Here is a 57,671-nt window from a genome sequence, read left to right as displayed (position 1 = left end):
AGCCTTTAGCACCATACCCAATGAATCTTTTTTAGCATGAAAATACTTACTGTTAATTTTGTTCATCATCTTGAACATATCGCGTGCCATATTTTTTTCGGGCTTAGCATCGCTTACCCAATCCATCTTTTTAGCTGCTTCATCACGCACATGGCAAAAGTTACAATGTACGCCTAATGAATGTTCCCATTCATCCATTACTGCATGAAGCTGATCTTTTGTAATATTTTTCGGCAACACTTTCAGGTTTTTAAAACCTTCGTCTTCTGCCGCTTTTGGTGTCATAGATGTCATAGCACCTAATATCACAACTGAGATTAACCCCAGCATGACCAATATTTTTTTGTTTACCAGCATAATTGTCATATTTAAGTCATCCAATGTAGATATTAACTTTGAATGTTGCAACCCTTATATCAAAGAATTACCGGTAATTTTTTTGATACATGTTTAAATTCACAAATAGCTTATCATTTAACATGCCATCATATCGATTCTATTTTGAAATGAGTTTTTCGCTTATGGCCCAAAGCTTATCACGGGCTGCAGTATCAGTTGCTATAGCAGATGTTTTAGCGATCTTTTTCTTTTTAAAATAACCTCCGTTGTATTTATCAAGGCGTGGAGCGGTGGCTAAAAATATAGAAGTTTCGGCGCCTTGTTCTGCAGTTATCATGAACGGACGAAGCAACATCGTTGTGAGTTTGCCAAATCCTTTAAACCCAATCCAAAAATCGGTACTTACCACACCCGGATGCAGCGAAAAGGCAAGAATACCCGTGTTGGCAAATTTTGAAGCCAATGACTGTGTAAAATAAATATTAAATAACTTATTCATGCCATATGCTTTCCAGGCATTATAGGATTGCTCCCATTGCAGGTCATCAAATTGCGGATTGCCCCTTTTATGCGCCTCAGAGCTTACGTTGATTATCCGTGCCTGGCCCTTCTGCAGTAAGGGCATCAAACTGGTGGTGAGCAAAAAATGGCCTAAATGATTGGAGGTAAAAGTCATTTCAAATCTATCTTTACTCAACTCCCGCTCAGCAAAAATTCCACCGGCATTATTGATGAGTATGTTAATAGCAAACAGCTTTCCTGATAATTCAGCTACAGCATCGTGAACGCTTTGCAAATCGGCCAAATCGCATTTTACAACATTGATCTCTTTATTGCCGGTCTGCTCTATTAATTCCTGTTTAACCCGATCTCCTTTTTGGATATTACGCACTAACAGGTAAAGTGCATGTCCCTGTCTTGCTAATGAAAGTGCTGTCTCTTTTCCGATGCCTGATGTGGCTCCGGTTATTACCGTTGTTTTTAATGCCATTCCACTCAGCTCCCTAAAGGGGGAACTTTGATTGGCAAGATAGAGGTTTTTCTCTATAACCTGATTTTAAAAAGCCCCTCTCCTTCGGGGAGTGGGGCTTGGGGTGAGGCTTTACTTTTGCATCACCATAACACCGTTCATCAACAGGGTGCTGCCACCATCAGCTACAATATTGTATACTTTTTGAATACCACCTCCTTGCTCTGTTTTTTGAAGCACCGTAAAGGCTTCATATTTTCCGGTTTGCTCATTAAGGCAAAGTACCTCCTGCCCTTCTGTAATCTCGCCCATTTTATGGTTGCCCTGCCTGGTGAGCATCGGGTGATTCGGCGTAGCCTGCAATACTTTTGAATTAAGGCTTATTAGTTGCCCTGCATTTGTATTTTTCACATCTGCCGATACCAACACCAAACGGGTTAAAGCATAGTTTTTAGCATCATGAACGGTTAATTCCTTTACCTTAACTGCCGAACTTTTATTAGTTACGGGATCAACGGAGATAACCTCATCGCCACTTTTGATGGCTTTCAACATCTTTTTACCACCATTAGCCATTGTTACCATTTCATCCCCGGGGAAACAAATATCATTACCATAAGTAGCCGCTTCTTCTTTCATATCCTTACCGCCATTGAGTAATTTATATTGCTGAAAGCTCATTTCTTTTGATAATATGTAAGACAGCTTCAGGATGAAATTGGTTTCAACCTTGTTGATGTTATCAATATCTAAAAAATACTTTTCCCAAACTTTACCATCGGCTGTAAAATCAGGAACCAGGGCTCTGTATAGTTTACCTTTTTCGTTGGTATAAAACACCATTAAACCTATTTCCTGCATACCCTCTTTGGCTACAAGTTTGTATAAGTCAACGCGTTTTTTTAATCCGTCAGATCCGGTAATGAAATACGGCTTACGGTTCTCATACCTGTCAAGCACGTAAGTATTCTCAAATTTAACGTACGTATCCTTATCCAGATCCCCAATGGTAAATGATTGTGCCTTGTTGTACTCATCCATAGTAAGCGGACGAGGATTGACTGCAGTTTGCGCATTACCTAAGTAAATAGAACCTGCCAAAAAAAGTGTTAGTGTTAGTTTACGCATATATTTTAAAAAAGAGGCAAGAATCAAGAGTCAAGAATCAAGAGTATTTTCCTTGTTGGTCTCTTTTGGGCCGATTCTGCTGTTGATACTTGCTATATTATAATTTATACTTATCAAGATTCCCCCGAACATGAAATGAGGCGCGGGAACGGCAAATAATTAAAGATGAAGAAATTAGAGTCAACATTTTTTCTGTCTTGATTCTTGACTCTAATCTCTTGATTCTATTTTACGATAGTTGTTTAAACGCGTCGGCAAATGCTTCCATTTCGTCCATACGCCCGATGCTTACGCGGCACCATTCCTTATTGTTAAATTGCCAGCTTCGTACACCTACGCCACGTTTCATCATTTCGCTTACAAACTTTTTGCTATCCATTTTAAGCGGGAACATCACAAAATTGGCAGATGACGGAATATATTCATACCCTTCCTTTTTAAGTACCGAATATAAATACTCTTTTGAAGCCAACGTTTTTTGTAATGCCTCTTTTAAAAAGGCTTCTTCACGATAAGCCACTATGGCCCCGGCAATTGTTGTAGCCGACAGCGAGAACCCTGTACTGTAAATAGACAATGCTTTGATGGTTTCTGGTTGTGCTATTACATAGCCGCAACGCAAACCGGCAAAACCGTATAATTTAGAGAACGTACGGGCTACAATAACGTTATGCCCTGCTTTTACAGCGTTTATCATGGTGCTGGCCTGAGGATCGGGCAGGTAATCTATATAAGCTTCATCAACAAATACGGTCACCTTTTTAGATACGCGTTCGCAAAATGCTTTCAGTTTGGCGGTATCTAATATTGTTGCTGTAGGGTTATTAGGATTACATATATAAATAAGGCCGGTGTTAGCGTCAATTTTTGCTTCCATAGCATCCAGGTCCAGCTTATAATCAGCGGTTAAGGGAACTTTTACCCACTTACCATCAAATTGCTGCGCATGCGATGGCAGATCTTCATACGAAGGATCGCCGGTAATAATGCTTTTTCCGCCTTTGCTATATAAAAGGGCGGCCGCAAGTAATAAAGGCGACGAACCCGATTCCATTAAAATATTACCCTCTGAAATACCTTCATAGGTGGCTATTTTATTGTAAAGGGTACCCATAGAAAACATGGGGTACTGATAACTAAGGTCAAGGGCCTCCTGGATAGCCTTTTTCGCAGCCGGTGATGGACCAAAGGGATTTTCATTAGCCAATAAACGTGCTTTTAACACCGGCCCCCCATTAAGGATAGCAGCCTGATCGGTAACGCGGTTAGCTAAAGGAGCAATTTTTTTAAGTACCGGCATAGCAGCCAGCTTACTGATGGTACCCGAAAAGAAGGCCAGTCCCCCGGCCATAAGTGCACTGGATTTTATCCAGGTTCTGCGGTTAAGTGAGTTTGCCATGGTGGTTTTTTTTTAAAATTTAGAATCAAGAAATTAGTGTCAGCAGCCAAGACAAATAAAAAGCTAATCTTGCCTCACGTGCAACTGTCTCTTGTTTCCTATATTTTGTATATGAGTTCTTTATTTTACAATATCGTTTGTCAAAAATCCCTCACCCCCTCCTGATTCTTAACTCTTGATTCTTGACTCTCCCAACCTATTTCTGTACAGGATATTTTGCACTGCCTTCGGTAACCCTTGCATGTAAAGCGGCTACCGTGCTCCTGGCCGATTCAAATGCACCGGCCATCCAGGCATTTAAATAGGTTAAATGTTCACCGGCAAAATAAACTTGCTTATCGGGCTTTAGCAACGCCGGGTATTGCGTTTTGCGGGTATCGGTATTATACACAGCCCATCCGCCTAAGTTATACTTGGTTTTGTGCCAGCTTACCGAAAACGCGCCCTCAAATTCCTTATCATACTGAGGATGGATAAGCCTGCCTTTTTCCAATGCAAAACGTTGGCGATTTGCATAATCTAAGTTACCTATCTTTTGGGCTTTTTCATTAAAATTATAATAACCTATCAAGATACCCTTTTTTCCTAAATAATCATATGATGGATAAAAAATCTGGGTTAAATCGTTGTTTGTGTGGGTAATACCTCCATAAATATGCTCATCCTCTTCCCAAAATCTCCGTTTAAACTGCAACCCTATTTTCCCGGTTTGGATGTACCCAATATAATCAATGGCACGGCTCACATCACTTGAAAAATTATTGCTGACATTGCTCAATACCGGGAGTGGCAAAGTACAAATACACATATCGCCGGTAAGCTGGTGCTCGCCAAGTGCATCCTTATAAGTTATCTTAACGCCTTCGGCAAGATTATTTATTGCCGTAACCTCGGCGCCCATTTTAACAAAAGGCGTTACTTTTTTCTCCAATGCCTTTGCTATCTGATCCATGCCGCCAACGGCCTGGAACATGGTCATCTGCAGTTCATAGGTATACTCGGCAACATTATAAAAATCAGGATCCATCAGGCCCGAGTGTATTATATCTGCCAGTTTATGCGGATCGGCAATTTTACCTGGCCTGCCTCCGGCACCCGGCGATTCGGTATAACCCCGCCTTGCAGATGCTTTGTACAACTTATCCACATCAAGGCCGCCTTCTGCCTGCAGGTATTCGATGACCTTTTCGCCATCCTCTTTGGTCAGGTTACTATCAAGGCTGCCATGGTCTATACTTTTGGCAAGCATTTCGGTCATATACCCCCTGATGTCGTTATGAACTTCCCTTACCCTTACTTTTTTGTTTGATAGCGCCCCTTTACCTTCGGCATAGTAATAAGCGCCCTCGTTTACGTTGTTGTAAACCTGGATTGGTACGCCCAACTCCTTACAGTAATGCAGCGTAAGCTCATGGTGATGAGGTATACGTGACGGACCAGCATTAAAATACAAGCCATCATCAAACTTAGCGGTAGCAGCAGGCTTATCAATCTCCTGGTTAGTGCTGCCGTTACGAATACTCCAGCAACGGCCGCCTGTGCGTTGGCGTGCCTCCAGTATGGTACATTGATAGCCTAATTTATTTAACTCGTAAGCGCAGGTCATCCCGGCCAAACCTGCTCCTAATATGATAATATGTTTTCCTTTACCATCGCCCTCCAAATTAAAGGCATGTGCGGGCGCCGGCCGTAATAAACCTAAAGCCATCATTGCGGGGTAAGCACCACCAGCCAGCATAGCTCCTTTACCAAGAAAATCTCTGCGTGTAATAGTTTTCAATAAGCGCTATTTTATGTTTTACAATAATGTAATCCTTAAAGATAGTTTATTAAATGATTTTATAAAAGATAAGCCATATTTTTTTAAATATGACAATATCTACAGGATTTGTATGGATTTACCAATAACCATTTTTAATTTCTAAAGAGCCCGTTTGCCAAAACAGCCCGGTTATCCTGTGCGGTAACCGGGCTGTTTATATACTAAAATATACAAAGTTCAATCTGTGTCTTCAACTGGGTATAAACTTCATCATTGTTTTGAGTTTTCGTCTCCGTTGATTTAGGCTTATCTGCTTTACTGAGCCGGCTGCTTTTGATGCGATGCCGATACCTTATTAAAGTAATCAAGCAGCTTATCCATATTTTTAAGGTTGAATTTGTGCTCTTTGATGCTATCAACCACCTGCTCTTCATCGCCCATAACCTCAACCATAATATCCTCAAAATTTGCATCGGTAATGCGTTGCATACCAGCGGTGCTTTCGCCAAAATAGTAAACAGCTTTGGAGTTTTTTCCGCGACCGCCGCCGCCACCACCGCCAAGAGATACACCCAGGCCACCGCCAAAGCCACCACCGTAGCCGCCACTGCCATAACCAGCTGATATTCCCGGCGAAAAGTGCACGCCACCACCGCCGCCCGAACCGGCTTTTGCCATATACAATTTCATTGGCTCATCCAACACCACCTGCACAAAGTCGGTTTCCTCCAAATTCCAGGCTTCATTGTGCGGCGCATGCGCCACCACAAAGCTATCTTTCCCGGCTACAAACGACCGCACATCACTTGCACTAAGTTTATATGGGTTTGTTTTTTCGTCGTCCTTAAACTCAATAAAACCCTCGTCTTTTATCGGGCTCTTCCCTCCGGGATATAACCTTATAAAGCCGGTTGTACGATTGCCTTTAACATCGGTAAAATTACCGGGCTGCCATTTTTGCGATTTTGCTGATACAAAGCACAGCATAAAAAATAAAATGATTAAAATTGAGCGCATAACAAGTATAAAATACAAAGAACGCATTTTTTAGATATTTAATATGATGACTGTTGATTTACGCAGCGATACCGTAACAAAACCTACGCCCGGCATGCTGGAAGCCATGTGGAGCGCTAAAGTTGGCGATGATGTTTTTGGCGAGGATGAAACTATAAATGAACTGGAACAAAAGGCGGCAGCCATGTTTGGTATGGAAGCGGGCCTATTTTGCCCATCGGGAACCATGACCAACCAAATTGCCATTAAATGCTTTACCCACCCTTTGGACGAGCTGATTGCCGACCAAACCGCGCACGTTTACCGTTATGAGGGTGGTGGTATTGCCTTTAACTCCGGGGTATCAACCCGCCTGTTAAATGGTTACCGGGGTATCATCACCCCCGAAATGATAGAGCCGGAGATAAATGCCGAAAACATACATTACCCGCATACCAGCCTGGTAGTGCTTGAAAACACCGTTAACAAAGGTGGTGGCAGCTGCTACACGCTAAATGATATTGAACCCATTGCCGAATTATGCCAGGCCAAAGGCTTAAAGCTGCATCTGGATGGCGCACGTATATTTAATGCGCTTACCCATACCGGCGACAAGCCCGTTGACTATGGCAAATATTTTAATGGTATCTCGGTTTGTTTATCAAAAGGCCTTGGCGCGCCCGTTGGCTCTGTTTTACTGGCCGATGCGGCTACCATAAAATATGCCCGACGCATACGTAAGGTGTTGGGCGGTGGTATGAGGCAGGCAGGTTTCCTGGCCGCTGCGGGCATTTATGCTTTAAACCATCATGTAGAGCGCCTGAAGATAGATCATGCCCATGCGCGCATCCTGGGTGATGAACTGAGCAACCTATCATGGGTAAGCAATGTGATCCCTGTAGAAACTAATATTGTATTATTTGATACTATTGAACCGGCAAGCGCCGTATTGGCTAAACTTGCAGCCCAGGGCATTAAAGCCAGCGATACCGACAAACATCGCATCCGCTTTGTTACACACCTGGATGTACATGCCGAGCAGGTAGAATACCTTGTGGGGGTGTTGAAGGGGATGTAATTGTGAATAGTGAGTGGTAAGTAGTGAATGGAAGTTTAATTTAAATTGACCACTCACTACTCACCAACTACCGCTCACTACTTTTTAGCTGGCACCCTATCGGCTGATTGCCTTTCAACCATCCAGCCGGGGTATTCCTTTGGCAGGGCACTTACCTCGTCGATGCGTTTGAGTTCATCGGCAGAAAGTTCAACTTCTATTGATTTTAAATTATCATTGAGCTGATCGATATTTTTTGCCCCTATAATAGTGCTGGTGATCCCTTTTTGCAGGCGAACCCATGCCAGCGCGATCTGCGCGGCAGACACATTTTTCTGTTTACCAATTTCGCTGATCACATCCACAATATCATAAGCCTTATCCTTATTTATCGGCGGAAAATCAAAGGTATCTCTTCTCGATCCTTCTGATTTTTTGTTATCGCGGGTGTATTTACCCGAAATAAAACCACCGGCCAGCGGGCTCCAGGGCATTACAGCCAGGTCCTGATCTTCGGCAACGGGCAATAACTCCCTTTCAATATCGCGACCAGCCAACGAGTAAAAATATTGCAGCCCAACAAATTTATTCCAGCCATTCTTTTCGGCTATACCGGCGGCTTTCATTACCATCCAGGCAGGCCAGTTACAGCAGGCTATATAACGCACCTTGCCACTTAGCACAATATCGTTTAACGACCGCATGATCTCTTCCACAGGAGTTTTAAGGTCGACACCGTGAACGTACAGCACATCTATATGATTTAACTGCAACCGTTTTAAGCTGTCGTCAACAGAATTAAAAATATGGTACCGCGAAAGGCCTGTATTGTTTGGTCCCTCGCCCATCCGGCCGCGCACCTTGGTAGCAATGATCAGTTCCTCGCGGTTAAGGCCCAGATCAATAATGGATTGGCCCAATAATGTTTCAGATTCGCCAAAGGAATACACGTTGGCTGTATCAATAAAGTTAATGCCCGAGTCGACAACCGTTTTCATCAGCTCGTTAACACCTTCCTGCTTTATTTGCCCAATGGCCTCCCAGTACCCTTTGCCACCAAAAGTCATGGTGCCAAAGCAAATTTCAGAAACCAGCAAGCCGGTATTTCCTAAAAAATTGTATTTCATAAGTTTGATGTTTGTTTAATGTGAAATTAGGGAATAGTCTAAGAATTTGCCCTGTATTTTAAACTCATTAATTGATTAGCCTTTAGGTATAGGCAATCATTTTTAAAATCAAGAATGATATTAAATCGCTTTAAAAGATCATTGCCCAAATAATTAATCTCTAAACCTGTTGGGTTTAAACTACCTACCATGAGCGTGGGGATATTGGTAAGCTCAAAATTATCGATCTTCAGCAGCGGCGAAAGCACTATTTTAGTTTCATATTTTACACCTCTTGGATCGCTCAATACCGATAACTTTATCAATCTTAAATCTTTTGGAAAATTTTGTTTAGCTGCCCAGGTATTATCTAAAATAATTGCCTGATCTGACCCTGTATCCATTGAAAAATTGCCGGTGTATTTCTTATCTCCTATTTCAAAGGTTCCCTTAATACAGGCGAAAGAGTGAATAAATTCCATTTTCGACCTGGTATACCCTTTCAAAGCCTTTGGCAATTCGGAATGGATTATCAAAAGGTTATGATCATAATCTATCTCCACTATTTTACCTTCAAACAAATCCCAGCCAAATCGGCCGTCCATTTCATGAGCCGTTGTTGTAGTTGGCAGGATTTCCGGGGCATTCCAAACAGTATTCCCCATTTGCAATTTAACTACCTTGTTTAAGTTATTATAATCCGGCTTGGTTTTACCGGCTAAGGCATCGGGCTGGTTTGATAACAACTTTGTTTTTTTAAGTATAGCATCCCGGGTAAAATGAAACCCGAAAGAACTAACATCAAAGTGCAGGTTCAGAGTATCTATATTGTTTATAACGGCTTTTACTGCAATGGCATTAAATGAAGTAAGTGTAAATGGGATGGTATCATCTTTAGCAACAATTTTTCGCAGTCTATCCTCCGGAGATATCGCGCTTACAATTTGCGTATAGCAGGAGTCTTTGCCATTTAGCAATACAATAAAGCTAAATTTTGTACCTGGTTTTACTTTTACCCTTATAGAATCTATATCTGTGTAAAAAGTAACCCACTTTGTTTTCCGGGTTCTATCGGCAGTGAAAATATCTGGTTTAGTTTTTGGCGAGAGAGTCCAGGCATTTTTATCTAAATAGCCCCCATCGTTGATAGTTACATTTTTAGATGTTGCTTTAATAACAGGCAGTTTTGATTGTGCAAAAACTGATTGAACCAGCAAAAATGGTATTAAAAGGTTAAGGTATTTCATTTGTTTAGTTGTTAAATCAATCGCCAATCCCGCTCTTACGTTCGATTCCCGATTTTAAACCAATATCCTGTTAAAAGTTTAATAAGCAAATAACACCAACAGTCAATAATAATCTATTTATGTTCTCTGCTTCCTTTTATCGCTCAAATATTTCCGGATAGGCATATCATAAATTACCATTGCCAAATACGCCATGCCAACCAAAATAAATACTCCTGCTATAACCATAAAAACAAGCTTAGCTGTACCGACCTTATGGCTGGTGTAATAATTTCCGAAAATCCATATACCTACATAATGCGTCATGTATAGCGGGTACGATATTTTACCGGAGAATACACACAACTTTTTTACGCCTTCTGTTAACGTAGCCCCGGCCCCCAGGGCGATAAGCAATGGAAAATAGATCAGTACAACTATCAATTCTTCCAGCCAGTTCCACTTAAAATGCGGCATTACAAAGGCAAACACCAATAATATAGACAGGCCTACAAAACCCAGCTTTGATTTAATGATCCAGTTAGACCGGTAAACAAGCAACCCCGCCATAAATGAAAAAGCGATACGGGCACCACCATCCCAAAAACTACTGCCGTCCCAACCACCCAATAATGCACCTGCTCTATAGCCAACAAAGCAAAGCGCTGCCGCGGATAATATCGTTAACAAAAGCAGGTATCGACGGCTGATTTTGTAAAGGACAAAAGCATAAAAGATATTGGCTACATACTCCCAGAATAATGACCAAGAAGGCGCATTAAAACTGAATAAATTAAAATAACGCTCAGGCATCACCGGGAAGGGAATAAGCAACACGGAGCTCAAAAATATGAGCACCAGTCTGCCAGTAGTATATAATAATGCAGGATGACCACCAAATGGATCAAACAGAAAACCCAATAAGCCCAATACCGAGCCCAAAATAACCAGGGAATGCAGCCTGATTACCCTTGATTTAAAAAATTCCAGTACACCCATTTTACCAATACGATCGTCATAAGCGTACCCAATAACAAAGCCGGATAAACAGAAAAAAAAGTCGACAGCTAAAAAACCATGCCCTATAAAGTTTTCACTACTACTTGGATAAATAAACTCTGTAAAATGAAAAACTACAACGGCCAAAGCTGCTATGCCTCTTAATCCGTCAAGAATATCAAAATGTTGTTTAGTTTTTAAAATGTTAGGGTTTAGTGCTGTCATGTTCGTTGATTCTGTTTTATCAGGTTAAAAACTGATAAAACAATTATTGTAGGGCTATTTATGCGCAGCGCGCAAGATGTAGAATAATAACAATTCTGCCAAATTTTTTAAACAGTTATGAATTCTCTAATGCCAGTTTAAGCTGGTAATACATACAACTCATGTTCTCCATTTCGGATATCAAAACATCTGTTCAAACACCAATACAATACTTTTCTCGAATTAAATTCATTTAATTAAATTTATTTTGAATTTAATTCACAAATTGACTAATATTACCGTATGATTAACGAACCAGAAATAGTTTTAGATAAAACCGATCTGCATATTTTACGCCTGATGCAGGAAAATGCCCGCATATCAAATGCCGACATGGCCCGCGAACTGGGCATGGCGCCATCGGGTATATTGGAGAGGGTAAAAAAACTGGAACAGAAAAACGTTATCCAGCAATATACTACCCGTATTAATCCCGTGGCATTGCAGCAAAAAATGCTGGCCTTTATATTTATGAAAGCTGCTGAAGGACCAGGATCGGACCATACAACCCGCGAACTGGCTAAAATACCCGAAGTACAAGAGGTACACCATATAGCCGGAGATGATTGCTACCTGGTAAAGATCCGTACGTATGATTCAGCCTCGCTGATGCTGTTAATGCGTACCTACTTTAGTAAAATACCTAACATTTTAAGCACCCGTACCACCATAGTGCTCGAAACGGTTAAAGAACAACAACAATTAGTTATACCCGAAAAATAAATACCGCCATGACCTCAACTACACAAAAAACTGCGTCTCCCCTGTTGGTTATCATAGCTTTCGCTATTGTTTACCTGGTTTGGGGTTCAACCTATTTTTTTATAAAAATGGCTATTGATGGTTTCCCGCCACTATTGCTTGGTGCACTCCGCTTTTTTATAGCTGGTATTTTACTGCTGATATGGTGCGCCATTAAAGGCGAACAGATTTTTGTGAAGCGTAACATGATCCATGCTGCAGTAAGTGGTTTTTTAATGCTGGTAGTAGGTAATGGCGCAGTAATATGGGCCGAGCAAACACTGCCAAGCGCCATGGTAGCCATCATGGTATCATCTCCTCCTATATGGTTTGTATTGTTGGATAAACCTAACTGGGGCACCAACTTTAAAAGTAAAAGCACCCTTATTGGGCTGGCAATAGGTTTTATAGGGGTAATATTATTATTTAGCGAACAGATAGAAAGCATGGTTGGGCCATCAACCGGGCCATCAAAACTACCGGGAATGTTATTGCTGCTGGTGGGTACATTAGGCTGGGCATCGGGCTCATTATACTCCAAACACAATAACACAAAGGGATCTGTATCTGTTAACGCCGCATGGCAAATGCTGGCCGCTGGTATTGTTTTTATCCCATCAAGCTTTTTTCATCACGAGGTGCAAACGCTTAACTGGAGCGCCATTCCCGCTCATAGCTGGTATGCATTGTTATACTTAATAGTTTTTGGATCGATAGCCGCATTTAGCGCTTATGTATGGCTTTTACAGGTTCGCCCGGCTACACAGGTAGGTACCTACGCTTACGTTAACCCGGTTATAGCGGTTATACTGGGTGTACTTTTCGCCCATGAGGGTGTTACCCTGTTACAGGTAGGCGGCCTGGTAATTATATTGGGTAGCGTACTACTTATAAATTTGAGTAAATACAGGAAAGAAAGGTTGGTGAAAGAGGGACAATTAGTAACTGATTAAATTAAGTTGATGCCATTAAACACACCTGTTATTACGATAACAGGTGTAAAAATCCTTTTCGTCACCGATCTTGATTCTTAACTCTTGATTCTTGACTCTGATTTTCTGCCTCAACTCTCCCACTTACCAAACTCAAAGTATTTGCTAATTTTGATGCCTACCTTACTGCCAGTTTTATATTTACCCCTGTTGTAATTCATTACGCGTAACGTAACGCCGGCGTACTCCACAATCAATTCTTCGTAAAAACCTTTAAACAGCACCATTTTCACCACCCACTTTTTACCCAGCAGGGTTATTTTTATATGCTCGGCATATATTACTACTACGCCGCGCCTGCTTTTTATGCCACAAACTTTGGCCTGGGTAGAAGTAAGCTTGCTGCCACTGGCCAGTATTTGCGATGTGTACAATAATTGGGGTGAATGATATAACTCATCCGGCGGACCATTTTCAACTATCTCGCCCTCTTTAATTACAATAAGCTCATCGGCCATGGATAGAATTTCGGCCGGGTCATGTGATACCAGCACTACGGTTGTTTTCCACTCTCTTACAATTTGCCTTATGTCGTGCTGTAAAGCTTCTCGGTAAAAAGCATCTACCTGGTTAAAGGGTTCATCAAGTAATAAAACTTCGGGCCTGCTTATTAATGCTTTTGCTATAGTTACCCTTTGTTTTTCGCCACCGCTCAGTTTGCCAAAAGGATAATCTTTAAGGGGGTAAATATTGAGCATGTTAAGGGCCTCGGTAACCCTTTTTATCTCGTGGCTCAGGTCTTCCTCGGGCAGTCCGTCACGGACTGTGTTCCAGACAGATGATCGCGGATCCATATCAATACCGTTCTGGGTTACCAAACGCATTACTTTGTGGGCATGCTGTATGCCATGCTCGCGGCTAAGTACCCGTTCTTCCTTAAAAAAAACCTCGCCATGATCGGGTTGCAGCATGCCAAATAACAAATTAAGCAGGGTGGTTTTACCGCTGCCGCTTTCGCCAACTATAGCTGTGATCTTGCCCTTAGGCACAAATATGGTTATATTGTTAACGCCGGATGACTTATCGCCGAAGAAATTTTTGGTAACTGAAATGGTTTCCTGTATCAGATCATCTTGCATTCCTATGAATTGTTTTAGTCATTAAGCTGGCTACTTATCAGCCCCCCAAATGAGGTACCTAAGCTATAAAAAGTTTAGTCGCAAAAAAAGCCCGATGGTATTATTTAGTGAACAGGCAAACAATTTCATCTTATACTTATTGTTATTGCAATAATAAACGTATCCAAAATCATCACCCCATGAATAAAAGCATTGGCATAGTACTCATTGTTGTAGGCGCAATAATGCTTATGTGGACTGGCTTTACCTACACTAAAAAAGAAAAGATTATTGATGCGGGCCCTATCCAGTTATCTGCCGACAGGCAAAAAACTGTAAACTGGCCGCCCTATTTGGGCGGGATATTCATTATTGGCGGTGTGGCTATAGTTATACTTTCAAAAAAATAACGCTTTACTTGGTGTTTGATGCTTTAAGTGTACTAATATCTTTTGTTGCCAATAATTGCCTGTAATTAATCATCCGGAATTTCTTTCCTTCCATACTCCTAAACTCGGGTGATAGCAACATATTCAGTTCGGTTTGGCGGTGCAGGCTGGTTAAGGGTTTGCCATCTTTGGCGTTCATCATATTGCTGTTCATATCTACCAGTGCATCCATTTCGGGGCTGGGCGTAGCGGTATGGATCACAACCAGGTTTGGCCTTTCGGGGTCCAGTTTATTGCTCACATAATTCAGGAAAACTTTCTTTTTGGTGGCGATGGGTTCGCCCCACATTTCCATATAGGTTTCACCAAAATAGGTAACACTGCTTAATGTTGATATAGCTAATTTGTATTTATGGGCCAATTTTTCTGTAAGCGCGCGTAGCTCGGGGGTCGACAATGCGATCCCCATGTGCGGATCTATGTAGCTTATCTTCAATCCCGATGCCAAAGCCCTTTCAATCTGCGCCGATAATTCGGTTTCAACCTCATCCAGTTTATAACCACTTTTTGCAAACGCCGATGTGGAATGCGGAAAGTAGCCTACTTCATCAACCAAACTTGGTACGGCAGTGCGGCCGGTAACCGGTCCCCAGCGGTAATTTTTCCATTCGGATGTGAGTGTTAGATGCACCCCTACGCTTACATTGGGGTATTTTTTCAATATCTCCACCGCCTCCTGGTACCATGGGCAGGCAAACTGAAGCGATACAGAAAATGGCAAACCTGTTTTGGCCACCTTTTCGGCAGCCATGTTTACAGAATGGTTCATCCCTATATCATCAAGCCTGATCAATAATTGGGGTAATTTATTGGCTTTTTGAGCCATTAAAGGGTTTACGTGTGTAAGTATTATCAACAGGAATAGGTAAAAGACATATTTGGTTTTCATACGGGCAGCACGTTTATTATTTTGGTAATGAATAAGTAAATCTAATTTTGAATATCAATTTTGGTATTTATCTTTTGAGTTTTGCCCTATTAAACTTTCCCATTCTAAATCCATCCCTTCAAGACTATTAACAACAGGTCATTATAAGTTTCAACTATTCACATGAATTTATTTAGGGATAACAAACCAAAAAGTTGATCCTTTGCCTACTTCACTGTCCACATAAATATGGCCGTGGTGTTGTTTAATGATCTCGGCAGAAATAAACAGCCCCAAACCTAAACCGGCATATCTTTGAGATATTTCATCAACACGATAAAACCTATCAAATAATAAAGGTATTTTTTCAGCTGGTATACCAATGCCAAAATCTGTAACGGCAATTTTAACCCCTTCTGCAGTTCGGTTTGCTTTGATTATCACTTTATTACCATCGGGAGAATACTTAATTGCATTTGAAATTAAATTAATAACAACCTGTTCCAAACGATTTCTGTCAGCTTTAATTTTGATATTGGGGTCACCCTCAAAAATAATATGATGTTTTGTTGAGCCTGTTTGTAATTCTTCCTTGCACTCATCCAACAATTCACCAAGGTTAAAATCTATTTTCTTTAATTCCAGTTTCCCTGCCTGTATCTTGGTAACATCCAGTAGGTCTTTAATCAATTCGGTAAGTTTATCAACCTGCTTATTGGCCTTTTGTACAAAACCGTGCAAGGATTTCATTTCTTCCTTTTTGAGGGTTGCACGCTCAATAATTTGAAGTATTGCTTTAAGGCTGGTAACCGGTGTTTTTAATTCATGACTGGCAATGCTTATAAATTCATCTTTTTTACTTAATAATTCCCTGGTAGATTCGTCAATCAGTTTTTGAGCGGTAATATCCAACAAAGTACCAATGAAACGAATGGAGATTCCCTCGTCGTTAAAATATGCCCGGCCTTTTGCCTTAAGCCATTTAATTTTTTGTTGTAAAGCGATGGTCCTGAACTCAATATCAAAAGCTTCGCAATGCGGATTACTGAGGGTATCCTTAATGCTATCCTCTACGCGGATCAAATCTTCGGGGTGCACCTTTTCAAAAAACGAAGTTATATCGACGGTGCTTGCTGGCAACAAGCCAAATATTTCTTTGCAACGCTTATCCCAAATCAATTCTTTTGTTTGTGGGTCATAGTCCCAGGTACCCAGGCCTGCAGAATCAACTGCAAACTTTAGCCGTTCTTTGCTTTCATTTAGTAAGCGCTCAACTTCGGCTAAACCCTGTTGTATTTTCCTTTGATCAGTAATATCTTCAATTGCAAGTAAAATAAGTTGTTCGCCATTAATATTATCAATTTGCCGGGCATTAAGGCACATGAAACGTTTTCCTATCGTAGGAAATACTTGCTCAACCTCAAAATCTTCCAATTCCTTTTTTTCGGGAAGTATATTTTCAAGTAGCTCTCTAAGTTCGGGTATATCCCATTGATGATTTCCGAGTTCATATAGGTAATATCCCTCTGTTTGTTTTTCAGTGAATCTGAATTTTTGATAAAATCCACTTGTAGCACGTTTAATGCGTAGATCGCTATCTAAAATAAGCAATGGATCACGAATGGTTTTTACAATCCCTTCAGTATACATACGGGCATTGTTCAACTGATCATTCCTATCCAATAACTCCTTATTTACAATCATTATCTCCTCATTGGTGCTTTGCAATTCCTCTTTTGAGGTTTCCAGCTCCTCGTTCAGGCTTTGCAACTCTTCGCTCCCGGATAGCAACTCTTCATTGGCACTTTGTAGTTCCTCATTAGCAGTTTCCTGCTCCTCTGTAATGGCGCGCATATCGGCACGTGCCTGTATCAGTTCTTTCTCCAGTTGTTCAATACGCAAGTCGCTTTCGTCGTAGGTTACACTGGCACGGCCGGGATTCACCTCATCCGGCACATGTTGTATTCCCGTTGATGAAGCATTTTGAAAAACTATTAGATAATAAGGTTCAAAGGTATCTTTAAGCGGAATGGCCTGTAGATTTACAAAATGTTGTAAGTTGTTAACTTTAAAAAACACCGCGAATTTACGGGCTGGCAGGCCTGTTTTTTTTGCCACATGTAAAATGTTTCGCAATTCAAATGACAGGCCTTCACGTGCCATTTTTAGCAGGTTAAAGCTGGGTTTACCCATAGGCGGCACAAGCCATGTTTCGGTAGGCCCCCTAAACTGTATAATGTCAAATTTGTCATTTATCAAAACAGAAGCCGGCATAAAGCTTACCAGCATGGTTTCGTCGGCTACTTTAAAAACATCTTTGTCGGTGCTTTCCTTTTGTACACTTTTATCTATCTCCCTAAAACTTTGTTCCCGGCCGGGCGAGTTTACCGCCATGAATCTACCTATTGGCCCCTTACGGGTGTAAATTTTCTCGGCACTGTTCGTAACCTTAAAAATATCAGTATTGGTGCCGATGGTTTCTGATTTACCCAGCATCAGGTATCCATTTTCGTTTAAAGCATAATGAAAGGTAGATAAAGCCCTTTTTTGCAAAACAGGTTCCAGGTAAATCATTACATTACGGCAACTTACCAAATCAATCTTTGAAAACGGCGGATCTTTAAGCAGGTTATGGTTAGCAAATACACACATATCCCTTATGGTTTTACTTACCTGGTAGGTTCCATCCTGCTTCACAAAAAATTGTTGCAGCCTGGATAAAGAAACACCCTCTAACTCAGCTTGCCGGTAAATACCTGTACGGGCTTTTGCAATAGCGGTTTCAGAAATATCAGTGGCAAATATCTGGATCTTTATGGCGGCGGCTTTATCCCCAAGCTGTTCCTGTAAACATATGGCCATTGAATAAGCTTCTTCGCCTGTGGCGCATCCGGCAATCCAGATTCTTATAGAATCACCACCTGTTTTTTTGCTAAGCAATGCAGGCAGTATATCACTGCACAAAACCTCAAAGCTTTGAGTATCCCTAAAGAAATGAGTAACCGAGATGAGCATATCGTTATATAAAGCATCCTGCTCATTCTTGTTTTCGCGAAGGAAACTAAGGTAATTAGATGGCTGCTCCAGTTTGTTTAAGGCCATTCGCCTTATAATACGGCGTTTTAAGGTACTTTGCTTGTAATAAGTAAAATCTACCCCTCGCCTTACACGCAACACGGTAAGTATTTGCTTAAATGTTTCGTTATCCTGCTCGGGAATTGTATCAGCAATTTCCAAACCGGAGTAATCTGTATGAAAAGGATGATTCATGGATATCAGCTGCTCGGCAATTTTCTGTGGTGGTAACACAAAATCAACAACACCGGCTTTAATCGCACTTTTTGGCATGCTATCAAACTCGGCAGAGCCCTCATCCTGTGCAAAGGTTAAGCCACCATATGATTTGATGACCTGCAAACCAAGGGTGCCATCGGTTAAAGCACCTGACAATATAATACCCACGGCATAACTTTGATGTATCATGCCTAACGAAGAAAAGAAGAGATCAATCGTATTACTTTTTACATGCTTTTTTTCTATCGGAGTCAGTTTAAGTACCCCATCTATTGCTGTTACTACTTTATTTGCTGGAATAATATAAAGGTGATCTTGTTCCAGATGAACATTATCAGTAATCTGTTGAACAGGGAAGGGTGCTACTTTTTGTAATATCTCTGGTAAAATGCTGTCATGATCTGGGCTAAGATGCTGAATAAACACATAGGCCATGCCAGATTTAGCCGGCAAAGCTTTTAAAAAGGCTTTTACAGCATCTAAACCGCCGGCTGATGCACCAATACCAACAACCGGAAATTGCACTGATTGAATGTTTTCTTTAATTACTTTTCCCATTAAAATAGATGGCTTAACCAGCTTGATAAAGCTGCAAAAATTCAGGAATTATCCACAGGGGGGATTTTCACAACTTTACCTGTAAAAATACATTTTTAGCACCGTAGTGAAAAATAATTAAATTACCATATTGCTTTTTATTATTAGTTAAACAGGTAAGTAAAATATCTATTTATCAGTATGCTGAGCACCGCAGCTATATGCCCTTTACCGGCCAACCAAAAGATAATATAAAACCATCGGGATTGGTAAAGGCGAGGGCTTTGCATCCATATTAAATAATATGGGCCTTATCACTAATAATCCGATTATAACAACTCATCTACAATTCCTTTATTACTTTACAAGGGTTCCCTACTGCCACCACATTTGCCGGGATATTTTTTGTTACCACGCTACCTGCACCAATGGTAGTATTATCACCAATGGTAACACCCGGGCATACAATTACACCACCGCCCAGCCATACATTATTGCCTATGGTTATCGGAGCCGCGTATTCGGGGCCTTTTATACGCTCGGCGGCTATTACTGGATGATAGGCTGTGTAAAGCTGCACATTGGGGGCCATAAAAACATTGTCACCCAACGTTACACGGGCGCAATCCAATATGATGCAATTAAAATTCAGGAAAAGGTTATCTCCGGCAAAAATATTAAAACCATAATCGCAGTAAAAGGGCGATTGAATATCAATGGCATTTTTGAAGCCTCCGAACAGTTCCTTTAAAATAGCCCGTTTGGTATCTTTATCATCATAACTGGCTGCGTTATATTGGGTAAACAACTTGCGTGCCTTTGAGCGACCGGCAACCAGTTCAGCATCGCCGGCATCATAAAGCTCGCTAGCCACCATTTTTTCAAGTTCAGTTTTTTGCATACATAGGTTTATATGGATTAAATATATGATTTATAGATGAACTACATAGACGCCCCAAGTTTTACAATGCAAAAATTCATTCACTCCATCCTATTTTAATTTACATTAATTACATCATCGAGCATTTGCAAATTGAGAATATCTTTATTTACTTTGCATTGCAAAGTTCTTTTATAAATGATCTTTAATAAAACTTACTTCGGATTTACTTTATTCTTACTAACAATAGAAATACTGATAGGAAAATACCCGCGTGGTACCATTATCAGGCCCTATGGCGGCGATTTTTTTGTAGTGATCCTCATCTACTGTTTTGTTAAATGTTTTTTAAATAAAACTGCCCTATCTACAGCATTCGGGGTACTGCTGTTTGCCTACGCTGTTGAAATATCACAATACTTTCATTTAATCAGTTGGATGGGTTTAATACACTCCAAAATGGCGGCACTGTTATTGGGTACTTCCTTTTCGTGGACAGACATGTTGTGCTACACATTGGGTATAGGATTGGTTTTTACCATTGAAAAAACACGGACAACAATTACATACCGGTAAATTATTAAACAATAAAAACATGCCATATTTTGTAGGCGAAGATTCAATAGTGCGGAAAATATGGGGAAAGGCTGATACCATTCTTTTTATTTTTGCAGGCGCTGCTGCAGAGTTTGCCTTAAATAAGGCCGTCGACTGGCTTTATTTTACCGGTCGCCTCCCTGCCGATCCGCTTGGGCGGCTATTCTCAACAGTTGCTTATTCCAGGCAGATCATCTTTTCTGAAGAGCAGGCAGCGCTACAAGCTATTGACAGGATAAACAGCATCCATAAAGGAGTGGAAACCAGCCGCGGGGCACAAATACCTGATTGGGCCTACCGCGATGTATTGTTTTTACTCATTGATCTCTCCATTCGCTCCTATGAATTACTGGAACGTAAACTTACAGACGCTGAAAAGGCAGAAACTTTTGAGGTTTTTAATCGGGTAGGCCTGCGCATGCAGCTTGCAGGTTTACCTGCCAACTATGCCGCATACCTGCTGATGCGCCATGAGCACCTGCAGCAAAACCTCGTAAGCGGCGAATTAACGCTTGATATGTATCGGCAATACAAAAAACACCTCGGCCATGCGCGTTACCTGGTATTAAAACAGGCGCAGTTATTGGTTGTGCCTCCGTTGGTACGCAAACACCTTTCATTAGGTAAAATACCGTGGCTGCTGGCTGTTATCTGGACTTATAAATTTTTAAGGCTGATTAAAATAGAAACCTTTTTACGCAATGCCCTGCTACCTGCAGCTTACAAGGCGCAGATCATTGGTATGGATAGCCCATTTATCGCTAAATAAACACGGGATATATCACTTTACCATCCATCGTTCAAAAGCTATTTTAAAAGCATCTAAATATACGTTTGCACATCAGGATCTACCTTTTCCATATAAATTTCGGGCTGGATGATCACAAAATGCACCAGGTTATACTCATCCTTTACTATATTTCTGACGCGGGAGATAGCCTCATTAATACCTGCCGTGTCCAAATTTTTTTTGAAGGCGATAATGAGCATCAACACAATTTCACTTGGTGACTGATAGGTTGACAGGATATGCATCAGTTTTAATACATCCTGGTCCTGCTCTACAATTTCGGTAATCCTTTTTTTAGTAGTGGAGCCTATCCCCTCACCCATAAGCAGGCTACGGCTTTCGCGGGCTAATATTAACGATACGCAAATGAGTAGTATCCCTACCAGCAGCGATGCCAGGCCATCCATGTAATTAATGTGATAGGTATGGCCGAGGTACATGCAAATAGCCACAATAAATAAACCTATCACGGCGGCGCTATCCTCAAACAAAACCAAAAATGTTGATGGATCTTTACTTTTGGTGATCGCCTGCCACCAGGTATTGTCTCCGCGTAGTTTATTGAACTCTTTTGCAGCTATCACTAACGATGAGCCTTCAAATATCACAGATATCCCCAACACAATATAGTTCCACTTCGGAACGCCGAGAACGTCCGGGTGAATGATATGATAGATACCCTGGAACATGGATACTCCACCACCCAGGCCAAATATCAATATGGAAACAATGAACGAATAAAAATAGAGTTCCTTCCCGTATCCAAACGGGTGGGTGGCATCAGGCTTTTTCCGGCTTTGCCTCAGCCCAAAAAGCAATAATACCTGGTTGGCAGTATCAACAACCGAGTGTACGCCTTCGGCTATCATTGCAGCGCTGTTACTAAAAAACCCAGCTATAAATTTTGTTAAAGCAATAAGCAAATTTGCCGCCAGCGCGCTATAGATAGATTTGTTTGATGATGCCATACCCATCTAAATGCTTTTACGCTATATATTGTTTGCCTAATGAGTTTTATGATTAAGCACTGGTAAAAAAACTAACCGGCAACAGAAACTTCACCCACTTATTTTATGTTCCGCACTGATTTATAATAAGATATGCTACCTCCCTTTTTATTAATCGAAACAATTTTGGCCATCAATCATTATATTATAAGTTAATTTCTATACAACTTAAAGAAAATTACCATGAAAAATTTAAAGATAATAGCAGCTGTAATGACGTTATCATTTGTAGGCTCGGTAGTATTTGCCGCCAATCATAATGCAGGTAGTGATTCCAAAAACGACCAGCTAACCATCAAAAAAACAATTATGGTTACTGATACAATACCTGGAAAAAAGAAGAAAAATCCAAAAATGCCGCCACCTTCTCCAACACCGGTGCCTACGCCAACGGATCCTACTACACCAACTCCGGTTCCAACACCAGTGCCAAATCCATCGCCAACACCGGTGCCAAGCCCTAATCCATCGCCCACCCCAACACCTGTGCCAAGTCCGAGTCCAACGCCAAATCCAAGCCCCTCACCTACGCCGGTACCAACCCGTCCCGGTGTATAATTGTTTTTTTTAAAATTTCTATAAAAAGTAAAGCCCTTCTGTTTTATTAACAGAAGGACTTTATCGTTTAAAAACGACTACAATATTTTTTATCCTGAGAAATTTCTATTGATTATTATTTCCGAATGTATAAGGCAGATTATCGAAAGTACCTACCAATATCTGTGATATTTCTATAGATACATAATTGCCATCGCTGTCATAATTAACCTTTTTGGCAGTAAACGAATAGGTTCCTGTAATTACTTTTTTTACAGTATCTATTGCCGTTATGGTAGCCGAGCCTGAACCAGGCTCAACAGTGCCCGTTTGCACAAATACATAATTGCCAGAGGAATTTTTCTGTTGCGTGTAATAGGCCATATTTACTTTACTGGTTCCATCTACTTTATAAGTAGCTAATGGAAAACTATTAGTATTGGTACTATTTGGTACATTTAAACTAAAAACAACCCGTTTTGCAAGCGCAGTACCCGTTACAGAAAAGGTTTTTATTTTTGTAGCATCATCAAAAGAGATACGGGCCGATACCGTATCAGGGTACCATTCAACACCATTAATATTTGCAGCCAGGATTTTATCAGATGTGGTAGAAGCAGAAGTAACAACGTCTTTTTTACAGCTTTGAAAATAGGTAGCCGATATAAGTAACAGAACAATAAGTTGAATTTTCCTCATATATGAATTTTATGCAAAACATTCGCTTTGCAGATTTTATGCAAATAACGCTCTTTGCAGATTAATAATTACAACCAAAGTTAATTTTTTCACATATTTTAACATTCGGCAATTTTAAGCCTGTTAATTTTGAGCTAACATTTATAAAACAAATGGTTTTATTTAAGCATATTAGTAGCTTAAATTATGAGTATGATCAACGTAAACGAATATTTTGAAGGGGCTGTAAAATCATTGGCCTATAACAGTGCCGAAGGCCGCAGTACCATTGGGGTAATTGAAAAAGGCGAGTATGAATTTGGCACATCCAGCCATGAAACCATGACCGTTATTGAAGGACAACTGGAAGCTTTATTACCCGGCGAGCAGGATTGGCAAACCTACACCGGCGGACAATCATTTGAAGTTGAGGCCAATACCTCGTTCAAAGTAAAAACCCATGTGCAGAGCTCCTATCTTTGTAAATACAGATAAGCAACGTTAATTCCCTGTAATTTTTTTGCTATACTTTTATTGAGCGTAAGTACTTAATGTAACATTGAATGGTATAAATGCTCTAACCAATCATTGATAAACTAAAAAAAAATGGATACTTCACTTATAACAACCAGTACCGGTTTGGATGGTTATCGCGTAGTTAAACATTTAGGTGTTGTTCGCGGTATTACAGTACGCAGCCGTAGCGCATTAGGCAATATTGCCGGTGGTTTTCAATCGCTTTTTGGCGGCCGGCTGTCAATTTACGTTGAACTTTGCGAAAATGCACGCGAAGAAGCTTACCAGCTTTTAATACAACATGCGCAGGCTATTGGTGCAAATGCCATTATTAATATGCGTTATGATGCCAACGAAGTGATGCAGGGTATTACCGAGGTATTGGCTTATGGCACCGCCGTTGTTGTTGAAAAAGTTTAAGTTTAAAAGTATAATGAAAAAGGAAATGGTAAAGCTGCCATTCCCTAAAATCTGCTAATAAAAAAACTACCCGACTGTTTGGCGGGTAGTTTTAATTGAAAAATATATTAAACTCTTGTATTAATTAAAATAAGACAAGGGAATGGTTTTCCATAGGCCATGGGCCAGGTGCCCTATTAATAATTCATAAACCAGGTACACCGGCCAAATGAGGTAATGAACAAGCAATAAAATTATTGAATGATTATAATGCCAACTAATCATGAGGGTGTATAGGCCTAATACAAGATATAGAATACTGGAGTCACGGGTTTTCATATTTTTTTGCTGCTTATTTTTTATCTAATCTAAACAATTAGTTACAATTTTTCATGCTGTACAGCACGCTAAATTCGGCCGCGCCGTTGGTTTGCTGCCGGCCTGTTTTAGTATCGTATTTATAAGGCTTTTGGGCGAGGGCATTTCCTCTTAACTGAAATTCAACGTTCATGGTATCCTTAACACCTTCCTGGTTAAATGTCCAAACAGCTTTAATAATGTTGCCGTTAAGGGTACCTGTCAACAGGCCTTTTTTCGAGTCCTTTTCTTTGGGGAGCCAGCTCATTTCACCATTTACCTTGTCACCATTTATCAACATGCTTACTTTTGTGGTGTCCTGGTCTTTTGTACCATCCGTATGAAAAAAGCAGTATTGCATATTAATATCAGGAGCGTTTGCAACATTGGCTAACTGGGAATCTTTTTGTGAGGGCTTAATACCAGAGGTATCGGCGCTACCAGAATTGCTACGGCCTCCGGCGCAGGATGCCATAAAAGCTACTACCAGCAGCAAGCATAAATTGATCTTCATAGTTTTTTAATTACTCGTGTTTTTTATGTACGACAATTAAAACTCAAAAAGGTTCAAAGGGTAGATGAGGTATTTATTTAAGGGAGAAACTTACAATGATTTATGTAGTGTAAACGTTCATATTGTTACACTACATAATATTGTAAATAAAGAAGTTTATACTTTCTTTTCGGGAGGAGTAGATACTATTTCGCCAAATTCATTAACGTAAGCCATCATGCTTTCCAGGTCACTTCCGCCACCATTTTGCTGACGCTCCTGCTTGCGTTGCTCTTTATCCTCTTTCTTTTTCTGACGATTTTTTTCGAGTTGTTTTTTCATGAATGTTGCCTGCGATTTAGCCATGTTTATTAAAATTTAGTTAAACAATGAGCTTTTCCCTGGTTACAACCTGTATCAATCTGATCAACGGAACTAAAGTTCGGTATCTTGAATTACATGAAAAGGATATCATCAATTTAATTTCCGGGCAGCAACGGTATCAGCGGGGATAAAAATGAACCCTGATCAATAAGAATTGATTAGTGGGTGGCTATAAGGAAATAGCTATAAATTTCCGTTTGTTTTGCAAATATACGAAAATTTTACACATTAAAATTGCGGGTTGTATTTGTAGTGCCATTTTAAGAAGGTCCAACGCTTCCCCCAAAGCAAAAGCAGCCACCCGTTTGGGTGGCTGCTTAATATTTTATGGCAGATTGTTTTTGAGTAGCGTTATATGCCTGCATAGTCGTCAGATTTTGCTTTATCGCCGATTAATTTTTCTGTAGCGTGATCGGCAACCAGGTAGGTCCTGTTTACGGTTGAAGATATGTTGTGTACCAGGTTATATTCTTTTACGGTACCGCTGATATCAGCTTTTGCGCGGTCATTCATAGTAACACGGGCGCTGTAGGTATCCAATTTTAAATCGGCAGATGCATTGTTATATAATTTCACGTCGAGCTCTATGGCAGATAGGTTTCCAAATGATTTTATTTCAGCGTTATCATAAGCTGTGATTGATGAAAGTTCTTCTGCAGTAACCCAAACTACCAATTTTTCGGTTTTGTATGATGAGATCCTTAAAACACCTTTTTGTGATTGAACCAAGGCGCTTTCGGCATAGTACTGATTGTAAACTTTTACCTGGTCGGCAGCACCGGTTGAAATGTATAACTGCACATTTCCATAAACCTCTATTTTATTGATGCTGCTGATGTCTGTTAAAACAACACCTTTAGTAGTATTATCTACTGCTGCGTAAGTTGAATTTGTGAAGCCAAGTACGGTAACTATTACTGCTAAGATGGCGATTAAGTTAGTTTTCATGATATTAATATTTTGATTGTCAGATGATTGTTTATTTATATTTTTAAATACACCTATATGACGATCTCCATTAAAAAACGTTACAGCAGTATAACCTGTAATAGTTGTATGCAGGTTTTTTGTCGGTAAGTGGTAGATTTTATCCGGTGAAATAACGATAAATTTTTCGGGGGATTTCGGCTCCGGGGCGGGTTGTTGGCCGCGGAGCCGCAGACAGGGGTTTACAACCTGCTGTGCGAATTAAAAAAGAGATGAAAGATCAATATTACTTACAACCAAGCCCGAACCTCGCATCCCGCAACACGAGCCAAATTACATATAATACTTCTCGCCGTCTGTTTTAATTTTGCCGGCATCAAGCAGTAGCCTGATAGCTTCCATCTTCTCTTTTTCGGTGCCGATATTGATAGTGGTTACAAGTGTGCCAATATCAGGGGTTGATACGCTTAATAGCTGCACAATCTCGTTTGTAATGTTATCAAATATTTCGTCGGCGTTTTTGTGGCGTTTTTCATCCAGGCAAACATCGCAGATACCGCATTTGCGGGCATTTACCTCATCAAAGTAAGCCAGCAACATTTGGCTCCTGCATTTTTGATGAATGGCATACGCAAAAACCGCCTCCATTTTTTGACGATAGGTTTCCTTGCGCTCCTCAATATAGTTTTTGTTGATAAACAAGCGGGTGGCCTGTTGCCTGGCCTTTAAATAAGTAATCTGCGGCTTATCTGTTTGTTGCAGGTAACTTATTAAACCAAACTGCTGTAATTGCAACAAACCATCAACAACCTGTTGAACGCTAAGGTTTGTGCGCCGGGCAAGGTCAAATTCTTTAATCCTTACGTAATCCTCAAATGAGCCACCGTAGGAGCGCAGCAGGGTTTTAATAAACGGATCCCAACCAGCATTCTGAATCTGGAAATTATATAATACCTCGTTCACCACCTCAAACCTGAAACGCGATGGCAGAAACACACTTTCATTGAATGATAGGTATTCATCCTTTTCCAAAAATTTAAGTGCATTTAAAGTTTTAATGGGGTCCAGCTTAAACCGGCTGCAAAAATCGCCCAGGTCAAGGTCAAAGCTTAACCCCTCACCTGCCTCGTAAGCAAGCTGGTAATAATTAGCCAGGCTATGGTATACCTGCTTAATTTCATCAACCGAAGGGAAATTAAGCAGGAACATTTTTTCCTGTCGTAACCTATCTGCATGGGTATACAGCAATACGCCATAAGCTTTTTGCTCATCTCGCCCTCCACGCCCTGCCTCCTGGTAATAAGCCTCCAAACTTTCGGGCATATCTTTATGGATCACAAAGCGCACATCAGGCTTATCAATCCCCATCCCAAATGCATTGGTGGCAACAATTACCCGGGTGCGGTTGCTTTTCCAGCTTTCCTGTCGCTCGGCTCTTATATCCATGGGTAAACCGGCGTGGTAATAGTCGGCTTTGATACCGTTTTCGTTGTAAAACTTTGCTATGTCGGCGGCATCCTTACGGCTGCGTACATACACAATACCGCTGCCTTTAACACCTTTGGCTATATCCAGCATACGGCGCAATTTATTCTCGGCATTTTGCACCACATAGCTAATGTTTTTGCGTTCAAAACTTTGCTGGTATACAACCTGATCTTTAAACAGTAATTTATCCTGTATATCCCGCTTAACGTCAACTGTCGCCGTAGCAGTTAGTGCAAGCACAGGTACATCGGGATGAAGTTCGCGCAAATCAGCGATGTGCAGGTATGACGGCCTAAAATCATATCCCCATTGCGATATACAATGTGCCTCATCAATGGCAATCAGGTTTACCTTCATATACTTGATACGCTCGCGTACCAGTTCAGAAAGTAGCCGCTCGGGCGAGAGGTACAAAAATTTAACCGAGCCATAGATGCAGTTATCCAGGGCCAGATCAATCTCGCGCAATCCCATGCCCGATACAATGGCCACTGCATTGATACCTTTCCCTTTCAGGGTTTCTACCTGATCTTTCATGAGGGCTATAAGTGGCGAAACCACAATACATATCCCCTCTTTTGCCAGCGCAGGCACCTGGAAACAAACAGATTTGCCACCACCGGTAGGTAATAAAGCCAAGGTATCACGACCTAATAAAACAGATTTGATGATCTCGGCCTGCATCGGCCTGAAATGATCATGGTTCCAGTACTGTTTTAATATTTCCTCTATGGTCATGTATTTGGGTAAGCCCCAAATTTAGTGAGAAAGCGGCAGGAATCAAGAGACAAGAAATAAGAGTATAAAAAATGTGCTTATTACTTAAACAGCCATTTATAAAAGTCCGGAAAATCGCCATTCCATTGTTTCTCATTATGGCTGGCACCTTTAATAATTACTACCGGGGCGTTTTTAGGCATTACACCTTTTTGTTGTACAATCGCAGCCATTTTTTTCATATCGGCAACCATATCTTCACTCTCGGCATCGCCGCATACAAAGTAAAAGCGGGCTTTATTCCCTATCTGCTTTTGTTTTGCCAGCTCATAAATTTCTGGCGCTATCCAAAACGCGGGCGAAAATATACCGGCATTACCAAATACTTCAGGATATTTAATGGTAGCATACATAGATATCAGCCCGCCCATGGAGCTGCCTGCAATGGTAGTATATTTTGCACCGGCTTTAGTTTTATAATGCATATCAATGTATGGCTTTAGGGTTTTAACTAAAAACTCAACGTAATCGGCACCCATGCCCTTGCCGTATTTTGAATTATAGGGATCATATTCTGTAATGCGATAATCACCGCCGTGATCAATGCCTACTACTATACATTCTTTTTGAGGCAATACTTTATCAAGCAGTTCATCAATTCCCCATTCGCCATAACCGCTATAGTAGTCATCAAACAGATTTTGCCCATCGTGCATATAAATTACAGGGAATTTCTTTTTGGATGAGGCATAATCTTTGGGCAGGTAGATCCATACACGGCGTTGCCTGCCCAGTTGCGGTATTTCAAACTTATCGCTTATAATATGTACCTGTGCTGAAGCTGTATGTTGCTTTGCTGCAGTTGCAAAATTATCCTGCCAGGCGGCAACATCTAAAGTTATCAAAGTATCATTTGCAACACTAAGCGTTCGGTTATCAATGCCTTTACCAGCGGTGTTGCATTCAACTGTACCCCAGCTGCCACGGGTTATTTTGTAATTGTAAATGCCTTTGGGCATAACTTTCAAAAGCTGGTAGCTGCCATCTGTATTCGGTTTCATTTGCCAGGCACTATCTGCCGGGTTCCAGTTGTTAAAATTACCGGCCAAAAACAGATGCTCAGATGCACTTTTTAAAGAGGCTATTTTGCCCGTTTTAAAGGCAGTTTTTACCTGTCCAAAAAGTAAAAAACTTTGACTTAAAATCCAAAACGCGCAGAAAAATATTTTTTTTCTCATTATTAATTGTTTCATTGACAAGTAATTTCCGGGAACGTTCCCGGAAATTGGTTACATATTAGGAAAATTACGCAATGTGTAATTTTGACACTTAGTTTCGTGCAAATCTTTGTAAATCTGCAAATTTCCCACAAAAAAGACATTAAACCCTTAAAAAAAATAACTTTCCTAAGGTTGCCCTAAAGTTAACTATACCTTAATTTATTCCTTCAAAATTATCTTTTACATAAAATTTGCATTTATTATTTCTAAATGTAAATTAGTCACGTGCTATTACAGCAAAATTATCAGACCAATTAAGTACTGGCTAAATAAGCCTTTTTTATTCACACAAACCAAAAAGTAAATGAGAAAAAATTACTCAAAAAAGTACGTTCTCCTTTGTGCCTTTCTAATGATGTCAGTGATGGCATTTGCCCAAACCGGAAGCATCAAAGGCAAGGTATTAGACGAAACCAATGCGCCCCTACCCGGCGCTTCAGTTACCATTGATGGCACAACCCTTGGTGGAAGTACCGATGCAAATGGTAGTTTTACCATAACCGGTATTAAGACCGGGAACGTTACCGTAACCGCTAAATTTTTAGGTTACATCCCTTTAAAGAAAACCGTTACGGTAAATACCGCTGTTACGGTAGTTGATTTCAGCCTTCAGCCTGAAAGTAAAAGCCTGAATGAAGTTGTGGTTATAGGTTACGGTACTCAAAAAAAGAAGGATCTTTCAGGATCTATCGCAAACGTTACTTCAAAGGATTTTCAAAAGGGAGTTATCACAACTCCTGAACAATTAATTGCAGGTAAGGTTGCAGGTGTTTCTGTAATTTCAAACAGCGGTGCCCCAGGCGCAGGAAGCCAGATCCGTATTCGCGGTGGTGCTTCACTATCTGCAAGTAATGACCCACTTATTGTTATTGATGGAGTGCCTATCAGTAACAGCAGCATTTCTGGAGCTGCAAACCCATTAAGTTTAATCAATCCAAATGATATAGAATCATTTTCTATATTAAAAGATGCATCTGCTGCCGCAATATATGGTAACAGGGCTTCAAATGGTGTAATTTTAATTACCACCAAAAAAGGAAGCAGCGGTAAACCAACTGTTGATTTTAGCACACAGTTCTCTGTATCTAAATTAGTTAAAGAGGCGAGCGTACTTAGTGCAGATCAGCTTCGTGATTATGTAAAAGCAAACGGATCAGCTGCCCAGCAAGCCCAGTTAGGCACCGCAAATACTGACTGGCAAAAACAGATCTATCAAACTGCCGTATCAACAGACAACAATATCAGCGTTTCTGGTGCTACTAAAGTTTTACCTTACCGCGTTTCTTTTGGTTACTTAAATCAGGATGGTATATTAAAAACAAGCTCATTAGAGCGTTTAACAGGCGCTATAAACCTTAATCCAACCCTGTTTACCAATCATTTAAAAATAAATTTAAACTTAAAAGGTGCGCAGGTTAAACAAAGGTTTGCAAACGAAGGCGCTGTTGGCTCCTCTGTAAGTTTTGACCCTACACAACCCGTTTACTCTGGCAGCAAACGTTTTGGCGGCTATTATGAGTGGCTTGATTCAAAGTCAACTTCTGGTTTAAGATCATTAGCTGGTTTAAACCCACTGGGTTTGCTTGAGCAACAAGACAACAGAAGTAAGGTTTACAGAAGCATAGGTAACTTACAACTTGATTACAAATTCCATTTTTTACCTGAATTACACGCCAACGTTAACTTTGGCTATGATATTTCAAAGGGTGATGGACATACCATTATCCCTGATAGCGCAGCTAACGGTTATAACCGCTTTAAAGATCCACAAGGAAAGTTTCATGGCGGTACCAATAACGTTTACAAACAAACGCAATCAAATAAAATTTTTGAAGGCTATTTAAGCTACGCAAAAGATTTTAAAAATATAGCAAGCCATATTGATGCAGTAGCCGGTTATTCTTACCAGGATTTCGAGACTACTAATTATAACTATAATGATTACACCTACGACAAAACTGTTGTAACCCCTCCTACTTATCCTTTTGATAAACCGGAAAATAGATTAATATCAGTTTACGGACGTTTGAATTATGTTTTTGAAGACAAGTATATTTTAACTGGTACTGTACGCCGTGATGGATCATCAAGGTTTAATCCAGATCAAAAGTTCGGTACGTTCCCATCGGGAGCATTTGCCTGGAAAATTAAAGAAGAATCATTCCTAAAAAGCTCATCGGTAATTTCTGATTTAAAGTTGCGGGTTGGTTATGGAGTTACAGGCCAGCAGGAAGGTATTGGCAACTATGATTACATTTCTTATTATAACTTAAGTAATAGTACCGCGCAATACCAGTTTGACAACACATTTTATAGCTTGTACCGCCCCGGAGGATATTATTACAACAGAACTTGGGAACAAACCGCAGCTACAAATATTGGTTTAGATTTCGGCTTTATAGATAACAGGATAACCGGTAGTGTTGATTACTTTAACCGTAAAACAACGCATTTGTTAAACAAAATTTCGCAGCCGGCCGGTACCAACTTCACCAATGAGATTGTAGCAAATATTGGTGATGCAAAAAGCAGTGGTGTTGAGTTTAATATAAGCTCGGACATCATCAGGAGCAAAGATGTAACCTGGAATGTTAATTTTAATGCTACCTATAATACAAACAAAATAACCAAGCTTACCATTTCAAATGATCCGAATTACGCAGGTAGCCCAACCGGCGGCATTTCTGGCGGAACAGGTAACAACATACAGATCCAGTCGGTAGGTTATGCAAGAAATTCATTTTATGTATACCAACAGGTGTACGGAACAAATGGCAAACCTCTGGATGGCGTTTTTGTTGACCGTAATAATGATGGCGTAATAAACACGCAAGATCTTTATCATTATAAAAGCCCGGATCCTAAAGGGTACTTTGGTTTAACATCAAACGTTAACTATAAAAAATGGTCTGCTGGTTTTGTTGCCAGGGCAAGCGTAGGTAACTATGCCTATAATAACGTATTCTCGGGCTCGGGCACAAAAATAAGCGTTCTTAACCCGATAGGAATTATAAACAATGCATCAACAAATTTATTGGAGAGCGGCTTAAGCGGCAGCAATGATAAAAATGTGCTATCAGACTATTACATTCAAAATGCCTCATTTATCAGAATGGACAATGCGAACATAGGCTACAACTTTGGTAAAATATTTGGCAGCAGAGGTAACCTTAGGGTAAGTGCAAATGTTCAGAATGTGTTTATTATAACAAAATATAAAGGGTTAGATCCTGAAGTAAGCAATGGAATTGATAACAACTTTTATCCAAGACCGCGTACTTACGTTTTAGGTTTAAATCTATCGCTGTAATTATTTGATTATTATAAAAAAATTAGCATGAAAAAAAATTCATTTAAAATATTATTAGTTGCCGGATTGATATCAGGTAGCTTGGTATCATGTACCAAAAAACTCGACCTGCTCCCAACTAACGATGTAACATCAGCGCAGGTTTACAGCACCGCCACCGGTTATAAACAAGCTTTTGCAAAAGTTTACGGAAGTTTTGCCCTAACCGGAAATAAAGGACCGGCAGGCGATGACAACACCAAGGATATCCAGGGATTAGACGAAGGTACTTCTGATTATTTCCGTTTATTATGGTGTGCCCAGGAATTATCTACTGATGAAGCTGTTATAGGCTGGGGAGACGTTGGTCTTCCCGATTTCCATAACATGAGCTGGTCATCAAGTAATGTATTTTTAAAAGGCTTGTACTATCGTTCCATGTACCAGATCACACTGGCCAACGATTTCATCCGTCAGTCTTCTGATGCAAATTTAAGCAGCAGGGGAATTGCAGGTGCTGATGCTGATAACATTAGAAGATTTAAGGCTGAAGCCCGCTTTTTAAGAGCTTACCAATATGCTACATTGATGGATATGTTTGGTAACCCTCCATTTGTAACAGAAGCAGATGCATTAGGCTCAACATTACCTAAACAAATTTTGCGCAAGGATCTTTTTACTTATGTTGAAAGCGAATTGAAAGCAATTGATGCAGGTTTAGCTGACCCTAAAACAAACGAGTATGGCCGTGCAGATAAGGCAGCAGCATGGGCCTTATTGGCAAGAATATATCTGAATGCCAAAGTATATACCGGTACAGACAGAAACACAGATGCTATTACCTACTCTAAAAAGGTAATTGGCGCCGGCTATTCTTTAATTAGCGACTACACCAAATTAATGCGTGCCGACAATAATTTGAACCGCAGAGAATTTATCCTAACCATTAACTATGATGGATTGCATACACAAAGCTATGGTGGTGCAACCTTTATGACTCATGCACCTGTAGGTGGTTCAATGCCTGCATCTGAATTTGGTATCAGCGGTGGCTGGGGAGGTGCACGTACTACTAAAGCTTTGGTTAACCTGTTTCCGGGTGGTGCTTCAAGTGCAGATAAACGCGCGCAATTTTATACACCTGGTCAAAATTTAGATATCACCGACATAGGCACCTTTACCGATGGTTATGGAATAACCAAGTTTAAAGATGTTAAAATTGACGGCGGCGCGCCTCAAAGTTTGGATTTTGCTGATATGGATATTCCTATTTTCCGCTTACCGGAAATGTACCTTACTTATGCCGAGGCGGTTTTACGTGGTGGCTCGGGTGGCGATGCTGTTACAGCTTTAGGTTATGTAAATGCATTACGCACACGTGCCTACGGTAATGCCAGCGGGAATTTAACAAGTATAACAGTTGATAACATCCTTGACGAAAGAGGAAGAGAGTTGTATTGGGAAGGTTTCCGCCGTACAGATTTGATCCGTTATGGAAAATTTGTTGAAGACACCTATTTATGGCCGTTTAAAGGTGGAGCTAAAAATGGTAAATCCGTTGAAGCATTCCGCACCATATTCCCATTACCAAGCAGCGATGTTGCAGCCAATACTAACTTAAAACAAAACACAGGATATTAAAAAACGTTCCGGGTATCTTTTAATGAAGATACCCGGTTAACCGTTCCATAAAATATAAGAAGAGATTATGAAAAAATCATTTACAAAATTCCTGGCTTTCGGCAGTATTGCGCTGTTGATGCTGGCATCCTGCAAAAAGGATGAAAGTAATAAAGTTGTGGCATCACCGTCAACAGCAAAAGGCACACTGACAGCAAGTACAACTACGCCTACGCTTAGCAAAGCACACCTTACAGATAATGCCATCACCTTCACCTTTAAAGCGCCAAGCTTTGGCTTCAGTTCTGCGATAAGCAATTCGATACAAGTAAGTGGTACCGCAGCTTTCGTAGATACGTTGACTAAAGAGACTACCTTAAGCAGCAAAGATGTTTCAAAAACATTTACTGTTATGGATTTTAACAACTTGTTGCTGGCCGCAAAATTACCTGGGGGCGTTGCAACAACTGTTCATGTGCGTTTAAAAACACAATTCACTGGTTCGGTAGTTGCTCCTACATATTCAAACGATATTACGTTAACAACTACACCGTTTAATTTAACTTCATTTTTGTATACCGTTGGCGCATTCCAGGGATGGGATATCAATCACCAGGATAGCTTAATATCTGCTACAAGCAACGGCATTTATGTTGGTATAATTAATTTTACTGCTGGTAATAACCAATTCCTGGTAGTACCCGGTAAAAAAAGCTACGACAATAAATACGCCACTGCTGATCCTCAAAACACCACCAGCAGTAATGTGGCTATAGGCGGAGCCAATAATTTCTACGCTCCTGCGGCTCCTGGCTTTTATACGGTTACGCTTAACCTTAATACTAACAAAATTTCATTTGAATCCTTCACAGATTATTACAGTATTATTGGTGACGGCGCAAACGGATGGAGCGATGGTAACGATGTGGATATGAAATCCGCCAACGATGGTAGCGGATCATGGAGCGTTACGCTTCCATTAAAATCTACTGGCTCAATCAAAGTTAGACTTGGGCATGCCTGGACACATAGTTACGGTATTCCTAAAACAGGAGCAAATGGCACCATCCTGACTTCATCAGATGATGACAATATCCCTGTACCTGTTTCAGGCACCTACAAAATCACTTTTAAACCTATCGGAAATGATAATGCTCAGGCTACCTATACAATGGTAAAGCAATAAGAATTTTATACAGTTGACTGATTGATTTGAACGCCCGCCTGGTGAAAACCAGCGGGCTTTTTCGGTTATTGGCCATAAAAAAAGCGATGGAGTTAATCCCATCGCTTTTTACTTTATCTTTTATCCTTGGTCAAAAGGAATTTATCTATCCTTAATGTCCTTATACTCTCTATCAGTGTCGCCGGTATAAATCTGACGTGGGCGACCAATAGGCTCTTTGTTCTCTTTCATTTCTTTCCATTGTGCAATCCAGCCCGGTAAACGGCCAAGTGCAAACAATACGGTAAACATTTCTGTAGGGAAACCCAAGGCACGGTAAATAATACCCGAGTAAAAATCAACGTTTGGATAAAGTTTGCGCTCAACAAAATAAGGGTCTTTCAGCGCTACCTCTTCCAGTTTTTTAGCTATCTCCAGTACTTCATCATTGATACCTAATTTCTCTAATATATCATCGCAGGCCTTTTTGATGATCTTGGCCCTTGGATCAAAATTCTTGTATACACGGTGACCAAAACCCATTAAGCGGAACGGATCGTTTTTATCCTTGGCTTTGGCAATCCATTTATCGGTATCACCACCATCATTTTTAATTTTCTCCAGCATCTCAATAACGGCCTGGTTTGCGCCGCCATGCAGCGGGCCCCAAAGTGCTGAAATACCGGCAGAGATTGATGCATATAAATTTGCATCAGATGAACCAACAATACGCACGGTTGATGTAGAGCAGTTTTGCTCATGATCGGCATGGAGTATCAGTAATTTGTTCATTACATCAACTACTACCCTATCAACCTTATAATCTTCTGTACGTTCGGCAAACGTCATGTACAGGAAGTTGGTTACATAATCATATTTATTTTGCGGATAAACAACCGGATGGCCTAATGATTTTTTATAGATCCATGAAACCACGGTGCTCATTTTGGCAAGTAGCTTTTTTATCTCCAGGTTTACTTCCTCTGTTGATAAACCCTGCTTAAGTGATTCGGGGTTAAATGCAGCTAACGCGCCAATCAATGACGAAAGCTGACCCATTGGATGTGATTTTGACGGAAAACCATCAAAAAACTTCTTCATATCCTCGTGAACCAACGTATGGCGGCTTATTTCATATTGAAACTCATCTAACTCTTTTTCGGTTGGTAAACTGCCATAAATTAATAAATAGGCTACTTCAATAAAGCTGGCATTCTCGGCCAGTTGCTCAATTGAATAACCACGATATTTAAGTATGCCCTTCTCTCCATCCAGAAAAGTGATGGCGCTTTTGGTAGCTCCTGTGTTTTTGTAGCCGATATCCAGCGTTACATAACCACTTTGATCCCTCAGTTTTGAAATATCTATTGCTTTTTCACCTTCTGTACCCTCAATTACCGGGAGTTCAAATGTTTTATCACCAATTTTTAGTTGTGCTGTTTCCGACATAGAAATTTTTGTATCTGCAACAAATGTAATTAAATCTGCGTATTAATAACCGCTAAGATAATTTACTCTTTGTAAATTTTCAGGTGCAAATTTATTAATTTTACCTTCTTTTATTGAGCACCGCCCCCTAATTTATCAAAAAAGCACCAAGTAATGTCGTTGAAAGTTAAAACATTGTTAATGATCCAAAACGACAATACAATTTACCGGCTATTGCTCATCGGTTTATTCATAGCAAGTCCTTCATTACATTATCTCTGCTCTTTTGACTCGTATGATCCCATTTGGTTGAGGATAATCAATAGCTTTTTTTGCCTTTTATCACTGGCCATATCTTTCGGCAATAATAAAACCATCTATACAATAAGCACTTACACCACCATTCTATCATTTATAATAATCAATAATTGTATTTTACTTAGTAAAAACGGGTTCGAACATGTTTACCTGTTTAGCTCCGTTACCATATTTATTGCCTTAACTTTATTTTGCAAAAAGCGGAAGGAATTTGTTGCCATTTGCGCACTTAATTTAATTGCCATCATCGCTGCATATTACACAGCCCCCCACTTAAACATATCATTAACAATATTGGCTGTACTAATTTTAATTTTTACAATTATTGGATATGTATCTTTCCTGGTGATTATGGCTTACCAGTATCAGCTAAAAAATGCCATTGGTAAGGCAATGGACCTTAATCGTGATTTACTGGCCAATGATGGAATGCTACGCGAAAGCCGGGAAGATCTTCATTCCCTTATTAATTCACTTAAAGATATCATTTTTGAGTTTAATGAAGATAAGGTTTGCTTAAATGCCTGGTATAACGAACTAACCGCGAGACCAATTAACCCAAGCCTACTCATTGGTAAAAAACTGGCCGACGTTTTAACCCCTGAAAGAGCCATAAAATACGATATCGCCCTTGATTATGTAATAAAAAACAGGTTGCCTACTTCTATCCAATATATATCAGATTATGGGAGCGGGAACTGGTTTACCTGCGATATGATGCCGGTATATGATCGTAACGGCGCTTACACAGGAAGGATCTCTGCATCGGTTATTGATATATCAGAACAAAAAAAATATGCCGATGCTTTAAAGGCCAATGAGGCGCTTTTGCTGGAAGCCCAGGCTATTTCAAAAACAGGCAACTGGTGGTATGATCACACTACCAGTGAAACCTATTGGTCTGACAACTTGTATGCCCTGCTGGAAATAGATAGTGTACCGGAAAATATTAGCAAATTCCACTATTACATCAGTCTTATCCACCCCGATGATCAGGAAAACGCAGAGGCCTATCTATCAAGCATACATGCAATCACTCAACCTCAGTTTGAGCATAAATTTATTACACCTAAAGGTAATTTAAAGTATATCAAGATAATTCGTGGCGCACTTTTGCAGGATATAGAGGGCAATAACAAGCGCATTTTTGGTGTACTTCAGGATATTACCGAAGCCAGGCTATCAGAAAAAGCCGTAAAAATTAGCCAGGCAGAATTGATGGAGGCCCAAACCATTGCCAAAATAGGTAACTGGAAGTGGGATTTAACTACCAATAAACTTGCTTGGTCTGAGGAACTGAACGTCATCTACGAAATTCCGGCTGCAACAACTTCGCATGAACCGGATTTTATTAAGCTGTTGCTAAAATATGTGCATCCTAATGACAGCTACATTTTAAAACATCTCTTAAAAAAACCTGAAGGCTTAAAAGATGTATCGCATGAGTATCGCATCATTACACCAAACGGAAATGTAAAATACCTAAGCATTATTATAGGTAAGCTAATGAAGCGTGATGATGGAAGCACTCGCAAAATAATTGGCACATTACAGGATATCACCGAGCGTAAAAAAGCGGAGTTAGATTATCGCCAGTCGGAAAGCAAATACAAACTGGTTTTGGAAACAATTAACCTCGCTGCAATTACGCTGGACAAGAATGCTAATGTAGTTTTCTGCAATAAATACCTGGCCAACCTGGTAGGTTATTCCCAAACGGAGATAGTTGGAATGAACTGGATGAAAAACTTTGTGCCTGATGACCTGCAGGATTTTCTGCTGAACTGGTACAAAAACGATACAATTAATGCCCATTTTGTTAATCCTATTATTTGCCGTAATGGCGATCTGCGTATTATAAGCTGGCAAAATACTATCAGCTATGATGAGAATGGAAACCTGAAGGAAACTACCAGCATTGGAGAGGATATTACCGATCAGCAAAAGGCCAGGCAAGAACTGATATCGGCCAAAGAACTTGCAGAAAAATCATCAAAATTCAAATCGGAGTTCCTGTCTATCATGAGCCATGAAATCCGCACACCGATGAACGCTGTTATTGGCACTACCAATTTATTATTAACCGAAAATCCGCTGCCAGGGCAGATGGAATACCTCAATACACTCAAATTTTCGGGAGAGAACCTGCTGGCCATTATTAATGATATTTTAGATTACAACAAAATAGAAGCCGGTAAGCTGGAACTCAACAATACTCAGTTTAACCTTCACCTACTTATCCAAAAAATAAAGCAGTCATTTCATTCCAAAGTGGCCGAAAAACAGTTAACATTAGATGTTATCATTGACGAAAACATTCCCGAAATTATAACCGGCGATGCTATGCGTTTAAGCCAGGTGATGAACAACCTGGTTAGTAACGCGGTTAAGTTTACTCATAAAGGTGGAGTTACCATCAAATTAGAGAAGGAATTTATACACAACTCAAATGTAACCGTAAAATTTACTGTTACCGATACAGGCATAGGCATATCTGCCGATAGCTTCAACATTGTGTTTGATCCCTTTATGCAGGATAAGCAGGTTATCAACAATGATTATGGCGGTACCGGCCTTGGCCTCGCTATTACTAAACGATTGGTTGAACTGCACAACAGTACTATATCTGTTGAAAGTGAACTGGCCAAAGGCACGTCATTTGCCTTTTCAATCGCCTTTAATATTGCGCCGAAGGCCATAGGTCAACAGCAGTTTACCCCTTCTGTTCCCGGGCATGTGCTTGATTTAACAGGTATGAGAATACTGATTGTTGATGATAATAAAATGAACCTGATGATAGCTACCCGGTTTTTAAAGAGATGGAATGCCCAGGTTGATGAAGCGCTTAATGGTGAGCTTGCCGTTAACATGGTGAACAACAACAGCTATAACCTCATCATTATGGATTTGCAGATGCCTGTTATGGATGGCTTTGAAGCAACTGCTATCATCAAGAAATCATACCCAGATATTCCGATCATTGCGTTAACTGCTGACGCCATGCCCGAAACCCACAACAAGGCATTTGATGCCGGCATGAGCGACTACCTCACCAAACCTTTTGAACCGGGTACTTTGTTTGAGAAAGTAGCTAAACACTGTAGCACTACTACAGTTAATGAATAACACACCCGAAAGTTCAAATTAATTCAATTGTTCCTTAACCGCCCCACAGGTTTTCATGTGTTCAGGGAAATAAGGGTTTTCGATGTTTTTATTGAGCGACAACCAGTAGCCTCCTTTACCGCTATCGGCCATGGGGCAATAGTCAACATATATAGTTGCGGTTTTTAGTTTAGCCCCTTTAACCAGCATCATAATATCTTTACTCAATATCAAAAAACTTGCGCGTTGTACTTTTACATCATCTGTTGCAGTAATCTGGTGGGCAAGCGTAGCGGTTTCTGAACAACCTTTTATAACTTTCAATTTACCCTCAAGCACTGATGCGGTTGATTTGATACCAGCTACATCTGATTTTAAGAACTCATCTTTTAACCCGATGTAGGCGGTAAAAACTTCGACCGTATTGTTGGTATCAACTACACGTGCATCAACAATTTTCGCGGTAGAATCTGCTTTAGCGGTATCCTGCTGTTTTGCAGGCTGATTACATGCCGAAGCCGCTACAAGAGCGCCAAACAGCCAAACATGGTTTACAATTTTCATTATTGCTTAATTAGTACGTATGGCTTCAACGGGGTCGAGCCTGGAGGCAAAATATGCAGGAATAATTCCCGATACCACACCAATCCCGATAGAATAGCTTAAACCAATGATAATATTTTTAGCTCCAAGTATTACCTGTACATCAAATACAGCTTTTATACCAAATGTTAAAAAATAAACCATTAAAAGCCCTACTAGCCCCCCCATTATACAAAGCGCTATGGATTCAATTAAAAACTGCAATAATATAAAATAGTTTTTAGCGCCCAACGATTTTTGAATACCAATAATGTTTGTACGTTCTTTTACCGATACAAACATGATATTGGCAATACCAAATCCACCAACCAGCATTGAAAATAATCCTATAATAAAACCGCCTTTGTTTAATACATTAAATACTATATCCAGCTGTTGCGTTAACATGGTAGTGCGGTTAAGCGCGAAGTTATCTTCAACACCCGGCCTAAGGCTCCTGATAGAACGCATTAAACCCCTTACCTCGCTTTCAACATCATCTGTTGGTATTCCCGCCTTACCCCTTACAATAATGGATGGACGGTAATTTTCATTCTGAATATCTATCAGGTTATGGGCAAAATTGAGCGGCAGTAAAACTTCCTTGTCGGTTGATATACCCAGCATATCCTTACCCTGTTTTGAAAACACGCCAACTACGGTTACATAACGGCCCATTACCTTTATTTGCTTACCAATAGCATCCCCACCAGGGAAAAGGTTTTGCGCTATATCATAACCAATATCGGTTATGGGAGCACCTGTTTTTGATTCAATGCCGGTAAAGTACCTACCTTGTGCAAAATCAAAATTCCAGGTTTTATCATGATCCTGTGATGCCGCATCTATCTGCGCGCCATCAACGGTGTTGCTTTTATATTTAATGGTACGGTTATCAATACTTATCTCGTATGATAGTGCTTCGGCAGTTTGGCTGCGGCGCGAAAGTTCATTAAAATCTTTAAGTTTAGATACCGGCCTTTGCAGGTATTTCCACCATGGAAAATCGCTACCGCCTACCCAGGGCCATTTTTCAACGTAGATACTGTTATTGCCCAGCTTGTTAACGCTGCTCTGCAAATTATTGCGCAAAGTATCAACCGCCGAAAATACCGCTATAATAGTAAATATGCCTATAGTAACACCCAGCAATGAAAGCGTTGTGCGGATTTTGTTTTGCCTTAGCGCATCATAAGCAAACAAAAAGCTTTCCCCTAAAAGTTTTAAAAACAGCATAAACTTATTTTGATTTCAATGGTTATCACACTGCGTTTTGCTTATTGCAAAACAGCAAATAAAGATCAAATTATACCCGGTTGAATATTTTTATTTTTAGACTATATTGCCATGCATAAGTTACAGTATTTTAATATTAAACTTAACAATTAATAAAACACAATCACCCTTAAAAAAATCGGTGAAAATAACAAAAAAATTCATACATTTGCGCCCTGAAAATTCATATACATAAACATGAAATTATCTCAATTTAAATTCAATTTACCAGATTCATTAATCGCACACAACCCTTCAACAACCCGCGACGAAGCCCGCCTAATGGTTTTACACAAGGATTCTGGCAAAATTGAGCATAAAATATTTAAAGACGTACTGGATTATTTTGATGATAAGGATGTTATGATCCTTAACAATACTAAAGTATTTCCGGCTCGTTTATATGGAAATAAAGAAAAAACAGGCGCAACCATTGAGGTTTTTTTACTACGCGAGTTAAACAAAGAGCTCCGTTTATGGGATGTACTGGTTGATCCGGCGCGTAAAATACGCGTTGGTAACAAATTATATTTTGGTGATGACGACCTGTTAATTGCCGAAGTTGTTGATAACACTACTTCACGTGGACGTACCATCCGCTTTTTGTTTGATGGCACCGACGAAGAATTCCGCCGTAATGTGGAAATCCTTGGTGAAACACCATTGCCAAAATACATAAAACGTAAAGCTACAGCCGAAGATAAAGAGCGTTATCAAACCATTTTTGCTAAGCATGAAGGCGCTGTTGCAGCCCCTACTGCCGGCTTACACTTTAGCCGCGAGCTAATGAAACGCCTTGAATTAAAAGGTGTTGAATTTGCCGAGGTTACCCTGCACGTTGGTTTAGGTACTTTTCGCCCGGTTGAGGTTGAAGATTTAACCAAGCACAAAATGGATTCAGAGCAATTTATTATTGAGCAAAAACAAGCAGATATTGTAAACCGTGGCATTGATCGTAAAGCACGCATCTGTGCTGTAGGTACTACATCAATGCGCGCTATTGAATCGGCAGTATCGGCAGGTAAGACACTTAAAGCCGCTAACGACTGGACCAGTAAGTTCATTTTCCCTCCGTATGATTTCAGTATAGCCAACTCCATGATCACCAACTTCCACACTCCGGAATCAACATTATTGATGATGGTATCGGCATTTGGCGGTTACGAGCACATCATGAATGCTTACGAAGTTGCGGTTAAAGAAAAATACCGCTTTTACAGCTATGGCGATGCCATGCTGATCATCTAATTTTTTTAGATTTGATACATGACATTTGAGATATGAAACTTAGGATTCATATCTCATTTTTTTTAGATTTGTATTTAAAGACATGTCATCCTGAACTTGTTTCAGGAACCCACAGGACAGGTGTCCCGCATGAAGTAAAATTAGCACGTGAGGTGCCGAAACAAGTTCGGCATGACATTGCAGGTTAAAATTTATGGAAAACCCTAATCTAAAATCTCATATCTCAAATCTCATATCTAAGTATGTGATCATCGTAGCCGGTGGTTCTGGCAGCCGGATGCAATCGGCAGTTCCCAAACAGTTTTTGCTGATTAACGGCTTACCCGTTTTAATGCACACGATGTTTGCTTTTTATAATTCCCAGGCAAAACCCAACATCATCCTTGTTCTGCATGCTGATTTTCACGCTTACTGGAATGAACTATGCACAGCGCATGATTTTACGCTCCCCCATCTTTTAGTAGCCGGTGGCGAAACCCGCTTTCACTCGGTAAAAAACGGACTGGATAAAATAGAATGCACAGATGATGCGCTAATAGCGGTACATGACGCCGTTCGCCCGCTCACCAGCGCCACAATTATTGAAACATCATACAAACATACACTTGAATATGGCAATGCCGTAACGGCCGTTAAAAGCCGCGATTCGATAAGGCAGATGATTAATGGCAAATCGGTAAGCTTATTACGTGATGAGATTTACCTGGTACAAACCCCGCAAACTTTTAAGGCCGGCCTGTTAAAAAAAGCCTACAAACAACCTTTCAATTCAAAGTTTACAGATGATGCAAGTGTGGTAGAAGAGTTGGGCGTGGAGATTCAACTTACAGAAGGGGATCACGAAAACATAAAGATCACCTTCCCTGAGGATATAGCTATTGCAGAATTACTTTTAAGCAAAAAACGCCGCTGATCAAAGGATCACCGGCGTTTTATTTTTTGATCGAATGTTACGCTCTTCGGATAACTCCCAATAGTACAGCAATAATAGCTATTACTAAAAGTATGTGAATTAAACCACCGCCAAAAGGGTGAATAAATGCTCCGAATAGCCATCCTATTACCAGGATAACCGCGATGATGTACAATAGGCCTCTCATGTTGTTATGTTTTAATTGATAAGTGTGTTAAGCTTATTACTAAAATCATTCCAAAAATTTGCGGCAAACAAAAAAGCCCCGAAAAAGGGCTTTTTATAAAGATTTAATACTCGTCTTCGTTAAAAAAGAAATCATCTTTAGTCGGGTAATCCGGCCATATTTCTTCTATATTTTCATACGGCTCACCATCGTCTTCCAGTGCCTGCAGGTTTTCTATCACCTCCACAGGAGCTCCAGAACGAATAGCATAGTCAATTAATTCATCTTTTGTTGCGGGCCATGGCGCATCTTCAAGGTGAGATGCTAGTTCAAGTGTCCAATACATGTTTCTATATATTTTATATTTATAAGTAAATTTACTTTTTCGCAAAAGTATAACAATTTCAATTGGAATATCAATTTTTTTTTCACATAATTACATGCGCGGTATCCATTGATTTTCAGGCACATTACGCTCATTTGCAATTTTGCGCGCCAAAGTGAATAGGTAATCGCTCAACCTGTTCAGATAAATATTCACTTTTTCATCAACTGTACTTTCATTAGCCAGCTGAACGGTAATCCGCTCGGCCCGGCGGCAAATACATCTTGCAATATGGCAAAACGAAATGGTATTATTACCCCCCGGTAAAATAAAATGACGCAGCTCGGGCAATTGCTCGTTCATCGCATCCATTTCCCGTTCCAGCAGCTCTATATCTTCCATATGCAGATCTGGTATTACCATTTTTGATCGTTCCGGATCAGCCGCCAGCGAGGAGCCTATTGTAAACAATCTGTCCTGTATCTGCTTCAATACTTCTTTATGATGTATAGCAATATCCTGGTCGCCGATGAGGCCTATATATGAGTTTAGTTCGTCAACAGTGCCATAGCTTTCAATCCGCAAATGATATTTAGCAACCCGGGTACCCCCTATTAATGAAGTAAACCCCTTATCCCCTGTTTTAGTATATATCTTCATTTATTTAATTAAAGTGAATATATAATTTTTACAATAAACGTGGTAATTTAAATTCGTACAATAAATCAAATATGATCACTTCCGCTATTTAGTATAATTTTTGATAATGAAATATAGTTTATTAAATGATAGTTTTAAACTTGCATTAGTATAATAGAATATTGTTTATCAATAAAAATCATGAAATCAATCATCATATCTTCCAAATTAGTTTTCATTGCGGCTTCGGCCCTGGTAATTTCAGCATTTAGCTGTGGTGGCAGCACCAGCACAAAAAAATCTGCCGATACAGCTGCACCCAAACCGGCAAAAGCGTCAATCAGCAGTATTCTCACCGAGAAACAATTTAATGATCTTTTTCCACAACGCGATAAATTTTATACCTACGCCGCCTTTATTAAAGCAGCCGATGAGCTGGGCCAGGTAAGCGTAAAAATTACCCGCCGTGCGGTTTCGGTTTACCAGTTTATACGTACCGATAAAAAAACGGGCAAGGCAACGGTGGTACGCCAGGATGCCGACTGGAACGAAGAATGGGCAAAAAAGAAACCCGACAGTACCTTTACCGTGGATTATGGTGAATTTTGCACCGCCTTTGGCGCCGATATAAATAAAAAAGAACTGGCCGCTTTTTTTGCACAAATAGCTCATGAAACCCGCCATGGTATGAACGGCAGCTACACCGACGGCTTGATGTTGATACATGAAAGCAATACTTCAAATACTTACGTATCTGACAGCGATGAATACCCTCCGGTAGCCGGTAAAAAATATTATGGGCGCGGCCCAATGCAATTGAGCTATAACGGCAACTACGGCTATGCATCAAACTGTATTTTTGGCGATCCAAAGATATTGCTGAACACCCCCGAACTGGTAGAAACAGATCCCGTTGTAGCCTTTAAAGCCGCAATTTATTTCTGGATGACGCCCGAAACCCATAAACCATCTGCCCATGATGTAATGACAGGCAAATGGCAGCCCACCGCCGCCGACAAAGCACATGGCCGCACTACTCCGGGCTTTGGTATGACTATTAACATTGTTAACGGTGATGTTGAGTGCGGTAAAGGCGATAATTACGGTATGAATGATCGGATTGGCTTTTACCAGTTTTTTTTAAAGAAAATGGGTATAAGCGATCCTAATTGCGCCTGCTCATGTGGTAAAATGGAGCCGTACAAATATTAACAGTATTAAAGTACGCTAATTTGTATAAGTATGATTATAGATACATTTATGAGATTGTTATTAATAACCATACTTCTTACAGCGTATAGCACGATCTCTTTTGCATCAGGCAAAGCTGATACGATAAAAACAATTAAACATATTGGCGGTCGTCCATCCTCCATTGGTGTTATTGGTGATACGGCAAATGTGAATACACCCGTTAAGGGCGGCATTGCTATGGTTGGTGGTGGCAAAGACGTTGACGCGGCTTTTAAATGGATGATAAACCGAAGTGGCGGCGGTGATGTGGTGGTGATTCGCGCTTCGGGAATGGATGCTTACAACCCTTATATCAAAGCGCTGGGTAAAGTAAATTCCGTAGAAACTCTTTTGATTAACTCACGCGAGCTGGCTGATAATGATACCGTGGCATACATCATCCGCAATGCCGAGATGCTTTTTATTGCAGGCGGCGACCAATCAAACTACATGAAATTTTGGAAAGGGACCAAAACTCTTGATGCCATCAATTATCTGCTCAACGTAAAACATACCCCGGTTGGCGGCACCAGCGCAGGCTGCGCCATTTTAGGAGGCTTTTACTATAGCGGCGAAGATGGCAGCATTACCGCAGACGAAGCGCTCGGCAATCCTTACAACAGCCTGGTTAAGGTATACAACAATGATTTTTTACATGCTCCCTATCTAAAGCAGGTCATTACAGATCAGCATTATTTAACCCGTAAAAGGCAAGGCCGGCATGTGGCATTTTTAGGCCGCATTAGTAAAGATTGGAACATTCTTGCTAAAGGTATTGCCACCGATGAACGTACGGCGGTTTGTATGGATGCAAATGGCCAGGCGACGGTAATTGGCACAAGCAAAGCATATTTCCTGATAACCGACCGTAAAAAGCTGCCAGAAACCTGCGAACCGGGTAAACCGCTAACCTGGAACAATAAGCACCAGGCCATTAAAGTTTATGAGGTGCAAGGCACAATTGAAGGCAATGGCAGTTTTGATGTTGCTGAATTTGATTTAAAAAAGGCTACGGGTGGCAAGTGGTTTTGGTGGTGGGTTGAAGATGGTGTTTTGAAACAGGAAGAAGAAAGATAAACCTGGAACAAGTAGGAAAACGACAGGTAGAGACACCTGACTAAAAATATTCCATAACAAAAAGAGGCAAATCTCGCGATTTGCCTCTTCCATATAAATAAGTTTTTATTTACGGCCAAACACCTAAATTTTGGTAAGAAACCGCTATTTTATTGATGGCACCTACCATAGCTGCGCTGCGCAGGGTATCAATCTTAGGATTGTTTTTGTAGATCTCCCTGATCTCGTAATAAGAACGGATCATGGTATCTTCCAGTCCCGAGTTTACAAGTTCCAGCTCGGATGCACCTTTGATAATAGTTGAACGCTGCATCGGGGTTAATGATGTACCGGTGATGCCCTCAACCATATTTACCAGGTTAAGGTTTGAGTTTTCCTCAAATCTGCGGTTCATGCGGCCAAATGCTACGTGACTAAGATTTTTTAACCACTCAAAGTATGATACAGTAACACCACCCGCGTTGGCATACATATCCGGGATGATAATACCGCCATTGGCGTAAAAAATGGCTTCAGCCTCTGGCGAGGTTGGTCCGTTTGCACCTTCGGCTATGATCTTAGCTTGTATGTTATAGATGTTGGCTTCGGTAATCTGGTTTTCCAGGGCTGCAGGTACCAGGATATCACATGGTTGCTCCAGGCCTTCCATTGTATTGGCAAATTCCTTTGCTGCGCCTGCGTAACCTAATATGGAGCCGGTTGCCTTGCGGTGCTGAAATACAGCCTCTACATCCAATCCATTCTCGTTATAGATAGCGCCTTCAAACTCACAAAGACCTACGATTATTGCGCCAAATTCGGCCAGGAATGTAGCCGAATAGTAACCCACGTTACCCAAACCCTGCACAATTATTCTTTTGCCCGATAAGCCCGGCAAAAGACCCAATTTTTGCATATCCTCACCAAAGCTAACACATTCGCGAACGGCAATAGCCACACCACGGCCGGTAGCCTCTCTTCTTCCGGCTATTCCCTGTAAAGCAATAGGTTTGCCTGTAACTGCACCCATAGCATCCAGCTGACCGGGATTCATGGTAGCATAAGTATCCGCTATCCAACTCATCTCGCGTTCGCCCGATCCATAATCCGGCGCGGGTACATCAATGCTTGGACCAATAAAGTTTTTCTTGATTAATTCTACTGTATAGCGACGGGTAATGTTTTCCAGCTCGCCTACGGTATAATTTTTAGGATTAATTTTAATACCGCCTTTTGCGCCACCAAACGGAACATTCACAATGGCGCATTTGTAGGTCATGAGCGCGGCAAGGGCCATTACTTCATCCTCGTTCACCATTTCGCTGTAGCGAATACCGCCCTTTGTTGGCGATTGATGGTGCGAGTGCTCTACACGCCATGCATCAATTACTTCGAAACCATTACCCCTGCGGATAGGGAACCGGAACCGGTAAACACTGTTACATGATTTTATCTGATCAAGCAAACCGGCATCATGTTTTGTAAACTGCGCCGCGTAATCAAAGTTTTTACATACATCACCAAAAAAGTGTGTCTCTTCGTTGGCAACTAAAATATTGGTATCCATAATTAACTGTATAATATTAAACTCTTAAAAAAGTGAGCAAATTTGGTACAATTTTTATCAATATTGCAAATATATTATAGTTAGTGTGTTTGATACACCTCAAAAAGCACAGTAAAAACCATGTTTAAACTCAATAGGCAAATTTTTTAGACTAATTTTCTTTTTCGATTTTTTTTAGTCTTCTATCGATAGAGAACAAATAAATAGCCAATCCAACAAAAACTATTACAATTGTGGTCACAACGACGTATATTTTCCCCGAACTGCGTAAAACATCGGCCATTTCAACAGCCTGTTTTTGTTGAGCAAAAGCAGTAGCAAAACTCAACACCAGTATTAATAATAATGTTAACTTCTTCATTAATTTATTTGGTTCTTTTTATATTCAATTAAACGGATGCGGTAACGGATAGATGCTATCCATATACCTATAAAACTCCAGGCAATAAAGGCGGGGTATAATACAATACGCATGCGGTTATCCATATCCAGTTTACCAAACGCAGGGTTACCGCCGTTACCGGGATGTAATGAATCCGTCATCCGGGGCAGCACCATAATCAATACGATCATGATAGGGAAAGCAAAGATGTTGTAGATAGCTGATATTTTGGCGCGTTTTTGTTCTTCGTCAATAGAGTTACGCAATACCGAGTAAGCGCAATACAACAGAAAAGCAATTGCCGCGCTGTTTTGCTTAGGGTCGTTGCTCCAAAAATCGCCCCAGGTGTATTTTGCCCAAAGCATACCGGTAAGTAAACCAATGGCAAAAAAGAACAGGCCCGTATTGGCGCTTTCTACAGCTATAAGATCATACTCTTCTTTACCTGTTTGTAGGTATTTGATACTGTACACAACCGATATGGTAAATACCGAAAACATGGCCATCCACATGGGCACATGAAAGTAAGTATTACGGATAGTTTCGTGCAGGATAGGCATTGTTGGTACCCCAAGCAATAAGCCTGCGATAAGGGTGTATATAACCATAACTACGGCTAATACTTTCCACCATGTTTGATAAATAAACTTCATATTATTTAGATGCTCAAAGGTAATTAATTTTGGCCATTAGTACGTTTGCCATATGGAAAACTTACCAGCATTGACAGAATACTTTATTTCCGAAATAAGAGTTACATTAGATAAAAGACACCTTGGCTTTATACAATCCAAAGTGAATTATTAATTAATCTTCAAAAATAATCTTGAAGTCAGGATTGTTGTATTTTAGAATATCTGCTATAAGCTCTCTTTTTTCTTCGCTTGTCAACATAATGTCCTGATGCGGACTTTCCCAATTTTCTATTGACCCAATCGATGCATAAAATGTAGGGGGCAGGGTCAACTCACCCTCGATCTTAACTTTTTTGTCTTTAAACTCAACTAATATATAAGAACGCGTACCAGTTATTTTCATTCTCTACCTTTTAAATATTCTTATTTTCAAAAGTGTCTTAGGATTGGCTTTTTATATCCCGGTTACCTTATTCATTGAGCAATGCTGCACCATTCATCTCCCCTCTTGATACCTGATACCAAAATCAGTCCCCCGGCTCATAATCAACGGGCAGCAGATCCGCCAGTTTGGCTTTTGACCACGTACCTTCATACAGTGGGCTTGGATTTGATACTATTATACCATTCATATCAAATAGCGCGTAGTTGGTAAATAAGGTTACAATGCTGGTTTCAAAGTTCTCCATATCCAGCGGGCGATACACATCCTTAAACTCCGTAAGCTCATGCTTTTTGGTATATACCACATACAAAAAATGAGGAAACATCAATGCATAAATTCCAGGCTGCGGTGTTTTACGCAGGATCTCGATAGATTGATATGGTATTTTTACCACATTTTCATCATTCCATTTGGTGAGGTTACCTAACTTGTACCAGGCATTAAGGGAATCGCGGTTTAACTCCCTGAATCTTTTAATTTTTTGCTGAATGAGTTCCTCAGGCGGGCGTTCCCTGTTTAGCGCGCGGGTAAAATCATGAGCTTCAAACCCCTCCTCTTTTAACCTGTCTTTATACAATGAACGGTAAAAATGCTGCGCCGAGCCATAATAAGCCTGCTCACGTTTTAGTTTCCACAGGCGTTTTTGTTCGGCTGTGCCCAGTAATTGTTCAAAAAGTGCCTTGCCTGAATATTCAATAGTATGTTCAATACCGTCGCTTAAAAACTTCTTTAGTAAAAATTTGGTGCGATAACCAAGCGCACGGTTCTCCACTACCAAAAATTCGTCGCCCTCAGCCTCCAGTTGTTGTTTGTTACGGTGATAAATAAGATTAAGAACATGCGAGTTAAGCACCCTGCACAGTTTAGAATTTTCAGTAGTGCCTATAAATTCGCGCTTAAACTGTTCATAGTTCTTCTTCCAGTCGGCGTTACTGCTTATCACTACTTCGCGTAGCATCAACACCTTTTGGGTAAGCGAAATATCAAGCTTTAGGGGCTCATGCCCTACCTGTATGGTTTGCGAATAATCTTCATAACCCACCACGGTAACTACCAATTCATACTGCCCCGGCTTAACGCCCGATAGCGTGTATGAACCATCCTCGGCACTTGAAGTACCATATGTGGCATTGCTTAAAAATACGCTGGCATTGGCCACTGGGGCTTTACTTTCGCCATGCACCACCTTGCCGGTAATGATTGCATTTTGCGCCAAAGTAAAAAACGGGCATAGTAAAATAAAAGCTGTTAGGAGTATCCGGATTGGCCGCATTAACTAAAAATACTGAAATTTAATTTTCAAGCCACTAAAAAACACATTTTTTATGAACGCAGCATGAATTGACGTTGTATTTATTTGTTGATACAAGATTTTTACAAAAACGCACCTGTGGTTGCGGATCAAGTTGGATTGGCAATGACTGTTAAAAAAAACAGGGTTGTAGGGATATGATGTGTGCTGCATGATATCAATTATATCTCAGATCTTAATACAAACAGCCTGATATGTTAAAAATCGATCTAAGCCCGGCCTTTAAATTTCACTCATGGGAACGAGTAAAATTTACTCATACAATTAAAACACATATATCTTTTAACGGGTAGAAAAAAAAGAAATACTTTAAATACTGAACCTCTTGACACACGATAATCAGAAACTTTATTACACTTTGGGCAATTAGGTTTCGCCTCAGGTATTTTATTATTAATTAACTCCAATTCTTTATTAACTTAATTATTACTGTGTCTAATATACACAATAAACGAGATAATTTTTAATATTTGGAATATTTTTTAATTTATATGAAAAAAAAGCAACATATTGACAGTGGTAATCAGGTAATGTATGATCCGGTTTAAAGACCGACTTTTAGAAAACCAAAAGCGGCTTACTAAAAGTCGGTTTTATATAAATCAATCTGTTAAAGCCTGGTAAACCAGCGCCCTAAATTTATCTTGTATAGCGTTATGAGGCAGCGGCCAATTCTGTATAAACAGCAAACATACCAGGTGCTCTTTAGGGTCAGCCCAATACAAAGTGCCATAAAAGCCACCCCAGGCAAAAGAACCTTCACTCATACCCAGTTTTTTTGAACTGGTCTCTGAAGTAATGCCAAAACCCAGCCCAAACTTGTCTTTTTCTGGATTGAGGTACAGGTCGCCGATTTGATTGGTGGTCATTAATTGCACTGTATGGCGGGCCAGTAAACGCTGACCGTTGTAAGTGCCGCCATTCAGCATCATTTGTAAAAAGGCAGCATAATCCTTAACTGTTGAGCTTAAACCCGCACCGCCAGCATAATAAGTACCGTTCACTGTGGGGTAGTCCACACTTATAGGAGTAAATGTTCCTGCATTCCATTTAATAAGGCGACCTTGCTTATCGGGTGTATAAACGGCTACCAGCCTGTTCTGCTTGGCTGCCGGAATGTAAAAATAAGTATCCTTCATCCCCAGCGGGTCAAAGATGCGTTCTTTAAAAAACTGGTCTAAACTTTTGCCGGATAGTTTCTCTACCAGGTAACCCAGCACATCTACATTTAAACCGTAGGTCCAGCGCTCACCGGGTTGGTGCACCAGTGGTAAAGTCCCAAGTTTATTGATAGAATTGGCGAGCAATATTCTATCGGTAACAAAACCAGCCTGTATACCTGCTTTACCATAAATAGCATTCATCTGGGGCGAACCGATCTGGGCATATCCTATACCTGATGTGTGAGTAAGCAGGTCGCGGATTGTTATTTCCCTTTTAGCAGGGATGGTTGTGTAAGTTGTATCCTTGTCATTATAAGTATCTAACACCCTTGGATGAGCAAACGTTGGGAGATATTTGGAGATAGGATCATCAAGTAAAAATTTCCCTTCTTCAAAAAGCATCATCACCGCCACGCTGGTAATAGCTTTAGTTTGTGATGCGATGCGAAATATAGCATCGTTGTTCATTAGCTTTTTTTGTTCCAGATCGGCAACGCCGAAAGATTTGTTATAAACTATCTTACCATTGCGGGCTATCAACGCTACTGCCCCGTTTACATACCCGGAATCAATATTTTGCTCAATCATCTTATCGATGCGTTGCAACCTTTCGTCCGAAATTTTCTCGTTAGCCGGCATGCCTGCCTGTAATGTACCCTGTGCAAAAATATTACCCGCGAGGGTTATGAATAATACGGAGGTTAATAGTTTTTTCATCTAAGGAATGAGGTCTATAATTTCTCCCAAAATAGGATTTTTTTAATTATAAAATTCAGGAAAAAGCAACAGCAAATGCCATTTCCCTTTAAAGCGTAATGGAGGGATATATTACTGATAACCATAACGAAGAACACGGTACTGCCAACACGCCAACTTATAGGGCGAACAACCTTTTGCTTGTTCATTTAACAAAAAAGGTCGCCCGTTACAGGCGACCTTTTCATTATATATATTGGGATATGAATAGTCTTACATAATTACCAGACTCCTCAGCTTATTGCCTTACGCCAAAACCTCCGCGATTATCGGCAAATTGACGTCCTCCGCCCCTGTTGCCATGATCCTGGCCATTGGTATGGTCATTGTGGTTATCGCCATCATTGTGTCCGCCACCCCAATTGCCGCCCTGGTTATGGCCACCATTGTCAGGTCTTCCACCCCAGTTACCCTGATCATGCCCGTTGCCTTGGTTTGGCCGGCCTCCCCAGTTTCCACGATCACGCCCATCATTTGGCCTGCCGCCCCAATTGCCACGGTCATTATTTCTGTTGCCTCTGTCCCATCCACGGTTATCGTGGTTTTGGTAAGCATATCCTCCATTATATCTTCTTTCTCCATCATATCTTCTTTCAAAACGGCGTCCCCAGTTACCGCGGTCACCGTCATAACCTCCCCATCTTTGTCTGTAAACATCATGATGCATATAAGGGCGTCGGCCACGTACCTCGTACCTTGCAGCAGCACGCCAATCGTAGTTACGGTATGCCCCAGGCAGGTAAGCACAGGTTACCCAGTTGTTACCATCATTGTAATAATAGTTATGGTTTGTTACGCTGTAGTAAGCTTCAACCTCTGGCAGGTAATAATAATCATCACTGTTATCATTATAATTAACCTGCGCATTATCATCATAATAAACCGGTTCCTGAACTACAACTGGCGGAGGTGCCGGTACATAAACATGACGAACGGGTACATTAAAGCCTACATGTATTGATAATTGAGCGTTGGCTTTATTAGCTATTAAACCACTCATTGCTATTGCTGATAATATGACTATGTTTTTCATTTTGTTAAATTTTATACATCTATGACGCGCTGGTACTCCAATGGTTTAATCCATTGTTGCTATCTATGTTCAAACAGCTATAAATCAGTATTTAATTTTAGCGCAGCATTAAAAGACAAAATTTAATTCCACCCAATTGGCTTTTATTGAATAATGCTCCTCCCCAAAAACCTAAATACGTATGTGTCATACAATTACTACAAAACAGATTTCGGTATTCACTGTATATTTATTTAATTTGATAACCAATAATCTTTACCATGAAAAACAAAAAAATATTTTTGGCATTGCTGCCTGCGGTGGCAATAACCGGCTGTATGTTATTTTTTAGCGCGTGTAAAAGCGGAGGCCCTGCTGATAAAAAAAACATCGACTCCACCGGTTCAACAACAGCGCCGACAGGTGTTAATGCCGGCCTTAAATTACAAGCCGGATTTACCGCTGCTGCTATAGCCGAAAATTTAGGTGGTACAAGAGAGATAGCTGTTACCCCACAAGGCGATATTTATGTAAAACTAACCGGAGCAAAAACAGGCAAAGGCATTTTATTTTTACACCAGGATGCTGATAAAGCTACTGTAAAAACATCCTTTGGCGATTTTAGCGGTACCGGGGTTTATGTGAAGAACGGCTACCTGTACGCATCATCCGATGAAGAAGTTTTTCGTTATAAACTGAATGATAAAAATGAAGTGATCAACCCTAATCAACCCGAAAAAATAGTTACGGGCTTAATAAGCCGTAACGAACATGAGGCCAAGGCAATCACTTTAGATAACGATGGTAACCTGTATGTTAATATTGGCGCTTACTCCAATGCATGCCAGGTAGAAGACCGTAAAAAAGGCTCACCGGGTCAAAAGGGCTGCCCTATATTAGATTCTGCAGGTGGTATATGGCAGTTTAAAGCCGACAAGCCTAACCAGCATTATAACGACGGTATACGTTATGCAACCGGCCTGCGCAACGTTGTAGGGATGGACTGGAACCAGCAAAACAACCAGCTGTTTGTAATGCAGCATGGTCGTGATCAGTTACATGATCTGTTCCCTGAGTACTTTACTACCAAGCAATCTGCCGAGTTGCCTGCTGAGTGCATGTATGCTATTAAGAAAGGTGATAACGCCGGCTGGCCTTATATGTATTACGATTGGCAACAAAATAAAAAAATATTAATGCCAGAGTATGGCGGCGATGGCAAGAAAGAAGGCGGCGAAACAGCGATTAATCCGGCAGCCGCATTCCCTGGTCACCTTGCTCCTAATGGATTGTTGTTTTACACCGGCAGCCAATTCCCCGAGAAGTATAAAAATGGCGCTTTCATTGCGTTCCATGGTTCATGGAACCGCGCTCCGGAACCACAGGCTGGTTACTTTGTAGTTTTCCAACCTTTTAAAGATGGTAAAGCAAGCGGCCAATGGGAAATATTTGCTGATGGCTTTGCAGGTGGTGCAGAAAAAGCAGCATCTGGTCGCGCCGAACACCGCCCATGCGGACTGGCGCAAGGCCCCGATGGTTCTTTATATGTAACAGACGATAGTAAGGGAACTATTTATAAGATAACCTATAAGAAAGGCTAAAAGCTAAAAGCTAAAGGCTAAAGGCTAAAGGCTAAAAGCTAAAAGCTAAAGGCTAAAGGCTAAAGGCTAAAGGCTAAAGGCTAAAGGCTAAAGGCTAAAGGCTAAAGGCTAAAGGCTAAAGGCTAAAGGCTAAAGGGGCTAAAGGCTAAAGGCTAAAGGCTAAAGGCTAAAGGCTAAAGGCTAAAGGCTAAAGGCTAAAGG

51 protein-coding genes (1 of these 51 running past the window's edge) are annotated in these 57,671 nt (G+C 40.5%); 18 read left to right on the top strand and 33 right to left on the bottom strand.

Annotated features, from left to right (window positions below):
- From AC1D0K_RS04520 to AC1D0K_RS04495, 6 genes are all read right to left on the bottom strand, one after another.
- On the bottom strand, nt 1-330 hold the 5' portion of the coding sequence (locus tag AC1D0K_RS04520; RefSeq protein ID WP_295716200.1) for a c-type cytochrome. It extends 153 nt beyond the left edge of the window; 330 of the gene's 483 nt are visible here — the first part of the coding sequence; the start codon lies at nt 328-330; the stop codon falls past the left edge of the window.
- Nucleotides 331-496: 166 nt separating this feature from the next.
- Nucleotides 497-1,330 carry an SDR family oxidoreductase gene (locus AC1D0K_RS04515; protein ID WP_477394368.1) on the bottom strand — a complete coding sequence of 278 codons (834 nt, stop codon included), beginning with the start codon at nt 1,328-1,330 and terminating at the stop codon, nt 497-499.
- Nucleotides 1,331-1,441: 111 nt separating this feature from the next.
- Nucleotides 1,442-2,437: a Hint domain-containing protein gene (locus AC1D0K_RS04510; RefSeq protein ID WP_477394366.1), complete on the bottom strand. Its 996-nt coding sequence runs from the start codon at nt 2,435-2,437 to the stop codon at nt 1,442-1,444.
- A 229-nt stretch (nt 2,438-2,666) separates the two neighbouring features.
- Nucleotides 2,667-3,836, bottom strand: coding sequence for a pyridoxal phosphate-dependent aminotransferase (locus AC1D0K_RS04505; RefSeq protein WP_477394364.1), 1,170 nt, complete (start codon nt 3,834-3,836; stop codon nt 2,667-2,669).
- 196 nt (nt 3,837-4,032) lie between these two features.
- The gene (locus tag AC1D0K_RS04500) at nt 4,033-5,616 is read right to left on the bottom strand and encodes a flavin monoamine oxidase family protein (RefSeq protein WP_477463003.1); all 1,584 of its coding nucleotides are present in this window, start codon (nt 5,614-5,616) and stop codon (nt 4,033-4,035) included.
- Between the two features lie 297 nt (nt 5,617-5,913).
- Complete coding sequence (locus tag AC1D0K_RS04495) at nt 5,914-6,585, bottom strand: hypothetical protein (protein WP_477463002.1); 672 nt, start codon at nt 6,583-6,585, stop codon at nt 5,914-5,916.
- Nucleotides 6,586-6,658: 73 nt separating this feature from the next.
- On the opposite strand from AC1D0K_RS04495, the gene AC1D0K_RS04490 reads away from it, so the two are divergent.
- Nucleotides 6,659-7,672, top strand: a complete 1,014-nt coding sequence (locus tag AC1D0K_RS04490) for a threonine aldolase family protein (RefSeq protein ID WP_477394358.1) — start codon at nt 6,659-6,661, stop codon at nt 7,670-7,672.
- Between the two features lie 77 nt (nt 7,673-7,749).
- Here AC1D0K_RS04490 and AC1D0K_RS04485 read toward each other — a convergent pair whose 3' ends face one another.
- The 3 genes from AC1D0K_RS04485 to AC1D0K_RS04475 all read right to left on the bottom strand — a co-directional run bounded on the left by AC1D0K_RS04485 (nt 7,750) and on the right by AC1D0K_RS04475 (nt 11,207).
- On the bottom strand, nt 7,750-8,778 hold the full coding sequence (locus tag AC1D0K_RS04485) for an aldo/keto reductase (RefSeq protein ID WP_477442614.1): 1,029 nt from the start codon (nt 8,776-8,778) through the stop codon (nt 7,750-7,752).
- A gap of 38 nt (nt 8,779-8,816) precedes the next feature.
- Nucleotides 8,817-10,004, bottom strand: a complete 1,188-nt coding sequence (locus AC1D0K_RS04480; protein WP_477394354.1) for a hypothetical protein — start codon at nt 10,002-10,004, stop codon at nt 8,817-8,819.
- Between the two features lie 117 nt (nt 10,005-10,121).
- On the bottom strand, nt 10,122-11,207 hold the full coding sequence (locus tag AC1D0K_RS04475; RefSeq protein ID WP_477394352.1) for an acyltransferase family protein: 1,086 nt from the start codon (nt 11,205-11,207) through the stop codon (nt 10,122-10,124).
- A gap of 282 nt (nt 11,208-11,489) precedes the next feature.
- Between AC1D0K_RS04475 and AC1D0K_RS04470 the strand changes: the two genes are divergently transcribed.
- Nucleotides 11,490-11,969: an Lrp/AsnC family transcriptional regulator gene (locus tag AC1D0K_RS04470; RefSeq protein ID WP_295716217.1), complete on the top strand. Its 480-nt coding sequence runs from the start codon at nt 11,490-11,492 to the stop codon at nt 11,967-11,969.
- An 8-nt stretch (nt 11,970-11,977) separates the two neighbouring features.
- Nucleotides 11,978-12,940, top strand: a complete 963-nt coding sequence (locus tag AC1D0K_RS04465) for an EamA family transporter (protein WP_477394349.1) — start codon at nt 11,978-11,980, stop codon at nt 12,938-12,940.
- A 110-nt stretch (nt 12,941-13,050) separates the two neighbouring features.
- Here the strand turns inward: AC1D0K_RS04465 and AC1D0K_RS04460 are convergent, their stop codons facing one another.
- A complete protein-coding gene (locus tag AC1D0K_RS04460; RefSeq protein ID WP_477442610.1) occupies nt 13,051-14,058 on the bottom strand; it encodes an ABC transporter ATP-binding protein in 1,008 nt (335 codons plus the stop codon).
- A 179-nt stretch (nt 14,059-14,237) separates the two neighbouring features.
- On the opposite strand from AC1D0K_RS04460, the gene AC1D0K_RS04455 reads away from it, so the two are divergent.
- The gene (locus AC1D0K_RS04455) at nt 14,238-14,447 is read left to right on the top strand and encodes a hypothetical protein (RefSeq protein WP_477442608.1); all 210 of its coding nucleotides are present in this window, start codon (nt 14,238-14,240) and stop codon (nt 14,445-14,447) included.
- Nucleotides 14,448-14,451: 4 nt separating this feature from the next.
- Here the strand turns inward: AC1D0K_RS04455 and AC1D0K_RS04450 are convergent, their stop codons facing one another.
- The 3 genes from AC1D0K_RS04450 to AC1D0K_RS04440 all read right to left on the bottom strand — a co-directional run bounded on the left by AC1D0K_RS04450 (nt 14,452) and on the right by AC1D0K_RS04440 (nt 20,086).
- Nucleotides 14,452-15,375, bottom strand: a complete 924-nt coding sequence (locus AC1D0K_RS04450; RefSeq protein WP_477394343.1) for a ChbG/HpnK family deacetylase — start codon at nt 15,373-15,375, stop codon at nt 14,452-14,454.
- A 168-nt stretch (nt 15,376-15,543) separates the two neighbouring features.
- The gene (locus AC1D0K_RS04445) at nt 15,544-19,206 is read right to left on the bottom strand and encodes a CheR family methyltransferase (RefSeq protein WP_477394341.1); all 3,663 of its coding nucleotides are present in this window, start codon (nt 19,204-19,206) and stop codon (nt 15,544-15,546) included.
- A gap of 322 nt (nt 19,207-19,528) precedes the next feature.
- On the bottom strand, nt 19,529-20,086 hold the full coding sequence (locus AC1D0K_RS04440) for a sugar O-acetyltransferase (protein WP_477394339.1): 558 nt from the start codon (nt 20,084-20,086) through the stop codon (nt 19,529-19,531).
- A gap of 177 nt (nt 20,087-20,263) precedes the next feature.
- Here AC1D0K_RS04440 and AC1D0K_RS04435 point away from each other — a divergent pair, with 177 nt between their 5' ends.
- Nucleotides 20,264-20,641, top strand: a complete 378-nt coding sequence (locus AC1D0K_RS04435; RefSeq protein WP_477394337.1) for a ribosomal maturation YjgA family protein — start codon at nt 20,264-20,266, stop codon at nt 20,639-20,641.
- Nucleotides 20,642-20,660: 19 nt separating this feature from the next.
- Nucleotides 20,661-21,431 (top strand): oxygenase MpaB family protein, encoded by a 771-nt coding sequence (locus AC1D0K_RS04430; protein ID WP_477394335.1) that lies wholly within the window; start codon nt 20,661-20,663, stop codon nt 21,429-21,431.
- A gap of 53 nt (nt 21,432-21,484) precedes the next feature.
- Here AC1D0K_RS04430 and AC1D0K_RS04425 read toward each other — a convergent pair whose 3' ends face one another.
- Nucleotides 21,485-22,420 (bottom strand): cation diffusion facilitator family transporter, encoded by a 936-nt coding sequence (locus AC1D0K_RS04425; protein WP_477394333.1) that lies wholly within the window; start codon nt 22,418-22,420, stop codon nt 21,485-21,487.
- A gap of 222 nt (nt 22,421-22,642) precedes the next feature.
- On the opposite strand from AC1D0K_RS04425, the gene AC1D0K_RS04420 reads away from it, so the two are divergent.
- A complete protein-coding gene (locus tag AC1D0K_RS04420) occupies nt 22,643-23,017 on the top strand; it encodes a hypothetical protein (RefSeq protein ID WP_477394331.1) in 375 nt (124 codons plus the stop codon).
- 105 nt (nt 23,018-23,122) lie between these two features.
- Here the strand turns inward: AC1D0K_RS04420 and AC1D0K_RS04415 are convergent, their stop codons facing one another.
- The gene (locus AC1D0K_RS04415) at nt 23,123-23,695 is read right to left on the bottom strand and encodes a DUF6252 family protein (RefSeq protein WP_295716239.1); all 573 of its coding nucleotides are present in this window, start codon (nt 23,693-23,695) and stop codon (nt 23,123-23,125) included.
- Nucleotides 23,696-23,881: 186 nt separating this feature from the next.
- On the opposite strand from AC1D0K_RS04415, the gene ppnP reads away from it, so the two are divergent.
- Together ppnP and AC1D0K_RS04405 are read left to right on the top strand one after the other, a co-directional pair.
- Nucleotides 23,882-24,169 carry a pyrimidine/purine nucleoside phosphorylase gene (gene ppnP / locus AC1D0K_RS04410; protein ID WP_295716241.1) on the top strand — a complete coding sequence of 96 codons (288 nt, stop codon included), beginning with the start codon at nt 23,882-23,884 and terminating at the stop codon, nt 24,167-24,169.
- 111 nt (nt 24,170-24,280) lie between these two features.
- Entirely contained in the window at nt 24,281-24,610 is a 330-nt protein-coding gene (locus AC1D0K_RS04405) for a YbjQ family protein (RefSeq protein ID WP_147052092.1), read from the top strand.
- A 355-nt stretch (nt 24,611-24,965) separates the two neighbouring features.
- Here AC1D0K_RS04405 and AC1D0K_RS04400 read toward each other — a convergent pair whose 3' ends face one another.
- The 5 genes from AC1D0K_RS04400 to AC1D0K_RS04380 form a co-directional block, all read right to left on the bottom strand.
- Nucleotides 24,966-25,460, bottom strand: a complete 495-nt coding sequence (locus AC1D0K_RS04400; protein ID WP_477394328.1) for a hypothetical protein — start codon at nt 25,458-25,460, stop codon at nt 24,966-24,968.
- 156 nt (nt 25,461-25,616) lie between these two features.
- Nucleotides 25,617-25,781 carry a hypothetical protein gene (locus tag AC1D0K_RS04395; protein ID WP_477394326.1) on the bottom strand — a complete coding sequence of 55 codons (165 nt, stop codon included), beginning with the start codon at nt 25,779-25,781 and terminating at the stop codon, nt 25,617-25,619.
- Nucleotides 25,782-26,174: 393 nt separating this feature from the next.
- The gene (locus tag AC1D0K_RS04390; RefSeq protein WP_477394324.1) at nt 26,175-26,771 is read right to left on the bottom strand and encodes a GIN domain-containing protein; all 597 of its coding nucleotides are present in this window, start codon (nt 26,769-26,771) and stop codon (nt 26,175-26,177) included.
- 312 nt (nt 26,772-27,083) lie between these two features.
- Nucleotides 27,084-28,976, bottom strand: coding sequence for a RecQ family ATP-dependent DNA helicase (locus tag AC1D0K_RS04385; RefSeq protein WP_477394322.1), 1,893 nt, complete (start codon nt 28,974-28,976; stop codon nt 27,084-27,086).
- Nucleotides 28,977-29,056: 80 nt separating this feature from the next.
- Complete coding sequence (locus tag AC1D0K_RS04380; protein WP_477442602.1) at nt 29,057-30,193, bottom strand: alpha/beta hydrolase-fold protein; 1,137 nt, start codon at nt 30,191-30,193, stop codon at nt 29,057-29,059.
- Between the two features lie 346 nt (nt 30,194-30,539).
- Here AC1D0K_RS04380 and AC1D0K_RS04375 point away from each other — a divergent pair, with 346 nt between their 5' ends.
- The 3 genes from AC1D0K_RS04375 (at nt 30,540) to AC1D0K_RS04365 (ending at nt 36,330) form a co-directional block, all read left to right on the top strand.
- Entirely contained in the window at nt 30,540-33,545 is a 3,006-nt protein-coding gene (locus tag AC1D0K_RS04375; RefSeq protein WP_477394318.1) for a SusC/RagA family TonB-linked outer membrane protein, read from the top strand.
- A gap of 27 nt (nt 33,546-33,572) precedes the next feature.
- Nucleotides 33,573-35,165, top strand: coding sequence for a RagB/SusD family nutrient uptake outer membrane protein (locus tag AC1D0K_RS04370; protein WP_477394316.1), 1,593 nt, complete (start codon nt 33,573-33,575; stop codon nt 35,163-35,165).
- 67 nt (nt 35,166-35,232) lie between these two features.
- A complete protein-coding gene (locus tag AC1D0K_RS04365) occupies nt 35,233-36,330 on the top strand; it encodes a SusE domain-containing protein (protein WP_477394314.1) in 1,098 nt (365 codons plus the stop codon).
- 141 nt (nt 36,331-36,471) lie between these two features.
- On the opposite strand, the gene AC1D0K_RS04360 is transcribed toward AC1D0K_RS04365, so the two are convergent.
- Nucleotides 36,472-37,758 carry a citrate synthase gene (locus AC1D0K_RS04360; protein ID WP_295716260.1) on the bottom strand — a complete coding sequence of 429 codons (1,287 nt, stop codon included), beginning with the start codon at nt 37,756-37,758 and terminating at the stop codon, nt 36,472-36,474.
- A 180-nt stretch (nt 37,759-37,938) separates the two neighbouring features.
- Here AC1D0K_RS04360 and AC1D0K_RS04355 point away from each other — a divergent pair, with 180 nt between their 5' ends.
- Nucleotides 37,939-41,181: a PAS domain-containing hybrid sensor histidine kinase/response regulator gene (locus tag AC1D0K_RS04355; protein WP_477397435.1), complete on the top strand. Its 3,243-nt coding sequence runs from the start codon at nt 37,939-37,941 to the stop codon at nt 41,179-41,181.
- A gap of 18 nt (nt 41,182-41,199) precedes the next feature.
- Here AC1D0K_RS04355 and AC1D0K_RS04350 read toward each other — a convergent pair whose 3' ends face one another.
- Together AC1D0K_RS04350 and AC1D0K_RS04345 are read right to left on the bottom strand one after the other, a co-directional pair.
- A complete protein-coding gene (locus tag AC1D0K_RS04350) occupies nt 41,200-41,724 on the bottom strand; it encodes a DUF3347 domain-containing protein (RefSeq protein WP_477397433.1) in 525 nt (174 codons plus the stop codon).
- Nucleotides 41,725-41,730: 6 nt separating this feature from the next.
- Nucleotides 41,731-42,978, bottom strand: a complete 1,248-nt coding sequence (locus tag AC1D0K_RS04345; protein WP_477397431.1) for an ABC transporter permease — start codon at nt 42,976-42,978, stop codon at nt 41,731-41,733.
- Nucleotides 42,979-43,215: 237 nt separating this feature from the next.
- Between AC1D0K_RS04345 and queA the strand changes: the two genes are divergently transcribed.
- Both queA and AC1D0K_RS04335 read left to right on the top strand, forming a co-directional pair.
- Nucleotides 43,216-44,265 carry a tRNA preQ1(34) S-adenosylmethionine ribosyltransferase-isomerase QueA gene (queA, locus tag AC1D0K_RS04340; RefSeq protein WP_477397429.1) on the top strand — a complete coding sequence of 350 codons (1,050 nt, stop codon included), beginning with the start codon at nt 43,216-43,218 and terminating at the stop codon, nt 44,263-44,265.
- Between the two features lie 193 nt (nt 44,266-44,458).
- A complete protein-coding gene (locus AC1D0K_RS04335) occupies nt 44,459-45,178 on the top strand; it encodes a 2-C-methyl-D-erythritol 4-phosphate cytidylyltransferase (protein ID WP_477397427.1) in 720 nt (239 codons plus the stop codon).
- A gap of 37 nt (nt 45,179-45,215) precedes the next feature.
- Here the strand turns inward: AC1D0K_RS04335 and AC1D0K_RS04330 are convergent, their stop codons facing one another.
- The 3 genes from AC1D0K_RS04330 to AC1D0K_RS04320 all read right to left on the bottom strand — a co-directional run bounded on the left by AC1D0K_RS04330 (nt 45,216) and on the right by AC1D0K_RS04320 (nt 46,329).
- Nucleotides 45,216-45,365, bottom strand: coding sequence for a lmo0937 family membrane protein (locus AC1D0K_RS04330; RefSeq protein ID WP_110585189.1), 150 nt, complete (start codon nt 45,363-45,365; stop codon nt 45,216-45,218).
- A 103-nt stretch (nt 45,366-45,468) separates the two neighbouring features.
- A complete protein-coding gene (locus AC1D0K_RS04325) occupies nt 45,469-45,690 on the bottom strand; it encodes a DUF2795 domain-containing protein (RefSeq protein WP_002996718.1) in 222 nt (73 codons plus the stop codon).
- A gap of 90 nt (nt 45,691-45,780) precedes the next feature.
- Nucleotides 45,781-46,329, bottom strand: coding sequence for a cob(I)yrinic acid a,c-diamide adenosyltransferase (locus tag AC1D0K_RS04320; protein ID WP_477397425.1), 549 nt, complete (start codon nt 46,327-46,329; stop codon nt 45,781-45,783).
- Nucleotides 46,330-46,509: 180 nt separating this feature from the next.
- Here AC1D0K_RS04320 and AC1D0K_RS04315 point away from each other — a divergent pair, with 180 nt between their 5' ends.
- Nucleotides 46,510-47,520 (top strand): chitinase, encoded by a 1,011-nt coding sequence (locus AC1D0K_RS04315; protein WP_477443060.1) that lies wholly within the window; start codon nt 46,510-46,512, stop codon nt 47,518-47,520.
- A 48-nt stretch (nt 47,521-47,568) separates the two neighbouring features.
- Nucleotides 47,569-48,618 (top strand): cyanophycinase, encoded by a 1,050-nt coding sequence (locus tag AC1D0K_RS04310; protein WP_477397421.1) that lies wholly within the window; start codon nt 47,569-47,571, stop codon nt 48,616-48,618.
- A 109-nt stretch (nt 48,619-48,727) separates the two neighbouring features.
- Here the strand turns inward: AC1D0K_RS04310 and AC1D0K_RS04305 are convergent, their stop codons facing one another.
- The 7 genes from AC1D0K_RS04305 to AC1D0K_RS04275 form a co-directional block, all read right to left on the bottom strand.
- Nucleotides 48,728-50,164, bottom strand: a complete 1,437-nt coding sequence (locus AC1D0K_RS04305) for a Glu/Leu/Phe/Val family dehydrogenase (protein ID WP_295716273.1) — start codon at nt 50,162-50,164, stop codon at nt 48,728-48,730.
- Between the two features lie 151 nt (nt 50,165-50,315).
- Nucleotides 50,316-50,525, bottom strand: a complete 210-nt coding sequence (locus AC1D0K_RS04300; protein WP_477397419.1) for a CcmD family protein — start codon at nt 50,523-50,525, stop codon at nt 50,316-50,318.
- Nucleotides 50,525-51,199, bottom strand: a complete 675-nt coding sequence (ccsA, locus tag AC1D0K_RS04295) for a cytochrome c biogenesis protein CcsA (RefSeq protein WP_477397417.1) — start codon at nt 51,197-51,199, stop codon at nt 50,525-50,527. The genes AC1D0K_RS04300 and ccsA overlap by 1 nt, the downstream gene beginning before the upstream one ends.
- Before the next feature lie 154 nt (nt 51,200-51,353).
- Nucleotides 51,354-51,584 carry an Imm74 family immunity protein gene (locus tag AC1D0K_RS04290; protein WP_477397415.1) on the bottom strand — a complete coding sequence of 77 codons (231 nt, stop codon included), beginning with the start codon at nt 51,582-51,584 and terminating at the stop codon, nt 51,354-51,356.
- A 124-nt stretch (nt 51,585-51,708) separates the two neighbouring features.
- Nucleotides 51,709-52,842, bottom strand: a complete 1,134-nt coding sequence (locus AC1D0K_RS04285; RefSeq protein ID WP_477397413.1) for a carboxypeptidase-like regulatory domain-containing protein — start codon at nt 52,840-52,842, stop codon at nt 51,709-51,711.
- Between the two features lie 698 nt (nt 52,843-53,540).
- On the bottom strand, nt 53,541-54,818 hold the full coding sequence (locus tag AC1D0K_RS04280; protein ID WP_295716279.1) for a serine hydrolase domain-containing protein: 1,278 nt from the start codon (nt 54,816-54,818) through the stop codon (nt 53,541-53,543).
- Nucleotides 54,819-55,095: 277 nt separating this feature from the next.
- Nucleotides 55,096-55,890 (bottom strand): hypothetical protein, encoded by a 795-nt coding sequence (locus AC1D0K_RS04275; protein ID WP_477397410.1) that lies wholly within the window; start codon nt 55,888-55,890, stop codon nt 55,096-55,098.
- Nucleotides 55,891-56,150: 260 nt separating this feature from the next.
- On the opposite strand from AC1D0K_RS04275, the gene AC1D0K_RS04270 reads away from it, so the two are divergent.
- Entirely contained in the window at nt 56,151-57,470 is a 1,320-nt protein-coding gene (locus tag AC1D0K_RS04270; protein ID WP_477397408.1) for a PQQ-dependent sugar dehydrogenase, read from the top strand.
- Nucleotides 57,471-57,671: the final 201 nt, after the last annotated feature.

This window comes from Mucilaginibacter sp. P1_A3, from assembly GCF_056406855.1.
Note: the sequence above shows the minus strand (reverse complement) of the source record. Positions and strands in the feature narration are given on the sequence as shown.

What these genes read in the sequence shown, in the direction of transcription:
- AC1D0K_RS04455 (WP_477442608.1), top strand. Translation starts at nt 14,238, where the DNA reads ATGAATAAAAGCATTGGCATAGTACTCATTGTTGTAGGCGCAATAATG.
- AC1D0K_RS04275 (WP_477397410.1), bottom strand. Translation starts at nt 55,890, where the DNA reads ATGAAAAACATAGTCATATTATCAGCAATAGCAATGAGTGGTTTAATA.
- AC1D0K_RS04310 (WP_477397421.1), top strand. Translation starts at nt 47,569, where the DNA reads ATGAGATTGTTATTAATAACCATACTTCTTACAGCGTATAGCACGATC.
- AC1D0K_RS04355 (WP_477397435.1), top strand. Translation starts at nt 37,939, where the DNA reads ATGATCCAAAACGACAATACAATTTACCGGCTATTGCTCATCGGTTTA.
- ccsA (WP_477397417.1), bottom strand. Translation starts at nt 51,199, where the DNA reads ATGAAGTTTATTTATCAAACATGGTGGAAAGTATTAGCCGTAGTTATG.
- AC1D0K_RS04425 (WP_477394333.1), bottom strand. Translation starts at nt 22,420, where the DNA reads ATGGCATCATCAAACAAATCTATCTATAGCGCGCTGGCGGCAAATTTG.
- AC1D0K_RS04445 (WP_477394341.1), bottom strand. Translation starts at nt 19,206, where the DNA reads ATGGGAAAAGTAATTAAAGAAAACATTCAATCAGTGCAATTTCCGGTT.
- AC1D0K_RS04345 (WP_477397431.1), bottom strand. Translation starts at nt 42,978, where the DNA reads ATGCTGTTTTTAAAACTTTTAGGGGAAAGCTTTTTGTTTGCTTATGAT.
- AC1D0K_RS04510 (WP_477394366.1), bottom strand. Translation starts at nt 2,437, where the DNA reads ATGCGTAAACTAACACTAACACTTTTTTTGGCAGGTTCTATTTACTTA.
- AC1D0K_RS04360 (WP_295716260.1), bottom strand. Translation starts at nt 37,758, where the DNA reads ATGTCGGAAACAGCACAACTAAAAATTGGTGATAAAACATTTGAACTC.
- AC1D0K_RS04405 (WP_147052092.1), top strand. Translation starts at nt 24,281, where the DNA reads ATGGATACTTCACTTATAACAACCAGTACCGGTTTGGATGGTTATCGC.
- AC1D0K_RS04335 (WP_477397427.1), top strand. Translation starts at nt 44,459, where the DNA reads ATGGAAAACCCTAATCTAAAATCTCATATCTCAAATCTCATATCTAAG.
- queA (WP_477397429.1), top strand. Translation starts at nt 43,216, where the DNA reads ATGAAATTATCTCAATTTAAATTCAATTTACCAGATTCATTAATCGCA.
- AC1D0K_RS04460 (WP_477442610.1), bottom strand. Translation starts at nt 14,058, where the DNA reads ATGCAAGATGATCTGATACAGGAAACCATTTCAGTTACCAAAAATTTC.
- AC1D0K_RS04515 (WP_477394368.1), bottom strand. Translation starts at nt 1,330, where the DNA reads ATGGCATTAAAAACAACGGTAATAACCGGAGCCACATCAGGCATCGGA.
- AC1D0K_RS04450 (WP_477394343.1), bottom strand. Translation starts at nt 15,375, where the DNA reads ATGAAAACCAAATATGTCTTTTACCTATTCCTGTTGATAATACTTACA.
- AC1D0K_RS04315 (WP_477443060.1), top strand. Translation starts at nt 46,510, where the DNA reads ATGAAATCAATCATCATATCTTCCAAATTAGTTTTCATTGCGGCTTCG.
- AC1D0K_RS04485 (WP_477442614.1), bottom strand. Translation starts at nt 8,778, where the DNA reads ATGAAATACAATTTTTTAGGAAATACCGGCTTGCTGGTTTCTGAAATT.
- AC1D0K_RS04475 (WP_477394352.1), bottom strand. Translation starts at nt 11,207, where the DNA reads ATGACAGCACTAAACCCTAACATTTTAAAAACTAAACAACATTTTGAT.
- AC1D0K_RS04415 (WP_295716239.1), bottom strand. Translation starts at nt 23,695, where the DNA reads ATGAGGAAAATTCAACTTATTGTTCTGTTACTTATATCGGCTACCTAT.
- ppnP (WP_295716241.1), top strand. Translation starts at nt 23,882, where the DNA reads ATGAGTATGATCAACGTAAACGAATATTTTGAAGGGGCTGTAAAATCA.
- AC1D0K_RS04280 (WP_295716279.1), bottom strand. Translation starts at nt 54,818, where the DNA reads ATGAAAAAACTATTAACCTCCGTATTATTCATAACCCTCGCGGGTAAT.
- AC1D0K_RS04395 (WP_477394326.1), bottom strand. Translation starts at nt 25,781, where the DNA reads ATGAAAAAACAACTCGAAAAAAATCGTCAGAAAAAGAAAGAGGATAAA.
- AC1D0K_RS04505 (WP_477394364.1), bottom strand. Translation starts at nt 3,836, where the DNA reads ATGGCAAACTCACTTAACCGCAGAACCTGGATAAAATCCAGTGCACTT.
- AC1D0K_RS04290 (WP_477397415.1), bottom strand. Translation starts at nt 51,584, where the DNA reads ATGAAAATAACTGGTACGCGTTCTTATATATTAGTTGAGTTTAAAGAC.
- AC1D0K_RS04375 (WP_477394318.1), top strand. Translation starts at nt 30,540, where the DNA reads ATGAGAAAAAATTACTCAAAAAAGTACGTTCTCCTTTGTGCCTTTCTA.
- AC1D0K_RS04380 (WP_477442602.1), bottom strand. Translation starts at nt 30,193, where the DNA reads ATGAGAAAAAAAATATTTTTCTGCGCGTTTTGGATTTTAAGTCAAAGT.
- AC1D0K_RS04325 (WP_002996718.1), bottom strand. Translation starts at nt 45,690, where the DNA reads ATGTATTGGACACTTGAACTAGCATCTCACCTTGAAGATGCGCCATGG.
- AC1D0K_RS04305 (WP_295716273.1), bottom strand. Translation starts at nt 50,164, where the DNA reads ATGGATACCAATATTTTAGTTGCCAACGAAGAGACACACTTTTTTGGT.
- AC1D0K_RS04385 (WP_477394322.1), bottom strand. Translation starts at nt 28,976, where the DNA reads ATGACCATAGAGGAAATATTAAAACAGTACTGGAACCATGATCATTTC.
- AC1D0K_RS04270 (WP_477397408.1), top strand. Translation starts at nt 56,151, where the DNA reads ATGAAAAACAAAAAAATATTTTTGGCATTGCTGCCTGCGGTGGCAATA.
- AC1D0K_RS04490 (WP_477394358.1), top strand. Translation starts at nt 6,659, where the DNA reads ATGATGACTGTTGATTTACGCAGCGATACCGTAACAAAACCTACGCCC.
- AC1D0K_RS04350 (WP_477397433.1), bottom strand. Translation starts at nt 41,724, where the DNA reads ATGAAAATTGTAAACCATGTTTGGCTGTTTGGCGCTCTTGTAGCGGCT.
- AC1D0K_RS04440 (WP_477394339.1), bottom strand. Translation starts at nt 20,086, where the DNA reads ATGCAAAAAACTGAACTTGAAAAAATGGTGGCTAGCGAGCTTTATGAT.
- AC1D0K_RS04390 (WP_477394324.1), bottom strand. Translation starts at nt 26,771, where the DNA reads ATGAAAACTAACTTAATCGCCATCTTAGCAGTAATAGTTACCGTACTT.
- AC1D0K_RS04495 (WP_477463002.1), bottom strand. Translation starts at nt 6,585, where the DNA reads ATGCTGTGCTTTGTATCAGCAAAATCGCAAAAATGGCAGCCCGGTAAT.
- AC1D0K_RS04430 (WP_477394335.1), top strand. Translation starts at nt 20,661, where the DNA reads ATGCCATATTTTGTAGGCGAAGATTCAATAGTGCGGAAAATATGGGGA.
- AC1D0K_RS04300 (WP_477397419.1), bottom strand. Translation starts at nt 50,525, where the DNA reads ATGAAGAAGTTAACATTATTATTAATACTGGTGTTGAGTTTTGCTACT.
- AC1D0K_RS04470 (WP_295716217.1), top strand. Translation starts at nt 11,490, where the DNA reads ATGATTAACGAACCAGAAATAGTTTTAGATAAAACCGATCTGCATATT.
- AC1D0K_RS04400 (WP_477394328.1), bottom strand. Translation starts at nt 25,460, where the DNA reads ATGAAGATCAATTTATGCTTGCTGCTGGTAGTAGCTTTTATGGCATCC.
- AC1D0K_RS04330 (WP_110585189.1), bottom strand. Translation starts at nt 45,365, where the DNA reads ATGAGAGGCCTATTGTACATCATCGCGGTTATCCTGGTAATAGGATGG.
- AC1D0K_RS04420 (WP_477394331.1), top strand. Translation starts at nt 22,643, where the DNA reads ATGAAAAATTTAAAGATAATAGCAGCTGTAATGACGTTATCATTTGTA.
- AC1D0K_RS04435 (WP_477394337.1), top strand. Translation starts at nt 20,264, where the DNA reads ATGATCTTTAATAAAACTTACTTCGGATTTACTTTATTCTTACTAACA.
- AC1D0K_RS04465 (WP_477394349.1), top strand. Translation starts at nt 11,978, where the DNA reads ATGACCTCAACTACACAAAAAACTGCGTCTCCCCTGTTGGTTATCATA.
- AC1D0K_RS04480 (WP_477394354.1), bottom strand. Translation starts at nt 10,004, where the DNA reads ATGAAATACCTTAACCTTTTAATACCATTTTTGCTGGTTCAATCAGTT.
- AC1D0K_RS04320 (WP_477397425.1), bottom strand. Translation starts at nt 46,329, where the DNA reads ATGAAGATATATACTAAAACAGGGGATAAGGGGTTTACTTCATTAATA.
- AC1D0K_RS04370 (WP_477394316.1), top strand. Translation starts at nt 33,573, where the DNA reads ATGAAAAAAAATTCATTTAAAATATTATTAGTTGCCGGATTGATATCA.
- AC1D0K_RS04365 (WP_477394314.1), top strand. Translation starts at nt 35,233, where the DNA reads ATGAAAAAATCATTTACAAAATTCCTGGCTTTCGGCAGTATTGCGCTG.